The organism is Stenotrophomonas sp. YJH_SMC_91, assembly GCF_059368495.1.
In genome coordinates this window covers 1-56,303 of record NZ_JCAFRT010000022.1, presented here as the reverse complement: position 1 = coordinate 56,303, position 56,303 = coordinate 1, and the positions used below count along the sequence as shown (strand labels likewise).

General features: G+C 66.7%; 51 protein-coding genes (1 of these 51 running past the window's edge). 38 read left to right on the top strand and 13 right to left on the bottom strand.

Annotation, left to right across the window (positions count from 1 at the left end; genetic code table 11):
* On the bottom strand, positions 1-78 hold the 5' end (the start) of the coding sequence (locus AC5P5X_RS19240; RefSeq protein WP_005411103.1) for a lipocalin family protein. It extends 525 nt beyond the left edge of the window; only the first 78 of its 603 coding nucleotides appear in the window; its start codon is at positions 76-78; its stop codon lies beyond the left edge, outside the window.
* 128 nt (positions 79-206) lie between these two features.
* Here AC5P5X_RS19240 and AC5P5X_RS19235 point away from each other — a divergent pair, with 128 nt between their 5' ends.
* Positions 207-533, top strand: coding sequence for a hypothetical protein (locus AC5P5X_RS19235; protein ID WP_024957062.1), 327 nt, complete (start codon positions 207-209; stop codon positions 531-533).
* Between the two features lie 69 nt (positions 534-602).
* Positions 603-2,699: a prolyl oligopeptidase family serine peptidase gene (locus AC5P5X_RS19230; protein ID WP_088611115.1), complete on the top strand. Its 2,097-nt coding sequence runs from the start codon at positions 603-605 to the stop codon at positions 2,697-2,699.
* A gap of 128 nt (positions 2,700-2,827) precedes the next feature.
* Here AC5P5X_RS19230 and AC5P5X_RS19225 read toward each other — a convergent pair whose 3' ends face one another.
* Positions 2,828-4,021 carry a pyridoxal phosphate-dependent aminotransferase gene (locus AC5P5X_RS19225; protein WP_181453880.1) on the bottom strand — a complete coding sequence of 398 codons (1,194 nt, stop codon included), beginning with the start codon at positions 4,019-4,021 and terminating at the stop codon, positions 2,828-2,830.
* A 221-nt stretch (positions 4,022-4,242) separates the two neighbouring features.
* On the opposite strand from AC5P5X_RS19225, the gene AC5P5X_RS19220 reads away from it, so the two are divergent.
* From AC5P5X_RS19220 to hslU, 8 genes are all read left to right on the top strand, one after another.
* Positions 4,243-6,354 carry a S9 family peptidase gene (locus AC5P5X_RS19220; protein WP_111189692.1) on the top strand — a complete coding sequence of 704 codons (2,112 nt, stop codon included), beginning with the start codon at positions 4,243-4,245 and terminating at the stop codon, positions 6,352-6,354.
* A 54-nt stretch (positions 6,355-6,408) separates the two neighbouring features.
* The gene (locus AC5P5X_RS19215; RefSeq protein WP_024957059.1) at positions 6,409-6,834 is read left to right on the top strand and encodes a YbaN family protein; all 426 of its coding nucleotides are present in this window, start codon (positions 6,409-6,411) and stop codon (positions 6,832-6,834) included.
* Positions 6,835-7,006: 172 nt separating this feature from the next.
* The gene (gene lptM / locus AC5P5X_RS19210) at positions 7,007-7,279 is read left to right on the top strand and encodes an LPS translocon maturation chaperone LptM (protein ID WP_005411097.1); all 273 of its coding nucleotides are present in this window, start codon (positions 7,007-7,009) and stop codon (positions 7,277-7,279) included.
* Positions 7,272-8,123 carry a diaminopimelate epimerase gene (dapF, locus tag AC5P5X_RS19205; protein ID WP_033834522.1) on the top strand — a complete coding sequence of 284 codons (852 nt, stop codon included), beginning with the start codon at positions 7,272-7,274 and terminating at the stop codon, positions 8,121-8,123. Before lptM ends, dapF begins: the two co-directional genes overlap by 8 nt.
* Entirely contained in the window at positions 8,120-8,794 is a 675-nt protein-coding gene (locus AC5P5X_RS19200) for a DUF484 family protein (protein WP_005411095.1), read from the top strand. Before dapF ends, AC5P5X_RS19200 begins: the two co-directional genes overlap by 4 nt.
* A 13-nt stretch (positions 8,795-8,807) precedes the next feature.
* Positions 8,808-9,704, top strand: a complete 897-nt coding sequence (xerC, locus tag AC5P5X_RS19195; RefSeq protein WP_005411094.1) for a tyrosine recombinase XerC — start codon at positions 8,808-8,810, stop codon at positions 9,702-9,704.
* Positions 9,705-9,789: 85 nt separating this feature from the next.
* Positions 9,790-10,341: an ATP-dependent protease subunit HslV gene (gene hslV / locus AC5P5X_RS19190; RefSeq protein WP_005411093.1), complete on the top strand. Its 552-nt coding sequence runs from the start codon at positions 9,790-9,792 to the stop codon at positions 10,339-10,341.
* A gap of 103 nt (positions 10,342-10,444) precedes the next feature.
* Positions 10,445-11,818 (top strand): ATP-dependent protease ATPase subunit HslU, encoded by a 1,374-nt coding sequence (gene hslU / locus AC5P5X_RS19185; RefSeq protein ID WP_005414521.1) that lies wholly within the window; start codon positions 10,445-10,447, stop codon positions 11,816-11,818.
* Between the two features lie 96 nt (positions 11,819-11,914).
* On the opposite strand, the gene AC5P5X_RS19180 is transcribed toward hslU, so the two are convergent.
* Positions 11,915-12,907: a Gfo/Idh/MocA family protein gene (locus AC5P5X_RS19180; protein ID WP_065183237.1), complete on the bottom strand. Its 993-nt coding sequence runs from the start codon at positions 12,905-12,907 to the stop codon at positions 11,915-11,917.
* A 45-nt stretch (positions 12,908-12,952) separates the two neighbouring features.
* Entirely contained in the window at positions 12,953-13,612 is a 660-nt protein-coding gene (gene smeT, locus AC5P5X_RS19175; protein ID WP_005411090.1) for an efflux transporter SmeDEF transcriptional repressor SmeT, read from the bottom strand.
* Positions 13,613-13,836: 224 nt separating this feature from the next.
* Here smeT and smeD point away from each other — a divergent pair, with 224 nt between their 5' ends.
* From smeD to smeF, 3 genes are all read left to right on the top strand, one after another.
* Positions 13,837-15,021, top strand: a complete 1,185-nt coding sequence (gene smeD / locus AC5P5X_RS19170; RefSeq protein WP_111189691.1) for a multidrug efflux RND transporter periplasmic adaptor subunit SmeD — start codon at positions 13,837-13,839, stop codon at positions 15,019-15,021.
* Positions 15,022-15,033: 12 nt separating this feature from the next.
* Complete coding sequence (gene smeE, locus AC5P5X_RS19165; RefSeq protein ID WP_005411088.1) at positions 15,034-18,156, top strand: multidrug efflux RND transporter permease subunit SmeE; 3,123 nt, start codon at positions 15,034-15,036, stop codon at positions 18,154-18,156.
* A 92-nt stretch (positions 18,157-18,248) separates the two neighbouring features.
* A complete protein-coding gene (gene smeF / locus AC5P5X_RS19160) occupies positions 18,249-19,649 on the top strand; it encodes a multidrug efflux RND transporter outer membrane subunit SmeF (protein ID WP_146256695.1) in 1,401 nt (466 codons plus the stop codon).
* 83 nt (positions 19,650-19,732) lie between these two features.
* Here the strand turns inward: smeF and AC5P5X_RS19155 are convergent, their stop codons facing one another.
* From AC5P5X_RS19155 to AC5P5X_RS19140, 4 genes are all read right to left on the bottom strand, one after another.
* On the bottom strand, positions 19,733-20,155 hold the full coding sequence (locus AC5P5X_RS19155; protein WP_111174213.1) for a low affinity iron permease family protein: 423 nt from the start codon (positions 20,153-20,155) through the stop codon (positions 19,733-19,735).
* A 67-nt stretch (positions 20,156-20,222) separates the two neighbouring features.
* On the bottom strand, positions 20,223-20,558 hold the full coding sequence (locus tag AC5P5X_RS19150) for a hypothetical protein (protein ID WP_005411085.1): 336 nt from the start codon (positions 20,556-20,558) through the stop codon (positions 20,223-20,225).
* A 75-nt stretch (positions 20,559-20,633) separates the two neighbouring features.
* On the bottom strand, positions 20,634-20,894 hold the full coding sequence (locus AC5P5X_RS19145) for a hypothetical protein (RefSeq protein WP_005414515.1): 261 nt from the start codon (positions 20,892-20,894) through the stop codon (positions 20,634-20,636).
* Between the two features lie 198 nt (positions 20,895-21,092).
* Entirely contained in the window at positions 21,093-21,545 is a 453-nt protein-coding gene (locus AC5P5X_RS19140) for a nucleoside deaminase (protein WP_005411083.1), read from the bottom strand.
* An 80-nt stretch (positions 21,546-21,625) separates the two neighbouring features.
* Here AC5P5X_RS19140 and ubiE point away from each other — a divergent pair, with 80 nt between their 5' ends.
* From ubiE to AC5P5X_RS19120, 4 genes are all read left to right on the top strand, one after another.
* Positions 21,626-22,387 (top strand): bifunctional demethylmenaquinone methyltransferase/2-methoxy-6-polyprenyl-1,4-benzoquinol methylase UbiE, encoded by a 762-nt coding sequence (gene ubiE / locus AC5P5X_RS19135; protein WP_005411082.1) that lies wholly within the window; start codon positions 21,626-21,628, stop codon positions 22,385-22,387.
* Positions 22,388-22,580: 193 nt separating this feature from the next.
* Positions 22,581-24,509, top strand: coding sequence for a M1 family metallopeptidase (locus AC5P5X_RS19130; protein WP_005414514.1), 1,929 nt, complete (start codon positions 22,581-22,583; stop codon positions 24,507-24,509).
* Between the two features lie 127 nt (positions 24,510-24,636).
* The gene (locus tag AC5P5X_RS19125) at positions 24,637-25,368 is read left to right on the top strand and encodes a hypothetical protein (protein WP_005411080.1); all 732 of its coding nucleotides are present in this window, start codon (positions 24,637-24,639) and stop codon (positions 25,366-25,368) included.
* A complete protein-coding gene (locus AC5P5X_RS19120; RefSeq protein ID WP_111189690.1) occupies positions 25,356-25,991 on the top strand; it encodes an HAD family hydrolase in 636 nt (211 codons plus the stop codon). The genes AC5P5X_RS19125 and AC5P5X_RS19120 overlap by 13 nt, the downstream gene beginning before the upstream one ends.
* A gap of 230 nt (positions 25,992-26,221) precedes the next feature.
* Here the strand turns inward: AC5P5X_RS19120 and AC5P5X_RS19115 are convergent, their stop codons facing one another.
* A complete protein-coding gene (locus AC5P5X_RS19115) occupies positions 26,222-27,160 on the bottom strand; it encodes a carbohydrate kinase family protein (protein ID WP_005411078.1) in 939 nt (312 codons plus the stop codon).
* Between the two features lie 283 nt (positions 27,161-27,443).
* On the opposite strand from AC5P5X_RS19115, the gene AC5P5X_RS19110 reads away from it, so the two are divergent.
* The 9 genes from AC5P5X_RS19110 to AC5P5X_RS19070 all read left to right on the top strand — a co-directional run bounded on the left by AC5P5X_RS19110 (position 27,444) and on the right by AC5P5X_RS19070 (position 39,317).
* Positions 27,444-28,490: a rod shape-determining protein gene (locus AC5P5X_RS19110; protein ID WP_005411077.1), complete on the top strand. Its 1,047-nt coding sequence runs from the start codon at positions 27,444-27,446 to the stop codon at positions 28,488-28,490.
* 121 nt (positions 28,491-28,611) lie between these two features.
* Positions 28,612-29,709 (top strand): rod shape-determining protein MreC, encoded by a 1,098-nt coding sequence (gene mreC / locus AC5P5X_RS19105; RefSeq protein ID WP_049450451.1) that lies wholly within the window; start codon positions 28,612-28,614, stop codon positions 29,707-29,709.
* Positions 29,706-30,191, top strand: a complete 486-nt coding sequence (gene mreD, locus AC5P5X_RS19100; RefSeq protein ID WP_005411075.1) for a rod shape-determining protein MreD — start codon at positions 29,706-29,708, stop codon at positions 30,189-30,191. The genes mreC and mreD overlap by 4 nt, the downstream gene beginning before the upstream one ends.
* Before the next feature lie 3 nt (positions 30,192-30,194).
* Positions 30,195-32,270, top strand: a complete 2,076-nt coding sequence (gene mrdA, locus AC5P5X_RS19095; protein ID WP_005414510.1) for a penicillin-binding protein 2 — start codon at positions 30,195-30,197, stop codon at positions 32,268-32,270.
* Positions 32,267-33,379 carry a rod shape-determining protein RodA gene (gene rodA, locus AC5P5X_RS19090; RefSeq protein ID WP_005411073.1) on the top strand — a complete coding sequence of 371 codons (1,113 nt, stop codon included), beginning with the start codon at positions 32,267-32,269 and terminating at the stop codon, positions 33,377-33,379. Before mrdA ends, rodA (AC5P5X_RS19090) begins: the two co-directional genes overlap by 4 nt.
* Positions 33,380-33,501: 122 nt before the next feature.
* A complete protein-coding gene (rodA, locus tag AC5P5X_RS19085; protein WP_111189018.1) occupies positions 33,502-34,596 on the top strand; it encodes a rod shape-determining protein RodA in 1,095 nt (364 codons plus the stop codon).
* A 992-nt stretch (positions 34,597-35,588) separates the two neighbouring features.
* Complete coding sequence (gene mltB / locus AC5P5X_RS19080; protein WP_012481291.1) at positions 35,589-36,734, top strand: lytic murein transglycosylase B; 1,146 nt, start codon at positions 35,589-35,591, stop codon at positions 36,732-36,734.
* Entirely contained in the window at positions 36,731-37,999 is a 1,269-nt protein-coding gene (locus AC5P5X_RS19075) for a septal ring lytic transglycosylase RlpA family protein (protein ID WP_111189019.1), read from the top strand. Before mltB ends, AC5P5X_RS19075 begins: the two co-directional genes overlap by 4 nt.
* Positions 38,000-38,099: 100 nt before the next feature.
* The gene (locus AC5P5X_RS19070) at positions 38,100-39,317 is read left to right on the top strand and encodes a D-alanyl-D-alanine carboxypeptidase family protein (protein WP_111189020.1); all 1,218 of its coding nucleotides are present in this window, start codon (positions 38,100-38,102) and stop codon (positions 39,315-39,317) included.
* 99 nt (positions 39,318-39,416) lie between these two features.
* On the opposite strand, the gene AC5P5X_RS19065 is transcribed toward AC5P5X_RS19070, so the two are convergent.
* A complete protein-coding gene (locus AC5P5X_RS19065) occupies positions 39,417-40,403 on the bottom strand; it encodes a trypsin-like serine peptidase (protein ID WP_279730863.1) in 987 nt (328 codons plus the stop codon).
* Between the two features lie 274 nt (positions 40,404-40,677).
* Positions 40,678-41,736, bottom strand: a complete 1,059-nt coding sequence (locus tag AC5P5X_RS19060) for a lipid A deacylase LpxR family protein (protein ID WP_171968432.1) — start codon at positions 41,734-41,736, stop codon at positions 40,678-40,680.
* Positions 41,737-42,053: 317 nt separating this feature from the next.
* Here AC5P5X_RS19060 and AC5P5X_RS19055 point away from each other — a divergent pair, with 317 nt between their 5' ends.
* From AC5P5X_RS19055 to gnd, 7 genes are all read left to right on the top strand, one after another.
* On the top strand, positions 42,054-42,332 hold the full coding sequence (locus AC5P5X_RS19055) for a YbeD family protein (RefSeq protein WP_005411067.1): 279 nt from the start codon (positions 42,054-42,056) through the stop codon (positions 42,330-42,332).
* Positions 42,320-43,030 carry a lipoyl(octanoyl) transferase LipB gene (lipB, locus tag AC5P5X_RS19050; RefSeq protein WP_005411066.1) on the top strand — a complete coding sequence of 237 codons (711 nt, stop codon included), beginning with the start codon at positions 42,320-42,322 and terminating at the stop codon, positions 43,028-43,030. Before AC5P5X_RS19055 ends, lipB begins: the two co-directional genes overlap by 13 nt.
* Positions 43,031-43,047: 17 nt before the next feature.
* Positions 43,048-44,058 (top strand): lipoyl synthase, encoded by a 1,011-nt coding sequence (gene lipA / locus AC5P5X_RS19045; RefSeq protein WP_005411065.1) that lies wholly within the window; start codon positions 43,048-43,050, stop codon positions 44,056-44,058.
* A 256-nt stretch (positions 44,059-44,314) separates the two neighbouring features.
* Positions 44,315-46,492, top strand: coding sequence for a carboxy terminal-processing peptidase (locus AC5P5X_RS19040; RefSeq protein ID WP_005411064.1), 2,178 nt, complete (start codon positions 44,315-44,317; stop codon positions 46,490-46,492).
* Between the two features lie 245 nt (positions 46,493-46,737).
* A complete protein-coding gene (locus AC5P5X_RS19035; protein WP_005411063.1) occupies positions 46,738-47,328 on the top strand; it encodes a DUF2242 domain-containing protein in 591 nt (196 codons plus the stop codon).
* 17 nt (positions 47,329-47,345) lie between these two features.
* A complete protein-coding gene (locus AC5P5X_RS19030) occupies positions 47,346-48,581 on the top strand; it encodes a hypothetical protein (protein WP_062605621.1) in 1,236 nt (411 codons plus the stop codon).
* Between the two features lie 10 nt (positions 48,582-48,591).
* Complete coding sequence (gene gnd / locus AC5P5X_RS19025; RefSeq protein WP_005411061.1) at positions 48,592-49,497, top strand: phosphogluconate dehydrogenase (NAD(+)-dependent, decarboxylating); 906 nt, start codon at positions 48,592-48,594, stop codon at positions 49,495-49,497.
* Positions 49,498-49,786: 289 nt separating this feature from the next.
* Here gnd and AC5P5X_RS19020 read toward each other — a convergent pair whose 3' ends face one another.
* Positions 49,787-50,830 carry an oxidoreductase gene (locus AC5P5X_RS19020; protein WP_012481283.1) on the bottom strand — a complete coding sequence of 348 codons (1,044 nt, stop codon included), beginning with the start codon at positions 50,828-50,830 and terminating at the stop codon, positions 49,787-49,789.
* Positions 50,831-51,000: 170 nt separating this feature from the next.
* On the opposite strand from AC5P5X_RS19020, the gene AC5P5X_RS19015 reads away from it, so the two are divergent.
* The 5 genes from AC5P5X_RS19015 to AC5P5X_RS18995 all read left to right on the top strand — a co-directional run bounded on the left by AC5P5X_RS19015 (position 51,001) and on the right by AC5P5X_RS18995 (position 55,571).
* Complete coding sequence (locus tag AC5P5X_RS19015; RefSeq protein WP_005411059.1) at positions 51,001-51,384, top strand: BON domain-containing protein; 384 nt, start codon at positions 51,001-51,003, stop codon at positions 51,382-51,384.
* 234 nt (positions 51,385-51,618) lie between these two features.
* Positions 51,619-53,436, top strand: coding sequence for a sensor histidine kinase (locus AC5P5X_RS19010; RefSeq protein ID WP_043034000.1), 1,818 nt, complete (start codon positions 51,619-51,621; stop codon positions 53,434-53,436).
* Positions 53,433-53,873: a response regulator gene (locus AC5P5X_RS19005; protein ID WP_005411057.1), complete on the top strand. Its 441-nt coding sequence runs from the start codon at positions 53,433-53,435 to the stop codon at positions 53,871-53,873. The genes AC5P5X_RS19010 and AC5P5X_RS19005 overlap by 4 nt, the downstream gene beginning before the upstream one ends.
* 4 nt (positions 53,874-53,877) lie before the next feature.
* Entirely contained in the window at positions 53,878-55,389 is a 1,512-nt protein-coding gene (locus AC5P5X_RS19000) for an ATP-binding protein (RefSeq protein ID WP_059035445.1), read from the top strand.
* A complete protein-coding gene (locus AC5P5X_RS18995; protein WP_111189022.1) occupies positions 55,389-55,571 on the top strand; it encodes a hypothetical protein in 183 nt (60 codons plus the stop codon). The genes AC5P5X_RS19000 and AC5P5X_RS18995 overlap by 1 nt, the downstream gene beginning before the upstream one ends.
* Positions 55,572-55,828: 257 nt before the next feature.
* Here AC5P5X_RS18995 and AC5P5X_RS18990 read toward each other — a convergent pair whose 3' ends face one another.
* Positions 55,829-55,966: a hypothetical protein gene (locus AC5P5X_RS18990; protein ID WP_158230237.1), complete on the bottom strand. Its 138-nt coding sequence runs from the start codon at positions 55,964-55,966 to the stop codon at positions 55,829-55,831.
* Positions 55,967-56,303: the final 337 nt, after the last annotated feature.

The window sequence follows — 56,303 nt, the reverse complement described above, 5'->3', positions numbered from 1 at the left end:
CGGCTCACTGGCGGCCACGGCGGGGCCCGCCAGGGACAGGGCCAACAGCATGGCGCAGAGCGGGCGGATCGAAGTCATGCGGGAGCGGGCTCAGAAGGGCTTTGCCTGAGCATGGTCGACTGAGCGTGCGCGATCCGTCAATGGTGTCGCAACCTGTGAGAAGGGCCTTGCCCAAGCTGCGTTGCATTGTCCACCGGAGAAGCCCCATGAACGCACGTTCCGTCCGCCGCCCTGCAACTGAACGCGTCATCATTGAACGCGCCGATCCGCGCCTGCTGCGCAGCGTGCAGCAGGTGGCCCTGGCCGGCCTGGCGCTGGTACTGGTCTGGCCAGCCGCGCGCGGCAGCAACGCCTGGCTGGGCTGGCTGCCGATGTGGCTGGTGGGCATGCCGCTGGTGGCCTGGTGGGCGCTGCTGCGCTTCCCTGTGCCGCGCCTGTCGTGGCTGCGGCTGGCCCGTCGCACCGGTGGACAGGCACATCGTCGCACCGCCGGGACGCCCCGCCGTCGCCGCCGCGCTACGGCCACGGCCTGACCTTCGACACGGGGGCGGCTGCAGCGATCCATGCTAGCGTTCCACGGCTTATGACTGCCTGGAGCTGCAATGTCTCGACTCGCTTCCGCCTGCCTGCTGGCTGGCATGATGACCGCTGCCTCGGTGGGGACCGCCGTGGCTGCTGAAGACACCGATCGCTACGCCTGGCTGGAGGACGTCACCGGCGACAAGCCGCTGTCCTGGGTCAAGGAACAGAACGCCAAGTCCGAGGCGCGCCTGGCGCAGACCCCGGCCTTCAAGCAGATGGAGACCAGCATCCGCGAGGTGCTCGACTCCGATGCCAAGATTCCCGCCGTGCAGAAGATCGGTGACTACTATTACAACTTCTGGAAGGACCAGCAGCACGAGCGTGGCCTGTGGCGCCGCACCACGCTGGCCGAGTACCGCAAGGCCTCGCCGCAGTGGGAAACCGTGCTTGACCTCGATGCCCTGAACAAGGCCGAGGGCGAGAACTGGGTCTGGCACGGCGCCGACTGCCTGCGCCCGGATTACAGCCGCTGCCTGATCGCGCTGTCGCGCGGTGGTGCCGACGCCGACGTGACCCGCGAGTTCGACCTGGCCAACAAGACCTGGATCAAGGACGGCTTCTTCCGTCCGGAGTCGAAGGGCGGCCTGAACTGGATCGATCGCGACACCGTATTCGTCTACACCGACTTCGGTGCCGGCTCGATGACCACCTCCGGCTACCCGCGCGTGGCCAAGCTGTGGAAGCGTGGTACGCCGATGGCCTCCGCCAGCGTGGTGTATGAAGGCAAGCCGGAAGACATGTACATCGCGGCGATGCACGATGACACCCCGGGCTTCGAGCGCAACCTGGTCAGCCGCACGCTGGCGTTCTACAACAACGAGATCTACCTGCGTGGCGACGATGGCACGCTGACCAAGATCGATGCGCCGAACTCGGCCGAGAAGGGCCTGCACAAGCAGTGGCTGACCCTGGAGCTGCGTGATCCGTGGACCGTGGGTGGCAAGACCTATGCGTCCGGTTCGCTGCTGGCGACCAGGCTGGATGACTTCCTGGCCGGCAAGCGTGAGTTCGACGTGCTGTTCACCCCGACCGCGACCACCTCGCTGGCCAGCGCCACCTGGACCAAGAGTCACCTGGTGCTGAACGTGCTGGATGACGTCAAGAACCGCCTGTCGGTGCTGACGCCGGGCGCCAATGGCTGGCAGACCAGCCGTTTCGTCGGCGCGCCGGCCTTCGGCACGCTGGGCGTGGCTGCTGTCGACAGCAACGACAGCGACGCGGTATGGCTGACCGCCACCGACTACCTGACCCCGACCACCCTGGCGCTGGCCGAGATCGGGCAGGCTCCGGAAACGCTGAAGACCATGCCGGCCTTCTTCGATGCCAAGGGCAAGGTGATCGAGCAGCACTTCGCCACCAGCAAGGACGGCACCCGCGTGCCGTACTTCGTGGTGCACGACAAGGCGATGAAGCTGGACGGTTCCAACCCGACCCTGCTGTACGGTTACGGTGGTTTCGAGATCTCGCTGACCCCGGGCTACTCCGGTGGCATGGGCCGCGCTTGGCTGGAGAAGGGCGGCGTGTACGTGGTTGCCAACATCCGTGGCGGCGGCGAATACGGCCCGCGCTGGCACCAGGCGGCGCTGAAGCAGAACCGCCACAAGGCCTATGAAGACATGGCCGCGGTGGCACGCGATCTGGTCAAGCGCAAGATCACCAGCGCCAGTCACCTGGGCGTGCAGGGCGGCAGCAACGGTGGCCTGCTGACCGGCAACATGCTGACCCAGTACCCGGAACTGTTCGGTGCGGTGGTGGTGCAGGTGCCGCTGCTGGACATGAAGCGCTACAGCCACCTGTTGGCCGGTGCCTCGTGGATGGCCGAGTACGGCAACCCGGATACCAGCGACTGGGCGTTCATCAAGACCTTCTCGCCGTACCACCTGTTCGACGCGAAGAAGAAGTACCCGCCGGTGCTGTTCACCACCTCCACCCGCGATGACCGCGTGCACCCGGGCCACGCCCGCAAGATGGCGGCGAAGATGATCGACGCCGGCAAGGACGTGACCTACTACGAGAACATCGAAGGTGGCCACGGCGGTGCAGCCAACAATGCGCAGGCCGCACACATGTCGGCGCTGGCCTACAGCTTCCTGTGGGAGCGGTTGGGCGGTAAGTAAGCAGACAGGCAGAACGGAAAACGCCGCCCCCGGGGCGGCGTTTTTCTTTATCCGGTAGTGCCGGCCGCTGGCCGGCAACCGCATCATTCACGCATTCCCGGGTTGCCGGCCAGCGGCCGGCACTACCGTCAACGTGATCCCTGCCAACGCTGCAACCCACGCGCGATCCGTGCCACCGCCTCCTGCAACCGCGGCACTTCCTGGGTATAGGCCAGGCGCACGTGCTGGTTGGCGCGATGGAAGCCGAAATCCAGCCCGGGCGTGAATGCCACGTGCTCGGTTTCCAGGAAATGGGCGCAGAACGCCTGTGCGTCATCGGTGAATGCGCTGACATCGGCGTACAGGTAGAACGCACCCTGCGGCTCGACTTCGATGCGGAAGCCCAGCTCGCGCAGCGCGGGCAGCAGGAAGTCGCGGCGCTGGCGGAACGCTTCGCGACGCTGCTCGAAGATCGCCATCGACTCCGCGCTGAAGCAGGCGAGCGCGGCATGCTGGGCGATGCTCGACGCGCTGATGTACAGGTTCTGCGCGAGTTTCTCCAGGTCCGGCACGGCTGCTGGCGGTGCCACCAGCCAGCCCAGCCGCCAACCGGTCATGCCGAAGTATTTGGAAAAGCTGTTCAGCACGAATGCGCTGTCATCCACCTGCAGCACGCTGGGTGCATCCAGGCCATAGGTGAGGCCGTGGTAGATCTCGTCCACCACCACGTGACCACCGCGCGCGTGCAGGGTCTTCGACAGGGCGGCCAGTTCGTCGGCGGAGAGCACGGTGCCGGTCGGGTTGGCCGGTGAGGCAACCAGCGCGCCGACGCTGTCGGCACTCCAATGCTGTTCCACCAGCGACGGTGTGAGCTGGTAGGCAGTGTCCGGGCCGACCGGCACCAGCTGTGCGCCGCCTTCAACGAGGCGCAGGAAGTGGCGGTTGCACGGATAACCAGGGTCGGCCAGCAGCCAGTGGCGGCCGGGATCGACCAGCAGGCTGCTGGCCAGCAGCAGCGCACCGGAGCCGCCGGGGGTGACCAGGATGCGTTCGGGGTCGATGTCCAGCCCGTAGTGGCTGCGATAGAAGCCGCTGATCGCCTGGCGCAGGGCGGGCAGGCCACGTGCGGCGGTGTAGCGGGTATGGCCGGCGGCCAATGCGGCCTGGCCGGCACGCACGATCGGTTCGGCGGTGGTGAAGTCCGGTTCGCCGATTTCCAGGTGGATCACGTCGTGGCCGGCCTGTTCCAGCGCTTGCGCGCGGGCCAGCAGGGACATCACGTGGAACGTAGCGATTTCATGGCTGCGCCGGCTGTAGCCCGGCGTATGGGGCAGGGTACTCATGCAGCCCATGGTACGCCGCGCACCGGGGGCACGCGCTCTGGTAGTGCCGGCCGCTGGCCGGCAACCGACCCACCCGCAGGCCGGTGAGGTTGCCGGCCAGCGGCCGGCACTACCGGCAGGCATGGCCACCATGACGTTCCGCAGGGTTGCCCACCGTCCTTCCGCAACCCAGACTCGGGCGCAAGGACGCCATTGCATTGCCCCTCAAGGAGCCCTATCTCATGAAATCCACCCTCTGCCTGTTGCTTGCCAGCCTGATGACCACCACTGCCACCGCCGCCACTCCGCCCGTTCCGCCGGATGCCGCCAAGCATCCGCATGTGGTCAAGGCGCCGTTCGGCGCGACCCGCAACGATGACTATTACTGGCTGCGCGACGACAAGCGCGGGAACAAGGACATGCTGGCCTACCTGCAGGCCGAGAATGCCTATGCCGACCAGCTGCTGGCGCCGCTGAAGCCGCTGGAGGACACCCTGTACAAGGAGATCGTCGGCCGCATCAAGCAGGACGATTCCAGCGTGCCGGCGCGCGAGCGTGGCTACTGGTACTACAGCCGCTTCGAAACCGGCCAGGACTACCCGATCCACGCACGCCGCAAGGGCAGCATGGAGGCCGCCGAGGAAATCCTGCTGGACGTCAACGCGATGGCTGCCGGCAAGGGCTATTTCAGCGTCGGCTCGATGGAAGTCAGCCAGGACAACCAGCTGCTGGCCTGGGCCGATGATGATGTCGGCCGCCGCCAGTACACCATCCGCTTCAAGGACCTCGCCACCGGCAAGGTGCTGCCCGATGTGATCACCGGCAGCTCGGGCGACCTGGTCTGGGCCGACGACAACCGCACCGTGCTGTACGTCGAGAACGATCCGGAAACGCTGCTGACCGTGCGCGTGAAGAAGCACGTGCTGGGCACCCCGGCCAGCGCCGACACCGTCGTCTACGAAGAGAAGGACGACAGCTTCTACATGGGCATCGGCCGCACCCGCGACGATCGCTTCATCACCATCGGCGTGCACAGCACCGTGTCCTCGGAAGAGCGTTACGCGCCGGCCAGCGACCCGACCCACTTCACCGTGCTGGCGCCGCGCCAGCGCGATGTCGAGTACGACGCCGACCACTACGATGGCCGCTGGGTGATCCGTACCAATGACGGTGCGAAGAACTTCAAGCTGGTCACCGCACCGACCGATGCGACCTCGCGTGCGCAGTGGAAGGACTGGATCGCGCACGACGATGCGGTGTTCATCGAAGGCTTCGAACTGTTCGATGGCTACACCGCCATCGCCGAACGCTCCGAGGGCCTGGAACGCATCCGCCTGCTGTTCAAGGATGGCCGCAGCGACTACGTGAAGGCCGACGAGCCGGCGTACTCGATGGGCCTGGGCGACAACACCGAGGCCGATACGCCCTGGTTGCGCTACGTCTACACCTCGATGACCACCCCCACCACCGTGTTCGAACTGAACACCGCCACCGGGGAGCGTCGCCAGCTGAAGGTGCAGCCGGTGATCGGCTATGACGCGTCGAAGTACGAAACCGATCGCGTCTGGATCACCGCGCGCGATGGCGTGAAGGTGCCGGTGTCGCTGGTCTACCGCAAGGGCTACCAGAAGGATGGCAAGGGCGCGTTGTTCCAGTACGCCTATGGCAGCTACGGCATGTCGATGGACCCGTACTTCAACCAGACCGCGGTGAGCCTGCTCGACCGTGGCGTGGTGTATGCCATCGCCCACATCCGCGGTGGCCAGGAAATGGGCCGCGACTGGTACGAGAACGGCAAGCTGCTGCACAAGCAGAACACCTTCAACGACTTCATCGACGTCACCCGTGGCCTGGTGGCACAGGGCTGGGCGGCGAAGGATCGCGTGGCGGCATCCGGGGGCAGTGCCGGTGGCCTGCTGATGGGCGCGGTGGCCAACCAGGCGCCGCAGGACTACCGCGTGATGGTGGCCCAGGTGCCGTTCGTCGACGTGGTGACTACCATGCTCGACCCGACCATTCCGTTGACCACCAACGAGTACGACGAGTGGGGCAACCCGGAGCAGAAGCAGTTCTACGACTACATGCTGTCCTACTCGCCCTACGACAACGTCAGCAAGCAGGCCTATCCGGCGCTGTTCGTGGGCACCGGCCTGTGGGATTCGCAGGTGCAGTACTGGGAACCGGCCAAGTGGGTGGCCAAGCTGCGTGACGACAACACCGGCCACTACCCGATCCTGTTCCGCACCAACATGGAAGCCGGCCACGGCGGTAAGTCGGGGCGCTTCCAGCGTTACCGCGAGCTGTCCGAGTCGTACGCATTCATGCTGCAGCAGCTGGGCATCGCCCAGCCGTGATCGCGACAGGGTGCCGGGCACTGCCTGGCACCCTGAACCGGTATCCTTGCGGCCATGAGCGCGCCAGATCCTTCCGTCCCTCGCGATGCCACCACGCCTCCGCGCGTGGTGCGTTTCCGCTGGGCGTGGTGGCTGCTGGCCTATGTCAGCCTCGGCACCGGCATCGTCGGCATCTTCGTGCCGGGCCTGCCGACCACCGTATTCATCCTGATTTCGGCCTGGGCCGCCTCGCGTGGCTCCGAACGCCTGCACAACTGGCTGCTGCAGCATCCACGCTTCGGCCCGGCCATCGCCAACTGGCAGGCACACGGGGCGGTCAGCCGCTACGGCAAGTGGATGGCCACGATCACCATGGCGGTATGCGCCGGCATCATGCTCTGGTGCGTGCCGATTGCCTGGGTGAAGTGGTTCTCGATCGGCAGCATGACCGTGGTGGCGATCTGGCTGTGGACCCGGCCGTTGCCACCGCCGGAAGGCTGAACATGGCCCGCCCCGGGGCGGCCCGTGGGGCGGCCAGGGGGGTAGAGTCGACTGTCAGTCGACTGTCAGTCGACTATCGCGCGCAGCGCGGGTTTTTCACGGCCGTTGCAGGAGCAGTCGACTCACAGTCGACTCTACCAACCGCTCAGCCGCCAATGGCTATACTCGGGGCATGAAGATCCCCCATCGAAACGCCATCCTGATTCCGCTGGCAGCTGCTTCGCTGCTGTTCCTCGCCGCCTGCGGCAACAAGGGCCCGCTGGTACTGCCGCAGAAGCCGGTGCCGGTGGAAGAAACCGTCGAACCTGTTGCCGAGCCCGCTACCGAAGCGACCCCGGCGCAGACCGAAGGCAGCGGCACCCCGGCCACGACCGTGGAGCCGGCTGCACCGACCACGCAACCGGCGCCTGCGCCTGCGAAGAAGGTGGGCGGCGGGAATGAGTAAGGCCGGTTCCAAGGCCCTGCGCTTCAGCAAGATGCATGGCGCGGGCAATGATTTCGTAGTGATCGACCTGCGTGACGGCACCGCGCCGCCCACGCCTGAACTGGCCGCGCAGCTGGCCGACCGCCACACCGGCGTCGGCTGCGATCAGATCCTGACCATCGAAGCGCCGCGTGCGGAAGGCTCGGTGGCGTCGTACCGCATCTGGAATGCCGACGGCTCCAATTCCGAACAGTGCGGCAATGGCGCGCGCTGCATCGCCGCCTGGCTGGTGCGCGAAGGCAGTGCGCAGGGCGACCGCTTCGTCATCGACAGCCCGCTGGCCAGCCATGAGGTGGAAGTGCTGGGCGATGGCCAGTTCGCGGTGACCATGGGCGTGCCGGCGTTCGAGCCGGCCAACGTGCCGCTGGTGGGTTTCGCCCACGCGCGCGAGGAATACCTGCTGCCGCTGCAGGGCGAAAGCGTGCGTTTCGCTGCGGTGTCGATGGGCAACCCGCATGCAGTGATCGAAGTGGGCCTGATCGATGCTGCACCGGTCGAGCGCGTCGGTGCGCTGCTGCAGCAGCATGCCTCGTTCCCGCGCTCGGTGAACGTGGGCTTCGCCCAGGTGATGGGCCCGGCGCATGCACGCCTGCGTGTGAATGAACGCGGCGTCGGCGAAACCCTGGCCTGCGGCAGTGGCGCCTGCGCCGCTGCGGTGACCCTGATGCAGCGCGGCCGCCTGCAGCGTGATGCACGCATCAGCCTGCCCGGCGGTGACCTGCGCATCCAGTGGCCGGGCGATGGCCAGCCTGTGGTGATGGCCGGCCCGACCGCATTCGTCTTCGAAGGGGAGTGGATGGCATGACCGAAACCGTCGACAAGCTCGGGGCCCACGAAGTCGCTGCCTGGTTGCGGCGACATCCCGGCTTCCTCAAGCAGTTCCCGGACCTGGCCCTGACCCTGGTGGTGCCGCGTGACGACGGCCCGACCGCGTCGCTGGCCAGCTACCAGCTGGAAGTGCTGCGCGAGAAGAACCGCGAGCTGGCACGACGGTTGGCCGACCTGGGCGCGACTGCCCAGGTCAACGAACGCCTGGCGGTGCGCACACACCAGCTGACCCTGGCGTTGATGAAGCAGGACAACGCCGCCGACACCCTGCGTGCGATGGCGGCCTCGCTGCAGGAAGATTTCGCCGGCGACCTGGTGCGATTGGTGGTGCACACGCCGGTGGCCGGGCTGGAACAGGCCGACTGGTTGCAGGTGATCGCCGCCGATGATCCGCAGCTCGGCCCGTTCCGCGACTGCCTGAAGGACGGCGAGCCGATCTGCGGCCGCCTGCAGCCGGAAAAGAATGCCGTGCTGTATGGCGTGCGCAGCGAGGAAGTGCAGACCACCGCGCTGCTGCCGTTGCCGGGCGTGGGCCTGATTGCGGTGGGCAGCCACGATCCGAACCGTTTCTATCCGGGCATGGGCACGCTGTTCCTGCGCATGATGGGCGACGCCCTGGTCGCCGGCCTGAAGCGCTTCCCGGGCTGAGCAGGACACGACGATGAGCGCGGTACAGGCCTTCCTGCAGCATCTGCAGGTAGAGCGGCGGATGTCGGCGCATACGCTCGATGCCTACCGCCGTGACCTGGACGCGCTGTCGGTCTGGGCCGAGCCGCGCGGTGTTGCGGTGGAGGCACTCGATGCCGACGCGCTGCGCCAGTTCGTCGCCGATGAGCACCGCCGTGGCCTGTCGGCCAAGAGCCTGCAGCGCCGCTTGTCCGCCTGCCGCAGCTTCTATGCCTGGCTGCTCAAGCACGGCCGCATCGAGGTCAGTCCTGCAGCAACGCTGAAGGCGCCGCGCGCGCCGCGCCGGTTGCCTCAGGTCCTCGACGCCGATGAGGCCGTGCAGCTGGTCGAGCTGGAGCCGGAAGGTGAACTTGGCCGCCGTGACCGCGCGCTGCTGGAACTTTTTTATTCTTCCGGCCTGCGCCTGAGCGAAGTCTGCGCGCTGACCTGGCGCGATCTGGATTTCGACAGCGGGCTGGTCAACGTGCTGGGCAAGGGCAATCGGCAGCGCCGCGTGCCGTTCGGCCGGCCGGCGCGCGAAGCGCTGCAGGCGTGGCGCGCCGAAAGTGGCGGTGGTCCGGCCTCGCCGGTATTTCCCGGCCGCAACGGACCGATCAGCCAACGCGCGGTGCAGATCCGCATCCGCCAGCTGGCGCAGCGCCAGGGCCTGTTCAAGCACGTGCACCCGCACATGCTGCGGCACAGTTTCGCCAGCCATATCCTGGAATCATCCGGTGATCTGCGCGGCGTGCAGGAGCTGCTGGGCCATGCCGACATCGCCACCACCCAGATCTACACCCATCTGGATTTCCAGCACCTGGCCAAGGTCTACGACGCGGCGCATCCGCGCGCGAAGCGTCGAAGCAGCAGCGAGGGCAGCGGAGAAAGCTGAACGTTGCCCGTGCGGCAGCCGGTCGCGGGTGGCTTGAAGGGCGCAGGGCAGTCCCCACCTCTGGTTCTGTCACCCCGGAGGCATCATGGACCCCAGTCAGAACCCCAACGTTTTCCACGCCACCACCATCGTCTGCGTCCGTCGCGGCGAGCACGTGGCCATTGCCGGCGACGGCCAGGTCACGCTGGGCCACACCGTGATGAAGGGCAATGCGCGCAAGGTGCGCCGCCTCGGTCGTGATGGCCAGGTGCTGGCCGGCTTTGCCGGTGCCGCCGCCGATGCCTTCACCCTGTTCGAGCTGTTCGAGGCCAAGCTGGAAAAGCACGGCCAGTTGCAGCGTGCTGCGGTCGAACTGGCCAAGGACTGGCGCACCGAGCGCCGCCTCGGAAAGCTTGAAGCCCTGTTGGCCGTGGCCGACAAGGAAACCTCGCTGATCATCAGCGGCACCGGCGATGTGATCGAACCGGAGGATGGCATCATCGCCATCGGCTCGGGTGGTTCCTATGCGCTGTCGGCTGCACGCGCGTTGATGGCACACACCGAACTGGATGCGCGCACCATCGCCAGCGAAGCGATCGGCATTGCCGGCGATATCTGCATCTACACCAACCGCAACGTGGTGGTCGAGGAACTCTGAGGGTCGCGCCGGCTGCTGGCCGGCAACCTCATGATCCCCCACACGCGTGCCTGGTTGCCGGCCAGCGGCCGGCGCGACCGACAACGAATTCGTGAGCACATCCATGTCGAAGATCGAAGTTTCCTCCGCCACCATGACCCCGCGCGAGATCGTGCAGGAACTGGACCGGCATATCGTGGGCCAGCACGACGCCAAGCGCGCCGTGGCCATCGCCCTGCGCAACCGCTGGCGCCGCATGCAGCTGGTGCCTGAGCTGCGCAATGAAGTGATGCCGAAGAACATCCTGATGATCGGCCCGACCGGCGTCGGCAAGACCGAGATCGCGCGTCGCCTGGCCACGCTGGCCAACGCGCCGTTCGTGAAGGTCGAAGCCACCCGCTTCACCGAAGTCGGCTACGTCGGCAAGGACGTCGAGCAGATCATCCGCGACCTGGCCGATACGGCAGTGAAGCTGTACCGCGAACAGGCCAAGGTGCGCGTGCGTACCCAGGCCGAGGAACGCGCCGAAGACCGCATCCTCGATGCGTTGCTGCCGCGCCGCAGCGGCGGCATCGGCTTCGATCCGGAAGTCGCCCGCAACGAACCGTCGGCGCAGGACAACGAGACCCGCATCAAGTTCCGCAAGATGCTGCGCAACGGTGAGCTGGACGAGCGCGAGATCGAACTCGACCTGGCCGCCAATGTCAGCATGGACATCATGACCCCGCCGGGCATGGAGGAAATGGGCCAGCAGCTGAAGTCGATGTTCGCCAACCTTGGCGGCGGCGCGAAGGCGCACAAGCGCACGCTGACCATCAAGGCCGCGCGACCGCTGCTGATCGAGGAAGAGGCCGGCAAGCTGGTCAACGAGGACGATATCCGCACTGCGGCGATCGAGGCCTGCGAGCAGCACGGCATCGTCTTCATCGACGAGATCGACAAGGTCGCCAAGCGTGGCGATAACGTGGGCGGCGGCGATGTCTCCCGCGAAGGCGTGCAGCGCGACCTGCTGCCGCTGGTGGAAGGCTCCAACGTGTCCACCAAGTACGGCACGATCAAGACCGACCACATCCTGTTCATTGCATCCGGTGCGTTCCACCTGGCCAAGCCCAGCGATCTGATTCCGGAGCTGCAGGGTCGCTTCCCGATCCGCGTTGAACTGGGTGCGCTGAGCAAGGGTGATTTCGTGCGCATCCTGACCGAGCCGAAGGCCGCGCTGACCAAGCAGTACGAGGCGCTGCTGGCTACCGAGGGCGTCAAGGTCAGCTTCACCGCCGACGCCATCGAGCGCCTGGCCGAAATCGCCTTCCAGGTGAACGAGCGCCAGGAGAACATCGGTGCCCGTCGCCTGCATACGGTGCTGGAGCGCCTGCTGGATTCGCTCAGCTACGAGGCACCGGACCGCGATGGCGAAAGCCTGGCGATCGACAGCGCCTACGTCGACAAGCACCTGGGTGAGCTGGTGCAGGACCCGGACCTGAGCCGCTACATCCTGTAATGCCCGTTGGAGTCGGATCCCTCGCCCCAGCGAGGGCTCTGACTCCGCCCGCTGCAACAGAAAGGGCCGCCGCAGGGCGGCCATTTTCTTGTGCGGTCAGCGCGACTGCCGGGTGCGGTAGTCCCGCAGCACCTGGTCGATCACCGCACTGGTGCGGGCGGCGCTGATGCCGCTCGAGGGCGAACGGCCGTTGCCGCGCAGTTCGTCCACGAGGTGCGCGATCAACGGCTGCTGGACCGATGGCGGGTTCGGGATGTCGAATGCCTGCATGCCCGCTTCGGTCTCCAGAACCACTGGAACGTCCTCGAAGGTGGCAAAGCGCAGCTGCCCGCGGTCGCCGGTGATCTCGACCTCATCCTGGCGCCGGAACGCGCAGAAGCTCCATTGCGCGATGCCGTGCGCCCCACTGCCGGTACGGAAGCACATCGAGACACTGTCCTCGGCGGCGTAGGCGCCGGTCAGCGAACTGGCCAGGCCACGCACGTCGCCCAGCGGCCCCAATAGATGGTCGAGCAGGTCCAGGGTATGCGAGCCCAGATCGACGAACAGCCCGCCGCCGGCGATCGACGGATTGGTCCGCCAGAAGTCGGGCGATGCGGCATTCGCCGAATGCGGCCGATGCAGGGTGGCGCGCACGCTGCGCGGCGTTCCGATCGCGCCGTTGTCCAGCAGCTGCTTCACCTGTGCGAAGCGGGGCAGGGCACGGCGGTAGTAGGCCACGAACACGGGCACGCCGCTGCGGGCGCTGGCCGCGATGATGCGCTGGCACTCGTCGTGGTCCATGGCCATCGGCTTTTCGATGTAGACCGGCTTGCCCGCGGCGATCGCCTGCAGCGCGTAATGCATGTGCGTCGAGGGCGGCGTTGACACGTAGACCGCGTTCACTTCGGGATCGGCGATGAGTGCGTCGGCGTCGGCGTACCAGCGCGGAATCGCGTGGCGCCGCGCATAATCCTCGGCCAATCCCGCATTGCGGCGCATGACCGCTGCCACCCGTGAGCCGGGTGTGCTGGCCAGGGCGGGGCCGCTCTTCTTCTCGGTGACGCTGCCACAGCCGATGAAGCCCCACACCACGTTGTCCAGGATCACGGGGCTGTCCTCAGATGGGCGCGGCGGTGGCGGCAGCAGCGCCACTCACGCTTCGGGCAGCGGCTCGGGCACAGTGCCCGGCACGAACACGCCGTCCTTCACGTAGGCGGCCAGGGTCATGTCCAGTGCGAGCATGCCGTCGCGCTTGAGATCCATCAGGTCCGGTTCGACCATCGCCCCGTGCAGCACGCCCAGCACGGTGGCATGCAGCATGCGCGCGGCGATCTTGGGGTCGGCGCCTTCGCGCAGCTGGCCCAGATCGCGGGCGCGGCGCAGGGCACGCTCCATCCGGTCCAGCGCATCGCGGAATCCGGCCTGCTGCATTTCGGTCAGCACCCTGGTGTCGGCCGAGGCATCGCTGCGCAGCATGATCTCCATGGTCTTGCGCAGGCGCTCGTCTTCGGACAGCTCGATGAAGGAGTGGATCATCACCGCGCGCAGGTCGTGCACGGGGGTGTCGCGCTGGTCGGTGGAGGTGCGCTCCAGTTCCTGCATGAAGGGCAGGTGCACCCGTTCGACGATCGCGGCCAGCACCTCGCTCTTGTTCTTGAAGTGCCAGTAGACCGCGCCACGGGTATAGCCGGCGCGGGCGCCGATCATCTCCAGCGTGGTACGGGCCACGCCGTGTTCATGGAAGCAGGCTTCGGCGGCGTCAAGGATGCCTTCCCGGGTTGCCTGGGTGTCCTCTTTGGTCTTGCGGGCCATGTAGGTACGAGTGCGGGTGAAACGTGGCTGAATTGTACCGGTTTACAAACAAACAAGCATGTATGTATATTTCGCTCCCATCATTCCCGTCGTGTGCGTGGCAGGCCGGTCCGGCTCCCGCTCCACCCGGGTGGGCGCTGTTCTCACGGTCTTCACCTTTACCGGTCGAAGGGTCCGCCGTATCAGCGCCGGCTGAGATCCTTTCCTTCAAGAGCCTTTCCGTCATGTTGCTGAGCCGAATCCGACCCTTTGCACTGTCGCTGGCCATCGCCGCAGCCGTGGCTGCCTGCGGCGGCCAACCCCAGGCCCCCGAGCAGGGCCCGGGTGACGTCACCGTGGTCACGCTGAAGTCCGAGACCGTGGGCCTGACCCGCGAACTGCCGGGCCGTACCAACGCCTTCCTGGTCGCCGAAGTGCGCCCGCAGGTCAACGGCATCGTTGCCAAGCGCCTGTTCACCGAAGGCGGCATGGTCAAGGCCGGCGAGCCGCTCTACCAGATCGAGGACGCCAGCTACCGCGCCCAGGCCAACAGCGCCCGCGCCCAGCTGGCCCGCGCCGAAGCCACGGCCAACGCCGCGCGCCTTAGCGCCAAGCGCATCACCGAGCTGGCCAAGGTCGACGCGGTCAGCCAGCAGGATCTGGAAAACGCCGTGGCCGCGCAGAAGCAGGCCGAGGCCGATGTCGGTGCCGCCAAGGCCTCGCTGGACGCGGCCAACGTCACCCTCGGCTATGCCCGCATCACCGCGCCGATCAGCGGCCGCATCGGCAAGTCCAGCGTTACCCAGGGTGCGCTGGTCAGCGTCGGCCAGGCCAATGCACTGGCCACCGTGCAGCAGCTGGACCCGATCTACGTCGACCTGACCCAGTCCTCGGCCGAGCTGCTGCAGCTGCGCCGCGAACTTGCTGCCGGCCGCCTGCAGGACAACCAGACGCTGCCGGTCAGCATCCTGATGGAAGACGGCAGCACCTTCGAGCACAAGGGCACGCTGGAGTTCTCTGAAGTGAGCGTCGATCCAGCCACCGGCAGCTTCGGCCTGCGCGTGAAGGTGGACAACCCGGACGGCCTGCTGATGCCGGGCACCTACGTGCGCGCGGTGATCGGCGGCGGCGTGCGCAGCGATGCGGTGCTGGTACCGATGCAGGGCATCGCCCGCGATCCGAAGGGCGACACGACCGCGATGGTGGTCGGCAAGGACAACAAGGTCGAAGTGCGCCCGGTCAAGGTCAGCCGCACGGTCGGCGACAAGTGGCTGGTCGAGGACGGTCTGAAGGCCGGCGACAAGGTCATTGTCGAAGGCCTGCAGAAGATCGGCCCCGGCATGCCGGTCAAGGCCACCGAGAAGGGCGCTGCTCCGGCCAAGCCGGCAGCGGCCGCCCAGCCTGCCGCCCCGGCCGGCGACGCGAAGTAAGCGGAGAACCCCATGGCACGCTTTTTCATCGATCGACCCATCTTCGCGTGGGTGATCGCCATCATCATCATGCTCGCCGGCGGCCTGGCCCTGTTCAAGCTGCCGGTCTCGATGTACCCCAACGTCGCACCACCGGCGGTGGAAATCAGCGCCACCTACCCGGGTGCATCGGCCAAGGTGGTCGAGGACTCGGTGACGCAGATCATCGAGCAGAACATGAAGGGCCTTGATGGTCTGATCTACTTCTCCTCCAACAGCTCGTCCAACGGCCAGGCCACCATCACCCTGACCTTCGAGAGCGGCACCAACCCGGACATCGCCCAGGTGCAGGTGCAGAACAAGCTGCAGCTGGCCATGCCGCTGCTGCCGCAGGAAGTGCAGCGGCAGGGCATCAACGTGGCCAAGTCCAGCTCGGGCTTCCTGAACGTCATCGCGTTCGTGTCCGAGAACGGCAGCATGGATGCCAACGACATCGCCGACTACGTCGGTTCCAATGTCGTCGATCGCCTGAGCCGCGTGCCGGGCGTGGGCAACATCCAGGTGTTCGGTGGCAAGTACGCCATGCGCATCTGGCTGGATCCGAACAAGCTGCATACCTATGGCCTGTCGGTTGCGGAAGTGACCGCAGCGATCAAGGCACAGAACGCGCAGGTGGCCATCGGCCAGCTTGGCGGTGCACCGTCGATCAAGGGCCAGCAGCTCAACGCCACCATCAACGCGCAGTCGCGCCTGCAGACCCCGGAACAGTTCCGCAACATCATCGTGCGCGGTGCGCAGGACGGTGCCGAGCTGCGCCTGGGGGATGTCGCCCGCGTCGAGCTGGGTGCCGAGTCCTACGACTTCGTCACCCGCTACAACGGCCAGCCGGCCAGCGGCCTGGCGGTGACCCTGGCCACCGGCGCCAACGCGCTGGATACCGCTGCTGGTGTGAATGCCGCGCTGGAAGACATGAAGAGCTTCTTCCCGGCCGGGCTGAAGGCGGAGGTCCCGTACGACACCACCCCGTTCGTGCGCGTGTCGATCAAGGGCGTGGTGCAGACCCTGATCGAAGCGATCGTGCTGGTGTTCGTGGTGATGTACCTGTTCCTGCAGAACTTCCGCGCCACCCTGATCCCGACCATCGCCGTGCCGGTGGTGCTGCTGGGTACCTTCGGCGTGCTGGCCATGCTCGGCTTCTCGGTGAACATGCTGACCATGTTCGCGATGGTGCTTGCGATCGGCCTGCTGGTGGACGATGCCATCGTGGTGGTGGAGAACGTCGAGCGCATCATGTCCGAGGAAGGACTGTCGCCGCTCGAGGCGACCCGCAAGTCGATGGGCCAGATCACCGGCGCGCTGGTGGGCATCGGCCTGGTGCTGTCGGCGGTGTTCGTGCCGATGGCCTTCATGAGTGGCTCCACCGGCGTGATCTACCGCCAGTTCTCGGCCACGATCGTCTCGGCGATGGCATTGTCGGTGCTGGTCGCGATCGTGCTGACCCCGGCGCTGTGCGCGACCATGCTCAAGCCGCTGAAGAAGGGTGAGCACCACGTCGCCCACCGCGGCCTGGCCGGTCGCTTCTTCAATGGCTTCAACCGTGGATTCGACCGCACCAGCGAAAGCTACCAGCGTGGCGTGCGCGGCATCATCCATCGCCCGTGGCGCTTCATGGGCATCGTGGCGGCGCTGTTCGTGCTGATGGGCGTGTTGTTCGTGCGCCTGCCCAGCTCATTCCTGCCCAACGAAGACCAGGGCGTGTTGATGGCGCTGGTGCAGGCCCCGGTGGGTGCCACCCAGGAACGTACGCTGGAATCGATCGCGGCACTGGAAAACCACTTCCTGCAGAACGAGAAGGATGCGGTGGACTCGGTGTTCTCGGTGCAGGGCTTCAGCTTCGCCGGCATGGGCCAGAACGCCGGCATGGCGTTCGTCAAGCTGAAGGACTGGAGCGAGCGTGACGCCAACAATGGCGTGATGCCGATCACCGGACGCGCGATGGCGGCCCTGGGCCAGATCAAGGATGCCTTCATCTTCGCCTTCCCGCCGCCGGCCATCCCGGAACTGGGCACCGCCTCGGGCTATACCTTCTTCCTGAAGGACAACAGCGGCCAGGGCCACGAGGCACTGGTGGCCGCGCGCAACCAGCTGCTCGGCCTCGCCGCCGGCAGCAAGAAGCTGGCCAACGTGCGCCCGAACGGCCAGGAGGACACGCCGCAGTTCCGCATCGACATCGACGCGGCCAAGGCGACCTCGCTGGGGCTGTCAATCGACCAGATCAACGGCACGCTGGCCGCCGCGTGGGGCAGCTCGTACATCGACGACTTCGTCGATCGTGGCCGCGTCAAGCGTGTGTTCGTGCAGGCCGACCAGCCGTTCCGCATGGTGCCGGAGGACTTCGATCTCTGGTCCGTGAAGAACGACAAGGGTGAAATGGTGCCGTTCAGTGCCTTCGCCACCAAGCACTGGGATTACGGTTCGCCGCGCCTGGAACGCTACAACGGTGTGTCGGCCATGGAAATCCAGGGCGAACCGGCCCCGGGTGTCGCCTCCGGTGATGCCATGGCCGAGATCGAACAGCTGGCCAAGCAGCTGCCGGCGGGCTTCGGCATCGAATGGACGGCGATGTCATACCAGGAGCGCCAGGCTGGCTCGCAGACGCCACTGCTGTACACGCTCTCGCTGATGATCGTATTCCTGTGCCTGGCCGCGATGTACGAAAGCTGGAGCGTGCCGACCGCAGTGCTGCTGGCGGCCCCGCTGGGCATCCTCGGCGCGGTGCTGGCCAATACCTTCAAGGGCCTGGAACGCGATATCTACTTCCAGGTGGCGATGCTGACCACGGTGGGCCTGACCAGCAAGAACGCGATCCTGATCGTGGAGTTCGCCAAAGAGAACCTGGAGAAGGGCGCAGGCCTGATCGAATCGATCATGCATGCCGTGCGCGACCGCCTGCGTCCGATCGTGATGACCTCGCTGGCCTTCGGCATGGGCGTGGTACCGCTGGCGATCTCCACCGGTGCCGGTTCCGGCGCCAAGCAGGCGATCGGCACCGGCGTGCTCGGCGGCATGATCGTCGGCACCGTGCTCGGTGTGTTCTTCGTGCCGCTGTTCTTCGTGGTGGTGCAGCGCGTGTTCAAGCGCAAATCCACGACGTGACCTGAAACGGTCATGCCGGCCTCAGGCTGGCGTTGTCGAAACGGTAGTGCCGGCCGCTGGCCGGCATGACCTCCTGCCATCCGGCAGTACCGATGGAAGTCATTCCCATGAAAAGTGCATCCCTGTTCCTTTCCATTGCCGCTGTGCTCGCGCTCGCCGGCTGCTCCACCCTGGTGCCGAAGAACACCGCTGTCGCCCCGGCGATCCCGGCGCAGTGGCCGGCCGAGGCCGCGCAGGGCGAGGTGGCCGATGTCGCCGCCGTCGGCTGGCGCGACTTCTTCACCGATGCGCGCCTGCAGCAGGTGATCGACCAGTCGCTGCAGAACAACCGCGATCTGCGCGTGGCCGTGCTCAACGTTGAGCGCGCGCGCGGCCAGTACCGTGTGCAGCGCGCTGATCGCGTGCCCGGCGTGGCCGTTACCGGCCAGATGCAGCGCCAGGGCACCGACGCCGGTGTCAACGAACAGTTCACCGCCGGTGTCGGCGTGGCCGAGTTCGAGCTGGATCTGTTCGGCCGCGTGCGCAATCTCAGTGAAGCCGCGCTGCAGCGGTACTTCGCCGTCGCCGCCAACCGCCGCAACGCGCAGTTGAGCCTGGTGGCCGAGACGGCCACCGCATGGCTGACCTACGGTGCCGATGCGCAGCGGCTGAAGATCGCCGATGCCACGCTGAAGACCTACGAGGATTCGCTGCGCCTGGCCGAGGCCCGCCACGAACGTGGTGGCAGTTCGGCGCTGGAGCTGACCCAGACCCGTACCCTGGTCGAGACCGCGCGTACGGACGCCGCACGCCTGCGTGGCCAGTTGGCCCAGGACCGCAACGCGCTGGCGCTGCTGGCCGGTGGCCAGCTGGATCCGGCGCTGCTGCCGGACAGCATCGAGCCGCAGCTGCTTGCACTGGCACCGCCGCCGGCCGGCCTGCCCAGCGACGTGCTGCTGCAGCGCCCGGACATCATGGCCGCCGAACACCAGCTGCTGGCGGCCAACGCCAATATCGGTGCGGCACGCGCGGCGTTCTTCCCGAGCATCTCGCTGACCGGCAGCATCGGCAGTGGTTCGAGCGAACTGTCCAACCTGTTCGACAGCGGTACGCGCGTGTGGAGCTTCCTGCCGAAGATCACGCTGCCGATCTTCCAGGGCGGCAAGCTGCGCGCCAACCTGGCCATCGCCAACGCCGATCGTGATATCGCTCTGGCGCAGTACGAGAAGTCGATCCAGGTGGGCTTCCGCGAAACCGCCGATGCGCTGGCGTTGAATGTCAGCCTGGACGAGCAGGTGAGTTCACAGCAGCGCCTGGTGGAAGCGGCCGAACAGGCCAACCGCCTGTCGCAGGCGCGCTACGACGCGGGCCTGGACAGCTTCGTGACCCTGCTTGATGCGCGGCGTACCGCCTACAACGCACAACAGACCCAGCTGCAGGCGCAGCTGGCGCAGCAGGCCAACCGCATCACCCTGTACAAGGTGCTGGGCGGTGGCTGGCACGAGCGCAGCTGAAGGACAGCCGGCCAGCGGCCGGCTCTACCTTGATGATCGATGGTAGTGCCGGCCGCTGGCCGGCATTGTCATTTCAGGACCTGCTACACCGCTTCATCGTCGCGCCGCGCTACATGGCAGGCGCGAACGCGCGCGAGCGCATCGCCGGCTTCGCGCGCCATCTGCTCGTACTCGGCGCGGATCTCTTCCAGGCGCGCTTCGTCCAGTTCTTCCAGATCCAACAGTTCGTTGTTGGCTTCGGCCGTCGCCCGGATCAGCTCGTCCAGCTTGATCTGCATCGCGGCGGTGTCCGCGTTCTGCGTGTGCTGGATCAGGAACACCATCAGGAAGGTGATGATGGTGGTGCCGGTGTTGATCACCAGCTGCCAGGTGTCGTTGAAACCGAACACCGGGCCACTGATGCCCCAGATCACCACGATCGCTACTGCAGCCAGGAAGGTCCACGGCGAGCCGGTGGCGGCCGCGGCCTTCTTGGCGATCGTATTGAACAGGTTTCGTACTTTCATCGTCGTCGTCCCACTCAGGTGACGAGGATGATCGGCAGTGGCCCGTGCAGGCGCCGTGCAGCGGCGGTCAGGCGCGCATGCGCTGCAGCCGCGGTGCCTGCAGGCTGCGCACCGGACTGCTCTGGTAGACGTGCTGCCAGCAACGGTCGACGAATTCGCGGGCCTGGGCTTCACTCAGTCGCGGCATGATCTGCAGGGCGTACTGGGTCTGGAACATCTCGTCACGTTCGGCCTCGCTGGCGCGCGGCTGAGTGATCAGCGAATCGCAGGCAAACTTGATCCACGGCACGTACGAGCCGAACGAGTTGTGCGGCAGTGCGCCTTCGGCATGTTGGCGGCGCCAGTGATCCAGCTCGGCGTCAACGTTGATGACCGGAGGAATGGTGGGGACTTCAGCGTGCATGACAATCCAGTTCGGTTGAGTGGAAAGGGAGTGGGGGTTCATCGGAGTGTGGCGTATGTGGCGGTGCATGCCGCGTCAGCGCGATGTGGAGCTGGCGTTGGCATGTCCAATCAACTGCGCGTGCTCGACGGCACCGAGATCTTCGGCCAGGGTGGCCATCGCGTTGCACAGGCGCTCGTGGTCGAGCGGATGGCGACGGACCAGCTCCAGTTGCATGCGCTGGTAGGCGGTCCAGAACAACGCGCCGCGCCGGTGCAGTGCATATTGCCGCTGCAGGCGTTCGCGGATCGGGTCGAGGATCGAGTCTGGTGCAGGTCGTACGGCGTGCGCGCACATGGCTGGCTCCGCCGGGGAAAGAAGTCCCGGTAACCCCACCCTAGGCGCGGCAGCCGGGCGGGGTGTTATCGCAGCGTGTGCACGTTGCGCAGCTGACTGTGCACTGGTTCACGGCAATGGCCGCAAACGCTGCCGGCACTAGGGCGTGCCGGCACTGAAGCGTTCATTAAACGGGTTCAACAGGACACTGCGTGGTGATCATTCGCCGATGTCTTCATTCCAGATCTCCGGGTGCTGCGCAATGAAGCCGCCCAGCAGGTCCACGCATTCCTGGCTGTCCAGGTCGATCACGTTGACGCCATTTTCCCGCAACCAGTCGATGCCGCCCTGGAAGGTGCGCGATTCGCCCACCACCACGGTGCCGATGTTGAACTGGCGCACCAGGCCAGAGCAGTACCAGCACGGTGCCAGGGTGGTGACCATGATCGTGTCCTGATAACGGCGCTGGCGGCCGGCCTTGCGGAACGCATCGGTCTCGCCGTGCACCGACGGGTCGCCTTCCTGCACGCGGCGGTTGTGGCCGCAGCCAAGCAGGCGGCCGTCGTTGTGGTACAGGGCTGCGCCGATCGGCACGCCGCCCTCGGCCAGGCCCTGGCGGGCTTCGGCGATGGCGGTCTGCAGCAGGGCCTGGTAGTCGGGCGTGGTGATCATGCGGGGCTCCGGTAAGTCGTGGCCCGCCATGATACGGGCAGGGGGTGCCGCTGGCCCCCGGCGGTGCGATAATCGGGGCCATGAGCGAATCCCCCTACAAAGCCGGTACCACCCATTTCGGGTTCCGCGACGTCGCCGCCAAGGACAAGCAGAAGCTGGTCGGCCAGGTGTTCACCTCGGTCGCGCGCAACTACGACCTGATGAACGACCTGATGAGCCTGGGCGTGCACCGGGCGTGGAAGCGCTACTACGTGGCCACCGCGCAGGTGAAGCCGGGCGACCGCGTGCTCGATCTGGCGGGCGGCACCGGCGACATCGCCGCCCTGCTGAAGGAGCGCGTCGGCGCCGAGGGCTCGGTGGTGCTGGGCGACATCAACGCCGGCATGCTGTCGGTCGGCCGTGACCGCCTGACCAACCGCGGCCTGGTGCTCGGCCTGGACTACGTGCAGTGCAACGCCGAGGCCCTGCCGTTCCCGGACAACAGCTTCGACCTGGTCACCATCGCCTTCGGCCTGCGCAACGTGACCGACAAGGACGCTGGCCTGCGCGAGATGTACCGCGTGCTGAAGGTGGGCGGCCAGGCCCGCGTGCTGGAGTTCTCCGAAGTCACCGCGGACTGGTTCAAGCCGATCTACGACTTCCACTCGTTCAAGATCCTGCCGAAGCTGGGCAAGCTGTTCGCCAATGACTCGGACAGCTACCAGTACCTGGCCGAGAGCATCCGCAAGCACCCGCCGCAGGATGAACTGAAGGCGATGATGGGGCAGGCCGGGTTCGAGCGCTGCCACTACAAGAACCTGACCGGCGGCATCGTTTCGATCCACTCCGGCTACAAGCTGTAAGCCCCGCTCTGGTGGGTGCCAACCGTGGTTGGTGCTCGCCCGCTGCGGTGATCCGATCTGGTAGCTGCCGACCTTGGTTGGCATGCGCCCGAGGCGCAGGATCGGCTTGCCTGCCATTACCCCGCACCGCGCAACGCCTGCCGGGCCGGAGGGGGGTACCATTGGGGTTTGATCCCCGTAACGGTCCCGATTCATGCGTAATCCGCTGATGCTCCTTCCGCTGGCCGTGGCCCTGGCCGCCGGCTGCTCCCAGGAGGCGGCCGCGCCCGCCGCCGCCCCGACTGCCGCAAAGGCCCCTGCCGCCCCCGTGAACGCCGAGAACCGCAGCCACGACGAAAGCTCGTACGCCGAGCCGGACAAGGTCGTCATCAAGGACATCGCGCTGGATCTGAAGCTGGACTTCGACCAGAAGCAGATCGGTGGCACCGCCACCTACACCCTGGAATGGAAGCAGAAGGACGCCAGGCAGCTGGTGCTCGACACCCGCGAGCTGACCGTGTCCAAGGTCGAGGCCGTCGCCGCCGATGGCGCGCGCAGCCCGCTGAAGTTCGAGCTGGCCGCCGCTGACAAGGTGTTCGGCAGCAAGCTGACCATCGAGGCCCCGGAACAGCCGGCCAAGGTGGAAGTGACCTACCACACCGCGCCGACCGCATCGGGCCTGCAGTGGCTGGCACCGTCGATGACCGAGGGCAAGAAGCTGCCCTTCATGTTCAGCCAGTCGCAGGCCATCCACGCCCGTTCGTGGGTGCCGCTGCAGGACACCCCGAGCGTGCGTTTCACCTACAGCGCGCACGTGGTCTCGCGCCCGGACGTGATGGTGCTGATGAGCGCCGACAACGATCCGAAGGCGGCGCGTGACGGTGACTACACCTTCAAGATGCCGCAGCCGATTCCGTCCTACCTGCTGGCCATCGCCGCCGGCGACCTGGTGTTCGAGCCGATCTCCGGCCGCTCCGGCGTCTGGGCCGAGCCGACCATGGTCAACAAGGCCGCCAAGGAATTCGAAGACACCGAGAAGATGATCGGTGCCGCCGAGAAGCTGTACGGCGAATACCGCTGGGGCCGCTACGACATGCTGGTGCTGCCGCCGTCGTTCCCGTTCGGCGGCATGGAAAACCCGCGCCTGACCTTCGCCACCCCGACCGTGATCGTCGGCGACAAGTCGCTGGTCTCGCTGGTGGCCCACGAGCTGGCGCACAGCTGGTCGGGCAACCTGGTGACCAACGCCAGCTGGAAGGACATCTGGCTCAATGAAGGCTTCACCACCTACGTCCAGGGCCGCATCACCGAAGCCCTGTACGGCAAGGAGATGGCCGAGATGGAGAAGCAGATCGACCAGACCGACCTGCTGGCCGAAGTGAAGGACATGAGCCCGGCCGACCAGGCACTGGCGCTGCCGCCGCTGAACGAGCGTGATCCCGACGAAGCGCTCAGCCAGGTCGCCTACGTCAAGGGTTCGTGGTTCTTGGAGTTCCTGGAGCAGCGCTTCGGCCGCGAGACCTTCGATCCGTTCCTGCGGGGCTGGTTCGATGACCACGCCTTCCAGAGCGCGAACACCGACCAGTTCGTCGCGTACATGAAGAAGAACCTGCTGCCGAAGAATCCGTCGGCCGTGACCGAGGCCGAACTGAAGGCGTGGCTGGACGAGCCTGGCATCCCGGCGTTCGCGGCCAAGGCGCAGTCGCGCAACTTCAGCAGCGTCGATACCGCGCGCATCGCATTCGCCAGCGCCGGTACCGTGCCCAGCAGCCAGGTCATCGCCGACTGGAGCACCCAGGAATGGGTGCGCTTCATCGACGGCCTCGGTGCGACCCAGCCGCTGGACAAGCTGGCCACGCTGGACAAGGCCTTCCACTTCACCGGCACCCCCAATGGCGAGATCGCCATGCGCTGGTACCCGCTGGCGATCCGCAGCGGCTACGAGCAGGCCAATGAAGGGGCGGCTGCATTCATCGAGCGCGTCGGCCGTCGCAAGCTGATCCTGCCGATCTACGCCGAACTGGTGAAGACCCCGAAGGGTCTGGAACTGGCCAAGCAGGCCTTCGAAAAGGCCAAGCCGGGCTACCACCCGATCACCACCGCCTCGGTCCAGGACATGCTGGCCAAGGCTGAAGCCAAGTAAGCGGTAGTGCCGGCCGCTGGCCGGCAACCGGTCACTGCTTCACCACCAACGGCGGGGAAACCCGCCGTTGGTGTATCCGCTTTTCGCTGCCGATAGAATCGGGATGCACTCGCATAGGACCTCCGCCATGAAACGACTGATCCTGCTCACCGCCTGCACCCTGGCCCTGGCCGCCTGCAGCAACCCGGAAGAGGAACGCAAGGCGCAGGAAGCCGCTGCGGCCGCCGCGCAGGCGCAGAAGGAGGCCAAGGCCGAAGACGTGGCCAAGCAGTACGACATGGCCGTGGCCGCGCAGGACTGGGAACGCGCGCGCCTGCATGGTGCCTCGCTGCTGGACCAGTACAAGGACACCGCCGCCGCCGAGCGCATCGCCGCAGGCTTCGACGAGGTCAAGGCCAAGGGCGACGCCGCGCGCGACCTGCGCCGCATGCAGGGGCTATGGCAGTACAACCAGATTCCGGTGGGCAGCAAGGGCAACCAGGTCTCGGCGCAGATCTACAGCAAGGAACGGGTGGACGTGGATGGCAGCGGCGCCAAACCGGTGCAGCTGGTGTTCCGCGATCATCCGGAATGGAAGCGGCATGCCTACCTGGTGCTGCAGGCCGGTGATTTCCGTTGCCCGCAATGCACGGTGAAAGTGACCGTGGATGACGGCAAGCCGGTACCAATGGCGGCCTGGCGCCCGAAGACTGATGAAGCCATCGCCCTGTTCATCACCGATCAGAAGGCACTGTGGAAGCTGGCGCGCAAGGGCAAGTCGATCAGCATCGAGTTCCCGGTCAAGGCCGGTGGCACGCGAACGGCCGTGTTCGAAACCGGCGGTGTCGACGCCAGCCGCATGCCGCAGTGGTGGCAGTGAGGGTTGCGACGGGCAGCGCAGTGCACGCGTTGTCCGCGATCCGGCACTGGGTGTTCGACATGGACGGCACACTGACGGTAGCCGTGCATGACTTCGCCGCGATCCGCCGCGCGCTGGAGATCGCCGCGGAGGAAGACATCCTCGACCATATCGCGGCATTGCCCGACGCACCGGCGCAGGCCAAGCGCGCGTGGCTGCTGGATCACGAGCGCGCCCTGGCCGAGGACGCGTTGCCAGCGCCGGGGGCGGTGAAGCTGCTGCGCGCGCTGGCGGCGGCGGGTTGCCGACTGGGCATCCTGACCCGCAACGACCATGCGCTGGCGAAGCTGACGCTGGAGGCGATCGGGGTCGGGGCGTTGTTCGACGACGCCGGCATCATCGGCCGCGATGAAGCGGTGCCCAAGCCCTCGCCGGATGGCCTGCAGCAGCATCTTCGTCGCTGGGGCATCGGGGCTGCGCACGCGGTGATGGTCGGTGACCACGCCTACGACCTGGAGTGCGGGCGCGCCGCGGGCGCTCACACCGTGCTGGTCAATCTGCCGGAGAACCCATGGCCGGGCCGGGCCGACTGGCATTTCGCCGATTGCCGCGCCTTGCTGGCGGCCTGGCAGCAAAAGGGGTAGTGCCGGCCGCTGGCCGGCAGTGTCGACCAAGGTCGACACCTACCAGAACACCCGTGGCCAGGCTGGCGGCCTGGCAGAAGGGGTAGTGCCGGCCGCTGGCCGGCAGTGTCGACCAAGGTCGACACCTACCAACAGCATTCCCAGCAGCGCATCGGGTGGAAAGCCCCCTTGTTGTTCAAGAGGGCGCGCCGAAGGCGCGGGGACAAGGTGGAATGCGCGGGCAGTTCGGCTTACGCGCCCAGCGCGTAACCGAACTGCTGCTTGAACTGCTCGTTGAACTCATCGAAGGTGAAGCGCTGGTTCTGCGTGCCCGGGTGCTCGACCTTCAGCGCGCCCATCAGGTTGCCCATGCGGCCGATGGTCAGCCAGTCGTAGCCCTTCTGGATGCCGTAGATCAGGCCGGCGCGGAAGGCGTCGCCACAGCCGGTCGGATCGACCACGCGGCGCTCGTGCGCCGGCGGGATGTCGTAGCTCTTTTCCGGGGTGTGGATGACCGCACCCTTCGGGCCACGGGTGGTGATGTAGGCCTTGACCCGGCTGACGATCTCCTTCTCGTCCCAGCCGGTGCGCTCCTGCAGCAGGTTCGACTCGTAGTCGTTGACCACCACGTAGTCGGCCTGATCGATGAAGGCGCGCAGCTCGGGGCCGTTGAACAGCGGCATGGCCTGGCCCGGGTCGAAGATGAACGGAATGCCGTCCTCGTGGAATTCCTGCGCGTTCTGGATCATGCCTTCGCGGCCGTCCGGGCCGACCAGGCCCAGGGTCACGCCCGGCACGCCGCGCACATGGTTCTCGTAGGAGCGCATCATCGCGCCCGGGTGGAAGGCGGTGATCTGGTTGTTGTCGTGGTCGGTGGTGATGAACGCCTGCGGGGTGAACAGCTCGTCGATCACGCGCACACGCGACAGATCGATGCCCAGGCCTTCGAAGTATTCGCGGTACGGGCCGAAATCCGAACCCACGGTGCCCATCGGGATCGGCTGGCCGCCCAGCAGGTGCAGGTTGTAGGCGATGTTGCCGGCGCAGCCGCCGAACTCGCGGCGCATGCGCGGCACGAGGAAGGACACGTTCAGGATGTGCACCTTGTCCGGCAGGATGTGATTCTTGAACTGGTCCGGGAACACCATGATGGTGTCGAAGGCAAGAGAACCACAGATCAGAGCGGACATCGATGTAAGCCTATGCGGTGAATTTTGGGGTGGGCCGGCCCGGTTCAGCGGGCAAGCAAACGGCGCCCTTGGGCGCCCGACGGCGCAAAGGTTACCCGCTGGTGCCGCTCAGGGCCAGAACCGGGTGATGCCCGATCAGGCCGAAAGCCTGTGAAGACGCGGGTTCAGCTAGTTTTTTCCTTGCTCGGCGGCAGGCGGGTTGCTAGGCTTGTCGGCCTCGATTTCTGCCCATTTTTTCGCCATCCCGCGGCGGGCACGACACCCCTCAGGACTCCTTCCTCAGATGTTCAAGAAACTCCGTGGCATGTTCTCCAACGACCTGTCCATCGACCTGGGCACGGCCAACACCCTCATCTACGTGCGCGGGCAGGGGATCGTGCTGAACGAGCCGTCGGTCGTGGCCGTGCGCCAGGACCGTGCCATCGGTGGCACTCGCTCGGTGGCAGCCGTTGGCGCCGAGGCCAAGCAGATGCTCGGCCGTACCCCGGGCCACATCACCACCATCCGCCCGATGAAGGACGGCGTCATCGCCGACTTCACCTACACCGAGGCGATGCTCAAGCACTTCATCAAGAAGGTGCACAAGTCGCGCGTGCTGCGCCCGAGCCCGCGCGTGCTGGTCTGCGTGCCGGCCGGTTCGACCCAGGTCGAGCGCCGCGCGATCAAGGAATCGGCCGAGGAAGCCGGTGCCCGTGACGTGTACCTGATCGAAGAACCGATGGCTGCCGCGATCGGCGCCGGCATGCCGGTCACCGAAGCCCGTGGCTCGATGGTCATCGACATCGGCGGCGGCACCACCGAAGTGGCGGTGATCTCGCTCAACGGCATCGTCTATTCGGCCTCGGTCCGCATCGGCGGCGACCGCTTCGACGAATCCATCACCAACTACGTGCGCCGCAACCACGGCATGCTGATCGGTGAAGCCACCGCCGAGCGCATCAAGGTCGAGCTGGGTTGTGCCTACCCGCAGGCCGAGGTGCAGGAGCTGGAGATCTCCGGCCGCAACCTCGCCGAGGGCGTGCCGAAGATGATCAAGATCAGCTCCAACGAGGTGCTTGAAGCCCTGCACGAACCGCTGTCGGGCATCGTCAGCGCGGTCAAGCTGGCGCTGGAGCAGACCCCGCCGGAACTGTGTGCCGACGTTGCCGAGCGCGGCATCGTGCTGACCGGCGGCGGCGCCCTGCTGCGTGACCTGGACCGCCTGATCTCCGAGGAAACCGGCCTGCACGTGCAGGTGGCCGACGATCCGCTGACCTGCGTGGCCCGCGGTGGCGGTCGTGCGCTGGAACTGGTGGACATGCACGGCAACGAGTTCTTTGCGCCGGAATAAGCCGTCCCGGCCGTTCCTGCCCGCCGCGCCCTTCCGGGGTGCGGCCCGCCGCGATGGCGGGCCGGCACCGGCGGGGCGTCCGCGTGTTTCCCTTCCGCCTTCTGCCAGTTGAATCGTTGCCGTGCCGCCCTACGCCGGTCCTCCCGTTGCCTCCCGATCCGGTGATGCCGCCAGCCCCCTGCGGTTGCTGGCCTATCTTGCGTTGGCCATCACACTGATCGTCCTTGACGATCAGGCGGGTTGGCTGGCGCGCCTGCGCGAGCAGGCCAACAGCCTGGTGCAGCCTGTATGGGCACTGGCGGGTCTGCCCGGCAAGCTCGGCAACCAGGTCAAGGATTCCGCGGCCAGCCACACCCAGCTGGTCACCGAGAACCGTGAACTGCGCAACCAGCTGCTGCTGGCCAACGCGCGCCTGACCCGTCTGCAGACCGCGGCGCTGGACAACGCCCAGCTGCGCGAACTGCTGAACGTGGCCGAGCGCAGTGGCCTGGACGTGCAGCTGGCGCCGATCCTGGATATCGACCTGGACCCGGTGAAGCAGCGCCTGGTGCTCGACGCCGGCAGCCGCGAAGGCGTGCATGTCGGGCAGGCGGTGATCGATGCCGGTGGCCTGATGGGGCAGGTGATCAGCGTCACCGGCGGTACCTCCACCGTGCTGCTGCTGACCGACCCCGACCACGCGGTGCCGGTCACCGTGGCCCGCAACGGCGTACGCCTGATCGTCTACGGTCGCGGCGACACGCTGGAGCTGCGCGACATCCCGCTCAGCGCGGGTGTGGAAGTGGGCGATGAGATCGTCACCTCCGGCCTCGGTGGCCGCTTCCCGGCCGGCTTCCCGGTCGGCACCATCACCGGCCTGCGCCCGGACGACACCCATGCCTTCCTGGTCGGCGAACTGAAGCCAGCCGCCCAGCTGGATCGTGGCCGTGATGTGCTGCTGCTGCGCCCCGGTGCGGCGATCCGCATTCCGCCGGAACTGCGCCTGCAGCTGGAAGAAACCACTCCGGGTGGCCCGGCCACCGGCGCCACCGTGCCTGCGGGAGCCGCGCCAGCGACAACGACGCCAGCTCCGGTCAGCTCCCCGGTAGTGCCGGCCGCTGGCCGGCAACAGCCCTCGTCGCAAGCGAGGACTGTTGCTCCCGCATCCTCGCTTGATCCTGCTGCTCCGGTAGTGCCGGCCGCTGGCCGGCAACCGACCACGCCGGAGGCCCAGCGATGAGCCGCCTGCGCGACAACCCGTGGGTATTGCCGGCCAGCCTGGTCGTAGCCCTGCTGCTGGGCCTGCTGCCGTTGCCGGCGCTGCTGCAGCCGCTGCGCCCGTACTGGCTGGCGCTGGTACTGGCGTACTGGGTGATCGAGACGCCCGAGCGCGTCGGCCTGGGCATCGCTTTCGCCAGCGGCGTGGTCGCCGACCTGCTGTACGGCGGCGTGCTCGGCGAACAGGCGCTGCGGCTGGTGATGCTGGCCTTCATCCTGCAGCGTTTCCGCGCCCGCATCCGCTTCTTCCCGATGTCGCAGCAGATGCTGGCCATCGGCGGCCTGCTGTTCAACGACCGCATCGTCAGCGCACTGGTGCACATCCTGGTGGGTGAACCGACCCTGCCGTGGTCGTACTGGTGGGCACCGCTGCTGGGCATGGGCCTGTGGCCGCTGGTGTTCGTGCTGCTGGATGCGGTGCGCTTCGGCAAGCGCGGGCGCTGAGCCATGATCCCGCGTCGCCAGGTCAAGAATCCGCACGCTGAAGCCGAACAGTTCCGCCGCCGCGCGGCGCTGGGTTTCCTGGGCGTGCTGGTCTGCCTGCTGGGCCTGGGCGGCTGGTACTTCAAGCTGCAGGTGCTGGATCACGACGTCTACGCCACGCGCTCGGAAGCCAACCGCATCAAGCCGCGGCCGGTGGTGCCCGGGCGCGGCATGATCTACGACCGCAACGGTCGCCTGCTGGCCGAGAACGTGCCAGCGTTCCGCCTGGACGTGACCCCGGACAAGGTCAAGGACATGGACGCCACCCTGGAAGGGCTGGCGAAGATCATCAGCATCAGCCCGGAAGAGCTGGAAGCGTTCAACAAGTCGCGCAAGGCGCGCCGCAAGTTCCTGCCGGTCACGCTGAAGCTGCGCATGAGCGACGAGGAGATGGCGCGCTTCGCCGTCGACCGTTGGCGCTTCCCCGGCGTCGAGCTTGAGCCCTACCTGACCCGGCGTTATCCGTACGGTGACCTGTTTGCGCACATCATCGGCTATGTCGGCCGCGTCGACGACAAGGACCTGGAGATCCTCGGCGAAGGCAATGCCGCGCTTACCCACATCGGCAAGTCCGGCCTGGAGCGCTATTACGAGCAGCAGTTGCGCGGCAAGGTCGGCTACGAGCAGGTCGAAACCAACGTGCAGGGCCGTGCCATCCGCACCATCGGCCGGGTGGCCGCGCAGTCCGGCGCCGACCTGCGGCTGTCGATCGACGCGGACCTGCAGCGTGCCATGGTGGCCGCCTTCGGCGACCAGGAAGGCTCGGCAGTGGCGATGGACCCCCGTACCGGCGAGGTGCTGGCGATGGTCAGCCTGCCGTCCTACGACCCCAACCTGTTCGTCAACGGCATTTCCCATGCCGACTTCAAGGCGCTGAACGAGAACCCGTCGCGGCCGCAGTTCAACCGCCTGGTGCTCGGCGGCGTCGCTCCCGGTTCCACGCTGAAGCCGCTGATCGGCCTGGCCGGCCTGGACTCGGGCGTGCGCCGCCCGGAAGACAAGGTGCTGTCCACCGGCATGTTCTACCTGCCCGGCACCAGCCGTGGCTGGGGTGATGCGCATCGTGGCGGCCATGGCTGGACCGATCTGCGCAAGTCCATCGCCGAGTCGGTCAACACCTACTACTACAAGCTGGCGCTGGACCTGGGCATCGAGCGCTTCGACCATTACATGGAGTACTACGGCTTCGGCCAGCCGACCGGTATCGACCTCACCGGCGAAATCGGCGGCATCCTGCCGTCGCCGGCCTACAAGCGGAAGACCCGCAAGGAAGCCTGGTACCCCGGCGATACGGTCAACATCAGCATCGGCCAGGGCGACTGGAAGGTCACCCCGCTGCAGTTGGCGCGCGGCGTCAGCGCGCTGGCCGACGGGCAGCTGCGCACCCCGCACCTGGTGATCCAGCAGCGCGACGGCTTCGACAGCGACTGGACCGCGACGCCGCCCGGCGAGAGCAAGCCGGTCAGCCCCAACCCCAACAACGTGCAGGCGGTGCGCGAGGGCATGATGGCGACCATGCGGCCGGGCGGCAGCGGCTGGCGCGTGGCGGTCGGTGCGCCGTACGTGATGGCCGGCAAGACCGGTACCGCGCAGGTCATCAGCCGCAAGGGCACCGCAGCGGTGAACCCGAAGAGCCTGCCCATGCACCTGCGCCACCGCGCGCTGTTCGTCGGCTTCGCGCCGGTCGAAAACCCGGTGATCGCGATCGCGGTGGCGGTGGAAGGCGGTGGCTATGGTGGTTCGGCTGCTGCGCCGATCGCCCGCAAGGTGTTCGATGCCTACCTGCTGGGCAAGATGCCCGAGGGCATGCAGCCGCTGGACAGCGAGCGTGGTACCACCGCCATCGGTGCCACCGCGTTCGACAACGAAGACGCCGGCGCACGCCAGGCCGGTGATCTCGCGGCCGCGCAGCTGGGCGAACACCCGGTGCAGGTGGGTGCCCCCACCCCCGAACCGGCCCCTGCGCCGCAGCCGGGCACGCCGGCCGCTGCCGCAGTGCCGGCCACGCCACGCCCGACGGTTGCGGAGCCCGCACGATGAAAGTGTTCCTGCGCTGGGCCGGCGACATGCTGCGCCGCTTCTTCAGCACGCTGGACTGGGTGTTGTGCCTCGCCCTGGGCGCGCTGATGGTGATCGGCCTGGCCACCTTGAAGAGTGCCGGTGGCGACGGCCTGGTGATGGCCCAGGGCGCGCGTTTCGCGGTGGGCATGGCTGCACTGTGGGGCATCTCGCGGGTGCCGATCCTGCGCATCCGCTCGGCCACGCCGATGATCTATGCGATCTCCATGATTCCGCTGCTGGCGGTGTTCGTGCTCGGCACCGGCAAGTACGGCCGGCAGTGGCTGGACCTGAAGTTCTTCTACCTGCAGCCGGCCGAGCTGCTGAAGGTCAGCCTGCCGATGATGGTGGCCTGGTACCTGCACAAGATGCCGCTGCCGCCGCGCTTCAACACCGTGCTCGTGGCCTTGATCATCATCGGCGTGCCGACCGGCCTGGTGATGTTGCAGCCCGACTTCGGTACCGGCGTGCTGATCGCCGCCAGCGGCGTGTTTGTACTGCTGCTGGCAGGCCTGCCGTGGTGGTGGGTCGGGCTGGGCGTGGGCGGCGTGGCTGCGGTCGCGCCGGTGGCCTGGTTCTGGCTGCTGCGGCCGTACCAGAAGGACCGCATCATGATGTTCCTGGACCCGGAGATGGATGCGCTGGGGGCCGGTTGGAACATCATCCAGTCGAAGATCGCGATCGGTTCCGGCGGCTTCGATGGCAAGGGCTGGGGCGAGGGCTCGCAATCCCACCTGAACTTCATTCCCGAGCAGACCACCGACTTCGCGTTCTCGGTGCTGAGCGAAGAGTTCGGCTGGATGGGTGTGGCCCTGGTGCTGACCCTGTACCTGGTGGTGATCGGGCGTTGCCTGTGGATCGCTAGCCAGTCGCGCGATTCCTATTCGCGCCTGTTGGCCGGCGCCACTGGCCTGGCGTTCTTCGTCTATGTACTGGTGAACGGCGGGATGATTTCCGGCCTGCTGCCGGTGGTGGGCGTGCCGATGCCGCTGATCAGCTACGGCGGTACTTCGGCGGTGTCGCTGCTGGCCGGTTTCGGCCTGGTAATGGCGGTGCGCAGCCACAATCCAGTGCACGGCGGCTACGGTTGAGTCCGGCGTCGGGGTCAGATCCCTTTTTCCACAGGAAAAAGGGATCTGACCCCGCAGCTCGGCTACGGAGAGCAGGAGCACCCTGACAGCTTCACGCAAGCACCCGTTGCTACCGTGCCCGCGTGGAATGGAAACGACTGCTTGGTGGCTGCCGTGAGGTGGCGCGCACGATCGATCTGCCATTGCTGATCGCGTTGCTGATCCTGATGGGCGCGGGCCTGGCGGTGCTGCACAGCGTGTCCGGGCCGGTGGCTGGGCAGGCGGCGCGTTTTGCCGGTGGCCTGGCGTCGATGTGGCTGCTGTCCCGCGTTTCGCTGCTGCGGCTGCGCGCGTGGACGCCGGCAATCTATGCGCTGTCGATGCTGCCGCTGATGGCGGTGTATGTGATCGGTACAGGCAAGTACGGGCAGCGCTGGCTCAATCTCGGCGTGTTCTACCTGCAGCCGTCCGAACTGCTCAAGCTCAGCCTGCCGCTGATGATGGCCTGGTACCTGCATCGGCAACCGCTGCCACCGTCGCCGCGCACCGTACTGACCACCACCGTGCTGATCGGTGTACCCGTCGTGCTGATCCTGATGCAGCCCAACCTCGGCACCGCCACGCTGGTCACCGCCAGCGGCGTGTTCGCGCTGCTGTTGGCCGGATTGCACTGGGGCTGGGTGGCAACTGGCGCGACGGGCCTTGCCGTTGCCGCGCCGCTGGCCTGGTTCGGCCTGCTGCGGCAGTACCAGAAGGATCGCGTGCTGACCTTCCTTGATCCGTCGGCGGATCCGCTTGGCACCGGTTGGAACATCCTGCAGTCGCGCATCGCGATCGGCTCCGGTGGCTGGGACGGGCGCGGCTGGGGGCAGGGCACCCAGGCCACGCTGGACTTCCTGCCTGAGTACACCACCGACTTCGCGTTCTCGGTGCTGGCCGAAGAGTTCGGCTGGATCGGCGTGGCCACCGTGTTTGCGCTGTACCTGTTCGTGGTCGGCCGCTGCCTGTGGATCGCGGTGCACGCCCGCGACACGCACGCACGGTTGCTGGCCGGCAGCCTGGGCTTGGCGTTCTTCGTGTACGTACTGGTGAACGGCGGGATGATTTCCGGCCTGCTGCCGGTGGTGGGCATTCCGATGCCGTTGATCAGCTATGGCGGCACCTCGGCGGTGTCGCTGCTGGCGGGTATCGGGCTGGTGATGGCGGTGCGCGGGCACCGGCCCGTGCACGGGGGATAGGGTTTCCAGCCAACGGCGCAGCCCCTCGTGGGTGACCGCGCAAAGCAGTTCATGGGTGGGGCCGGGTAGATGGGCCGCGCAGGGGACGCTGCAAGTACATCCATGTAAGCTCGGTCGCCGCATCCATGCGGCTCACGCCCCTGCGCGGCCCATCTACCCGGCCACGGACAGGTTCCGTGCGCGTCTACCCACGGAGAAGAAAGAGAAGATCAAAAGCAAAGGCGGCCTGGCGGGTCGCTTCATTGCCTTGTGTAGAGCCGATCCATGCTCGGCTCACGAGCAAGCGCAGCGTCGCGACCCGCTTTTGATCTTCTCTTTCTTCTCCGTGGGTGGCAGACCTCCGAAATCTGTCAGAGGCCGGTCGGGTTGGGTACGCGGGGGTGTCAGCCGCATGGATGCGGCTGCCAAGCCTCCAGGGACGGATTCACGGCGTCCCCCGCGTACCCAACCCGACCGGCCCACCCGCGGCTTCTGCTTTCCGCGACCACCCCAGACACCACCCACGAGGGGCTGCGCCGTTGGCTGGAAACTTCCTGACTCTGCGCAACGCTCGCTGTGGAAGCGTTCTCATAACGATGCAGGACAGCACACTCGCTGACCAAAGTCCGTAAAAAACGTTAGATAGTTCACACTTTTACGCCGCGTTGATCTTGATCAATGGACTTGTCGTAATCGGCCTGCACAATGGCGGCCCGTTCGGCACGGCGCGCCGTCTATCGTTGCAGCGCGAGGGGGCGTCGGGCGGGAAGCAGTACTGATCCAACGGATACAAGGAGCGCGGGGCACTGCCACTGGGGAGCGGCAGCCGCGCAGGTATCGACCGGATCCGGTCGCCGGTTGCGTCTGCGGGGATGGGGACGCAACCGGCCACCTCTCTCTGAATGGGGAAGCACGATCACGACGCCTTCACATTTCCCGCTGAACACAGGCAAATCGTTGTGATTCATGGTGTTAGGGGTTTTAATTCATCCATGACCTGCTAACCTGCGACGATGATTCGACGCACTCTGGCCTGCATGCTCACCCTCGGCCTGGTCGCCTGCGCGACCCAGCCGAAGTCCCCACCGTCTTCACCCCAGGCCAGCAGTACGCCGCGCCAGCCCGCCACCAAGGCCCATGGGCCGGCCGAGGCTGCACCCGAAGCAACTGCGGCTACCGCGCCGCCGGTGGATCTCACACCGGTGCCGTTCGAGGTCGCGCGGGCCCGCTTCATTGCCGATACCGCCAAGCGCTATGGCCTGAAGCCGGAGCAGATCAGCAGCGTGCTCGACCAGGCGCAGGTGCGCCAGCCGATCATCGCCGCGATGTCGCGCCCGGCCGAGCGGGTCAAGCCGTGGAACGAATACCGGCCGATGTTCATCAGCAAGGCACGCATTGATGGCGGCCGCGCGTTCCTGGCCGAACACCGTGCCGAACTGGATCGCGTGCAGCAGCGCACCGGCGTGCCGGCCGAAGTGATCGTGGCGATCATCGGCGTGGAAACCAGTTACGGAAAGAATGCCGGCAGCCATCGCGTGCTCGATGCGCTGTACACGCTGGCGTTCTACTACCCACGCAGCGGCGACCCGGCCAAGCTCGAACGCGAAGTGCGCCGCGAGCTGTTCTTCCGCGATGAGCTGGCCAAGCTGTTCGAGCTGGGCCGCGAAGAAAAACTGGACATCACCACGCTCAAGGGCAGTTATGCCGGTGCGATGGGCATGGGCCAGTTCATGCCGTCCAGTTACCTCGATTACGCGGTGGACGGCAACGGTGATGGTCGACGCGACCTGTTCAACAGCTACGACGACGTGTTCTCCTCCATCGCCAACTACTTCGTGAAGAAGGGGGGCTGGGTGCGTGGTGGCCAGGTTGCGGTACCGGCCACGCTGGCCCCGGGCCGCGAGGAGTTCAACCCGACCGAATGGATGCCCACCTGGTCGCTGGCCGACCTCGCACAGCGCGGCTACCAGCCGAGCACGCCGGTGCAGCCGGGCGCCACCGCCACCCCGATCACCCTGGAAGGCAGCACCGGCAAGCAGTACTGGCTGGGCTTCCAGAACTACTACGCGATCACCCGCTACAACCTCTCGAAGATGTACGCGATGGCCGTGTTCCAGCTGTCCCAGGCCATCGCCGGACAGGAGCTGCCCCCGGCATGAACATCAGATGGTTGGTCCCGAGCTTGATCGTCTTCGCGCTGGCGGCCTGCAGCAGCGCGCCGAAGAAGCCGGCCACGGCCGGCCATGGTGGCAAGTCCAGCGGCACGCTGGTGCAGGGCCGTGGTTCGCGACCGGCGCACTGCCCGGAAGGTTCGCCGTATGCAGCGGCCAAGGAAGACCTCAGCACCCGCGGCAATTACACCGCTGGTGGCCTGTACAAACCAGGCGTGCGTGACAGCACGCCCGACTACATTCCCAACGTGGCCTGCATCCCCGAGCCGGAAGTGACCGCCGAGGAACGTTCGGCCATCGGCAACAAGTCGCCGTACGTGGTGCTGGGCAAGTCGTACAAGGTGCTCGACGACACCCATGACTACGTCGAGCGCGGCACCGCGTCGTACTACGGGGCCAAGTTCCATGGCCGCCTGACCTCCAACCGCGAGGTCTACGACATGTACCAGTTCACTGCCGCGCACAAGACGCTGCCGCTGCCCAGCTTCGCCCGCGTGACCAACCTGGACAACGGCGAGTCGGTGATCGTGCGTGTCAACGATCGTGGCCCGTTCCATGACGGCCGCGTGGTCGATCTCAGCTATGCCGCCGCCGTGCGCCTGGGCATCACCCAACGCGGTACCGGCAATGTCGAGGTGCGCGCGCTGCAACCGGGCGAGAGCAACCTGATGGCGCAGAAGCCGTCGCGTCGCGAGCGTCGTGCGGCTGAAGCGGCCGCCGCCACTGCAGTGGCCAGCGCGCGCCCGGTGCCGGCGCCACGTGCTTCCACCGACAGTGATATTGATCGCCTGGTCAACCGCTTGCCGACCGATGGCGCCCCGGCGCGCGGCCAGCCGGCCACCACCCGGGGCGTGGCCATCACCGCGCCGGATGTGGCGGTCAGCAGCCTGTCGCCAAGCGCGCCGGTGGTGCGCACCTCCGCGCCGGCTCCGGCGGTTGTCGCCAGCACGGCCCCGCGCGCGGTGGCACCGGCACCGGTGCGTGCCGCCGCGGCGGCGCCGAGCCTGTCGCAGCAGATGGTCGGCGCGGTGATGGTGCAGGTCGCCAGCTTCTCCAACCGCGACAACGCCAACCGCGCGATGGGCCAGCTCAGTGCCGCCGGCATCGTCGGCGCGACCATCAGTGACATCGCCGCCGGTGGCCGTACCCTGTTCCGCCTGCGCGTTCCTGCCAGCGACCATGCCAGTGCTGCGGAACTTGTCGGTCGCATCGCCGGTCTTGGCCTGGGTTCGCCGCAGATCGTCAAGGATTGATCCGCCCGGGCCGGTGCTGCTGGCCCATGCTCTCCCGGCCTTACAATGGCCGTTACGTTCCACCCTCCATTCCCGGCCGTCCCCTGGAGCCTGCTGTCCAATGAATTTCCGTTCCGCCGCCACCGCCCTGGCCGCCACCCTGGTGGTGGGCCTGGCTTCCGCCCAGACGCCGCTGCCGACTCCGGCCACGCCGGCGCCCGCCGCCGCTGCCGCCCCGGCCACCGTCGCCACCCCGCCGGCCCCGGCACCGAGCGTGTCCAAGGCCTGGGTGCTGATGGATTACGCCACCGGCCAGGTGCTGGCCGGTGAAAACGTCCACGAGCAGCTGGCCCCGGCCAGCATCACCAAGGTGATGACGTCCTACGTGATCGCCGCCGAGGTCAAGAACGGCAAGGTCCGTGCAGATGACCAGGTGATGATGAGCGAGCGCGCCTGGCGCGAAGGTGGCGCCGGTACCGACGGCAGCTACAGCGGCTTCCCGGTCAACCAGACTGCGCGCCTGGAAGACATGGAAAAGGGCATGGCGATCCAGTCGGGCAATGACGCCGCGATCGCCCTGGCCGAGCACGTGGCCGGCAGCGAAGAAGCCTTCGCGTCGCTGATGAACAGCTACGCCGCCAAGATCGGCATGAAGGACTCGCACTTCGTCAACGCCCACGGCCTGACCGCACAGGGCCACCACAGCACCGCCTACGATCTGGCGCTGCTGGGCCGCGCGATGGTGCGCGATTACCCGGAAACCTACGCGTACAACAAGATCAAGGAATTCCAGGTCGGCAACATCAAGCAGCCGAACCGCAACCTGCTGCTGTGGCGCGATGGCAGCGTGGACGGCATCAAGACCGGCCACACCTCCGAGGCCGGCTACTGCCTGATGAGCTCGGCCCAGCGTGGCGACCAGCGCCTGATCGCGGTGGTGCTGGGCGGTGCGTCTGAGAAGCAGCGTGCCGATGACAGCCTGGCCCTGCTGAACTGGGGCTTCCGTTTCTTCGAGACCCATCGCCTGTACGAGCCGGGCAAGGCCGTGGCCGAGCACAAGGTCTGGAAGGGCACCACCGACAAAGTGCAGCTGGGCGTGGCGCAGCCGATGCTGGTCAGCGTGCCGCGCGGCCGCTACAACGACCTGAAGCCGAGCATCGACGTGCCCAAGACCCTGGAAGCACCCTTCACCGCCGGGCAGCAGATCGGCACCGTGAAGGTCACCCTGGATGGCAAGGTCATTGCCGAGGCACCGCTGGTGGCCGTGGCTGCCGTCGAGCAGGCCGGCTTCTTCAAGCGCCTGTGGGACAGCTTCTGGATGTGGTGGGAATCGGAGTGATCCACGCTCAGGTGTGGTGAACGAAAAGGCCGGCGAATGCCGGCCTTTTCGTTTCTCTGTTGGAACGCGATGCGGGCTTGAATGGAGAACCTTGAAGTTTCACGGGGTGCGCTGCTGGATGTACCAGTAGGCACGTTCGGCCAGCGCCTCGGTCTCGGCCGAACACAGATGGGCGCGGCCGTCGTTGACCACGCCCATGCTGTTTACTCCCACAACGATTCCATGGCCGTTGTCGAAATCAAACGCTTCCAGCACCGGTCCGCCGCTGGAACCCGGGCCCTGCACGCAGACAAGGCCCCACTGAAGAATCTTCTCCGAACCGAAGGGTCGACACGGTGACAGTTCAACGCGTGAAGTGGCGCAATAAGCCAGTTGCTGGCCGGTGTATTCGGGATTTCCGAATTCGTACCAGGGTGTTGGCGGGATGAGGCCGATGCCATTGGCTGAAACGGGGTAGCCGAACGTAACGCGGGGACCGGTTGCGGGGCGCTCATCGAAGCGAATGGCCTGGCTGCCAGCGTGGCGCGCGGGCCCCTGGCCGGATGCATCGGTGTGGGTCTGCAGGAAACTGGTGTCGAGTGCGCCGGAAATTGAGGCCTGCGGTGCGACGATCCGCCGTACTGGATACTTTCCCAGCGGCGCAGTGCCATTCTCGAAAAACGGTGCGAAGAGAAGGTGGCGACTCCAGTGGACGGCACCGTGCTCGTCCAGCTGCGCAAGGCAATGCCATGCTGTCACCAGGATGTCGCCACCAAGGCTGTCGACTACGGTGGCGGTGCACGAAGCGTCCTCGCCATCCGGGCGGGTCAGGAAAAGCCGCCCGACACCAGCAGGGTGTGGGCCTGTGCCCTGCCATGGGTCACCGTCGGTCTGCAGTGGATCCGGCCCCGGTGGCTTGATGGCAGCTTCTCCCTTGTCGGGTACGGCAGCGAGTCTTTCATTCGTCCAGTAGGCGAGGACCTCTTCCTGTGAGGTCTCCATCCAGTGCTCAACCAGATCGCCAGCCGACGCAGTGGTCGAGAAGGTGGCACATGCGGTAATTGCTATGCCCAATGCCATGCGAAACGCATGTGGATGATGGTGCATGACAGGACCTCTGCTCGGAGTGCGAACAGAGATAGCGTGGCGCCAGCGGTCGTGCCATGAGAGAAGTTGTACTTTCAGCACGCTTCGTCGCTGGCCTGTGATAGGGTGGACCCAGTCGAGCGCCAACGCGGCCTGGAGGTCACCCGTTTCGGCCTTTGCCCGGGCAATGGCGCCGAGTCATGCCCGGCGGAAGAAATGCCTTATGCAGCGAACGATGCAAACCGGTGTGCCGACCAACGGTCGGCACCTACCCGCTTCACCATCAGCCCCTCGCTTACAGCGAGCGGCTGATGGTGAAGCTTCCGAACACCGGCGACTGGCGCTGGCCATTGAACTCGCGGGTACTGTGGTAGCGCGCCACTGCGAACTTCCAGCGCCCGCGCATCACTGCGACGCCGTAGCCCCCCTGGGCCACCACGTGGCGCTTGTCCACGCTGTGGCTGTTGCGGAAGGTGTTGCCGTCCAGGGTGATGTCGCGGATCACCCATGCCGCGTCGGTGGTCGCAAACAGGTGCCAGGACCAGCCGCTGGGGCGGCCGCCACGGGTCGGCGCGGTGTTCTCGCCGGCCGGGCGCAGCGGCGTGCTGCCAAAGTCGTCGGGCAGCTTCCAGCCGAAGCGCACTTCGCCACCGGCGTTGGCCTTGGTTTCCAGGTTGCCGATCGCACCACCATAGTGGCTGATCGCATCCCAGCCCCAGCCGCCGGCATTGACGCTGGCATCGGCCGGCCAGCGGCGCATGCGCTCGTGGGTCAGCATGAACACCGGCTCGTTGTGCAGCTGGTTGTCCCAGCCCTCGAACTTCTTGTCGCCCAGGATGTTGTGCACGGCATCCTGCACCTGCTTGCCCTGTGCCCACGGCCCGACCACGCCCACGGCCAGCTGGGTGGTCTGCAGGCGGTCGCCGCTGCGTGCGTTGAAACCGAAGCTGGCCAGCAGCACGCCGGCATACGGGCGGTCATCCTCGATCAGGTCGCGGCGGGTCGGGTCGGTCGGGGTGAAGATGCCCTGGCCGATGCTGAAGATCATGTTCTGCTGCTCGAACCTGCCCGGGTGCAGGCCTTCCAGGTACTGGTTCACCCAGCGCGCCATGCGCGGCAGGCAGGGGTCGTCGGTGTAGTCGACCAGGTTGGGCGAGACCAGGGTCAGCTGCGCGCCGTTGGTATAGCCCTGGTCCTGGTGGCGGCCACCAAACAGGTCGTTGTCGACGCGGAAGTTGACCTGCGGCGGGTGGTCGCGCATCGCGTCCGGGCCACATTGTTCGGCCGCCTGGGCGGCAAGGGGGAGGGTGGCGGCCAGCAGGCCGGAAAGCCCGATGACTGCGACGCTACGCATGGATGGAATGCTCATGGGGAAGGGGGCGGTTGTCTGTCGATTTATGCAACGACACGGTACGCGTGAGTACGTGACGGAACGAGCGCTTTCCGATCACTTGTCTGTTCCGAAAACAACATTGTCCGGGGGGCACAATTCGTTACATGCGTGCGATCGGTGCCATGGCCGGATCTGGCCCGGAGCGCGCCGGTTCCAGTCAGCTGGCGTTTGGCCACCAGGGGCGCCGCCGCTCGCTGCAACGCAGCGGCTCGCCCGTGCCGCCTTTGACTTTGATGAATACTCTTGGGTTTGTTGCCCTGCGGCCCGATAATGGGTCCATGGAAATCAAGTCCGACAACCCCGACCACGGCTTCCAGTTCCCCGGCCAGTTCGAGCTCAGCGCCATGGGCCCGGCCAACCGCGGCCTGGAACATGAGCTCCCCCGCCTGCTGCTGGCTGCCGGCATCGATGTCGTCAATGAACGCATCAGCTGGAAGCATTCCTCCAACGGCAAGTACGTGTCCGTCCGCATCGTGTTCAAGGCCGAGAGCCGCGAACAGTACGACCTGGCGCACCAGGCGCTGCGCGACCACCCGGAAGTGAAGTGGACGCTGTAGCCGACAGCTGCCCGGCTGAAGCCGCCCCCGAGGACCGCGCGCCGCGTCCGGCGCTGGTGCGTGACCTTGGCCGCCAGGCGTACGAGCCGGTGTGGCGCGCCATGCAGCGCTTCACCGACCAGCGCAGCGACACCGATGCCGACGAATTGTGGGTGGTCGAACACGACCCGGTGTTCACCCTGGGCCAGGCCGGCAAGGATGAGCATGTGCTGGCGCCGGGCGATATCCCGGTGCTGCATGTGGACCGTGGCGGCCAGGTGACCTATCACGGCCCCGGCCAGATCGTGGTCTACCCGCTGCTGCGCCTGCCGCGCCTGGGCATCGGTGTGCGCGATTACGTGTGCCGCATCGAGCAGGCCATCATCGATACGCTGGGCGAGTGGAACATCGGTGCCGAACGCCGGGAGGGCGCCCCGGGCGTCTATGTCGGCGGCGCCAAGATCGCTGCCCTCGGCATCCGCGTGCGTCGCGGCTGCACCTTCCACGGGCTGGCCTTCAATGTGGCCATGGACCTGGAACCCTTCCACCGCATCAATCCCTGTGGCTATCAGGGGTTGCAGGTGACCTCGGTGGTAGACTTGGGCGGTCCCTCCGGGATGGAGGCCGTCAAGCCGGTGCTGCTGGACCACCTGGCCCGCCAGTTCGGCCTGCTGCTGCAGCACACCCCCGAACTGCCCGATCTTTCTGCGGCCGCCTGACCGCCCCCGGAACTGCCATGACTGAAACCACCGCCCGTTCCATTCCCCTGCAGATCGTGCAGGGCGACTCCCCGTCCGCCGCGCCGTTGCAGGCCGGGGTCAAGCAGCTGGGCGGTGACAAGATCAACCGCTCGCCGGTGCAGTTCGCCGACGCGCCGGTGCTGCGCAAACCGTCCTGGATCCGCGTGCGCATTCCTTCGGGCAATGCCGTGCAGAACCTGAAGGCCAAGCTGCGCGAAAACCGCCTGGTGACCGTGTGCGAGGAAGCCAGCTGCCCGAACATCCACGAGTGCTTCGGCCACGGCACCGCCACCTTCATGATCCTGGGCGAGGTCTGCACCCGCCGCTGCTCGTTCTGCGACGTGGCCCACGGCCGCCCGAAGCCGCCGGATGCCAACGAACCGGCCAGCCTCGGCCAGACCGTGGCCGACATGGGCCTGAAGTACGTGGTGGTGACCAGCGTCGACCGCGATGACCTGCGCGACGGTGGTGCCCAGCACTTCGTCGACTGCATCACCGCCATTCGCGAGAAGTCGCCGGGCACCCGCATCGAAGTGCTGACCCCGGACTTCCGTGGCAAGGGCCGCATGGAGCGCGCGCTGGAGATCCTGGCGCAGAACCCGCCGGATGTGTTCAACCACAACATCGAGACCGTGCCGGACCTGTACCGCAACGTGCGCCCGGGTGCGGACTACCAGTGGTCGCTGAACCTGCTGAAGAACTTCAAGGCGCAGCATCCGGACGTGCCGACCAAGAGCGGCATCATGCTGGGCCTGGGCGAGGACTTCGAACAGATCAAGGCCACCCTGCGCGACCTGCGCGCGCACGACGTGGACATGATCACCATCGGCCAGTACCTGCAGCCGACCGCACACCACCACCCGGTGCTGAAGTACTGGACCCCGGAAGACTACAAGGCGCTGGAAGACTACGGCTACGAGCTGGGCTTCAGCCATGTTGCCTCCGGCCCGATGGTGCGCTCGTCGTATCACGCCGACGTGCAGGCCAAGGGCGCCGGCGTCTCCTGAGGTGGGAGCGGACCGTTGGTCCGCACGCCTTCGCCAGCCATGGCCTGGCGCTGCCAATAGGTGTCACCACCCTCCTGGTGGGTGCGGACCGTTGGTCCGCACGCCTTCGCCTGCATTCACAATTTGCTACACCGGCCCGGCTAGGCTGGTTTTCCACCGAGCGCGGCCGGGTGACAAACCCGGCAACTTTCGGCACTGTCGTGGTGTCTTAACACCCCGCAGTCTTCCCCTTGGCAAGGCGCCTTCGAGCACGTCAATGAAATTCAAAGCCCCCGCATTCCTGATGGCCCTGGCGCTGGTCGCGCCACTGGCGTTGGCGGCCAAGGCCGACTCGCCCGCATTGCCCGCGGCGGCCACCGCCGACCAGGTGACCACCTCCAAGCTGGTGTACGGCCTGCTGTCCGACAGCCGCTACGCCTATCGCCCGCGCGCGCTGGACGAGGCCACCTCCAAGGACGTGTTCAAGCGCTATCTGGAAACGCTTGACGGCGGCAAGCAGTACTTCACCCAGGCCGACGTGGCGCGCTTCGCACCGTTCGAGGCCAACATCGCCTCGGCCATCCGGGGCGGCGAGCTGGAGCCGGCGTTCCAGGTGTTCGCCGTCTACAAGCAGCGCGTCGGCGAGCGCGTGGCGTACGCGCGCAAGCTGCTCAAGCAGGAGCCGGACTTCACCACCGACGAGCGCTTCGAGTACGACCGCAAGAAGGTGCCGTGGGCGGCCAGCAGTGCCGAGCTCGATGAGCTGTGGCGCAAGTCGGTGAAGAACGATTGGCTGCGCCTGAAGCTGGCCGGCAAGAAGCCGGATGACATCCGCAAGACGCTGGACAAGCGCTACGCGACGCTGGAGAAGTCGGTCAATGAACTGAAGGGCGAAGACGTCTTCCAGTTCTTCATGAATTCGTACACCAGTGCCGTTGACCCGCACACGGATTACTTCACCCCGCGCACCGCCGAGAACTTCAACCAGGCGATGTCGCTGTCGCTGGAAGGCATCGGTGCGCAGCTGCAGCGCCAGGACGATGTGGTGGTCATCCGCGAGATCATTGCCGGTGGCCCGGCCGCAGTGGATGGCACGCTGAAGCCGGGTGACCGCATCGTCGGCGTTGGCCAGGGCAAGTCCGGCCTGGTCGAGGACGTGATCGGCTGGCGCATCGACGATGTCGTGGCCAAGATCCGCGGCGCCAAGGACACCCAGGTCAAGCTGGAATTCATCCCGGCTGCCGAAGGCGCCGATGGCAAGCACCACACCCTGGTGCTGACCCGCCAGAAGGTGCGCCTGGCCGAACAGGCCGCCAAGGGCGAGACCATGACCATCCCGGCTGCCAACGGCGAGCCGGCACGCAGGATCGGTGTGATCAAGCTGCCGACCTTCTACCAGGACTTCGAAGGCCGTCGCCGCAATGCCGCCGACTACGCCTCGGCCACCCGCGACGTGGCCAAGCTGCTGGCCGGCTTCAAGAACGACAAGCTCGACGGCGTGGTGCTGGACCTGCGCAACAACGGCGGTGGTTCGCTGGATGAAGCGATCGAGCTGACCGGCCTGTTCATCGAACAGGGGCCGGTGGTGCAGGTGCGCGAATCCGGTGGCCGCGTCACCGTCAACAGCGACCGTAACCAGGGCGTGGCGTGGGATGGCCCGCTGGCGGTGCTGATCAACCGTGGTTCGGCCTCGGCCTCGGAGATCTTCGCTGGCGCCATCCAGGACTACGGTCGCGGCCTGGTGATCGGTGAAACCAGCTTCGGCAAGGGCACCGTACAGAACATCGTCGACCTTGACCGCTGGCCGAGCGGCGAGACCCAGCGCTTCGGCCAGGTCAAGCTGACCATTGCCCAGTTCTTCCGCATCAGCGGCAGCAGCACCCAGCACAAGGGCGTGGTGCCGGACCTGGCGTTCCCGGCCAGCGTCGATGCCACCGAGTTCGGCGAGAGCACCTACGACAACGCACTGCCGTGGACCCGCATCGCCGCCGTGCCGCACACCCAGTACGGCAACTTCGCGCCGTTGCTGCCGAAGCTGGAAACCCGTCACGACGCGCGCATCGCCACCGACAAGGAGTTCCAGTGGTGGAACGAGGACGTGCAGCAGTTCCGCACCGAAGCGGCGAAGAAGTACATCTCGCTCAACGAGGCGACCCGTCGCGCTGAGCGCGAGCGCCAGGATACCCAGCGCAAGGAGCGCCAGGTGCAGCGCAAGGAGCTGGGCCTGGCCCTGGACCCGCTGGCCGATGACAGCAGCGATGACGGCCTGACCGGCAACGAGCGCGACATCGTCAAGGATGCCGCGCGCGAGAAGGCTGCCGAAAAGCGCCCGGACCCGCTGCTGCGCGAGTCAGCCTCGATCCTGGCCGACGCGGTGAACCTGCTGGCCAACGACCGCCCGCTGTCGGCGCAGGTGCTGCCGCAGTCCACCGGTGCCGGCCGCTGGGCGGACTGAGCCGGCGACGGCATGTGATACCCGAGGGGCCGGCATTGCCGGCCCTTTTTTCGTTTGGGGGACCTCGTTCACGGTAGCGCCGTGCCATGCGTGGCGGGGCGAAGTGCCACAAACGACTTAATCCCCTCCGTCCCCTTTTCCGTGCATGAACCGGCAGCAACGGCGGGGGCTGGCGGGCGTACTTTCGACCTGCCGCACACGGCCGCAGGACTACCCTTGGCGGTACCGTCCTCGCAGGAGTACCCATGCGGGCCTCCCGTCTTTCCAGTGTTGCCGTGGCGCTCGCCAGCGCCCTGATCCTGTCGGCCTGTGGTGGCCGCGCTGCTGACAGCACGTTGCTTCGCGAATCCTTTGATTCCGGCGACACCTTCTCGCGCACCGTCGATGGCCGTCCCGGTGACGCCTGCGAGGCCGCACGGCGCACCCTGCTCAGCCAGGGCTATGCCATCGCCCGTTCCGACGCGGCGCAGGTGGAAGGCAACAAGAACTTCCAGCCGCGCGAGGACGATCACGAGCAGCTGGTGCTGCGTATTTCCTGCGCACCGCGCGGGAGCCAGACACTGGTATTCGTCAGTGCCGTGCAGGATCGCTATGCGTTGAAGAAGAGTCCGACCTCGGCAAGTGTTGGCGTCGGTGCGCTCGGATCTGTATCGCTGCCGTTCGGCAGCAATGACGACTCGCTGGTGAAAGTGGCCAGCAGCACGGTTACCGATGCTGAGTTCTATCGTCGCTTCTTCCAGCGCCTGCAGCAGTACCTTCCGGCGGAGGCAGGCAAGCCCGTTCCGCCCGTGGCCACAACCCCGGAGCCCGCACCGGCGAGCACGGACCAGGATTGAACGTGCGCGGCAGATGGATGGGTGTGGCCCTGCTGCTGCCCGCGCTGGGCGCAGCAGCCACGCCGCTGGACTGTACACAAGGCCTGCTGCAGCGCCTGGGGTGGCACTTCGAAACACGCGCGATCGGTGCACCGCAGGTGCATGGTGGCCCTGTGTGCACCCGCGCGTCGCTGCCGGAGGCTCAGGCGGCAGGCGATCTGCGCGTGCAATGGCCGGCGGACATGCCCGCTGCAGCGCGCAAGGCGTTGCTGCAGCAGGTGCTGGACGACCCGGCTACGGTTTGCGCCTACGCCTTCCAGCTGGGTGCAGCCACGCAACGTGCCGCTGCTGCACTGCAGGGCAATGCAGGATTCCGCTTCTCTGGCCTGCAGCTCGGTTGGATCGGCTTCGGCCTGCACGGCGAACAGGCGCAAGGCTGGCAGCGCACGCGAAGCTTCGGCCGTGGTTTCGTGCCCATTACGGGCAACAGCCAGGCGCTGCAGGCGTTCTACAGCGGCAATGTGCGCGCCGAATGTGGAGTCGGTCGCCAGGTCGCACAACTGGCCACACAGCGCGAGCTGTATGGCGATGCGGCCTTCGACGCTGGATTCTCCGCAGAAGAACTGTCGATCGGTACGTTCCTCGCGCTGCACGATACCGACAGCATCCTGCTTGGCGCACACGCCGGTGACTACTTCGCCGATGGCAAGGCGGTGCGCACCTCGGCGATGGGCCGCCAAGCCTTCGTCGGTGTGCCTGGTTTCATCGAACATGTGTACGACAAGGGCACGCTGGACGACCTGAGCAACCAGGCCGAAAACTTCGTGGTGGTGTCGGTGGGCGAGGAGGCCGCGCAGGCATTGGCCGCGCACGGCGGCCTTGCCTGGTACGACCAGCGCAATGCCGAGCTGTGGGCGCTGGCGCAGGACATCCCGCGTATCGGCCGGCGCTACTTCGAACGCCTGTTGTTCGAGCGCGACCCGGACCTTCGTGCACGGCTGGAACCGCGCTACCACGCCACGCTGGCACGCATGGACCGCCTGCTGGACGATCCGTTCTACCAGCAGTTCGTGATCTATGTGCATCCGCGCGGTATACGTCCCATCGGCTACCACATCGCCCGCCTGCTTGACCGCAACCCGCGAACCCCCTTTTCGATCGACCTGGCGGTGCACAATCTGCATACCACGCTCTACCGGCGTTGGCGCGAGGCGCAGCTGCGCCACTGCGCGGCTACCGGCAGGCCAGGCAGCCTGACCCTAGACCCCAACTGAAGGTGAAACAATGGATATTGCAATGATCGGCCTCGGCCGCATGGGCGCCAACATGGCCCAGCGCCTGCATCGCGGCGGCCACCGCGTCGTCGGCTACGACCCGGGCGAAGGTGCCCGCCAGCGCGCCGCCGAGGCCGGCCTGGAGGTGGTCGATTCGCTGGCCGCCGCGGTGGCCGCGCTGCCGGTGCCGCGCGTGGTGTGGCTGATGGTGCCGGCCGGCGAAACCGTCGACCAGACCCTGGGTCAGCTGACTCCGCACCTGGCCGAGGGTGACATCGTCATCGACGGCGGCAACTCCAACTACCAGGACTCGATCCGTCGCGCCAAGGCGCTGGCCGAAGACGACCTGGGCTACGTCGACTGCGGCACCAGCGGTGGCGTGTGGGGCCTGCAGGAAGGCTACAGCCTGATGGTCGGTGGTGAAGCGGCGGTGGTGGAGCAGATCGCACCGCTGCTGCGCACGCTGGCACCGGCCGAAGACCGTGGCTGGGGTCGTGTCGGCCCGTCCGGCGCTGGCCACTTCACCAAGATGGTCCACAACGGCATCGAGTACGGAATGATGCAGGCCTACGCGGAGGGCTTCGCGCTGATGGAGCGCAAGCAGGAAATGGAACTGGACCTGGCCCAGGTGGCCGAAGTCTGGCGCCACGGCAGCGTGGTGCGCTCGTGGCTGCTGGACCTGAGCACCGAAGCCCTCAAGCGCAATCCGTCGCTGGATGGCATCGCGCCGTACGTGGAGGACTCCGGTGAAGGCCGCTGGACCGTGGCCGAAGCGATCGCGCTCGATGTGCCGGCACCGGTGATCACCCTGTCGCTGCTGGAACGCCTGCGCTCGCGCGAATCCAATTCGTTCACCGACCGCCTGCTGTCGGCGATGCGCAACGAATTCGGCGGCCACGCGATCAAGAAATCGTAAGCACGAAGCCGGGGTCGGATCCCTTTCCGTAGGAAAGGGCTCTGACCCCATGCAGGCAGTCGAGCATGGCTCGACTCTGCCAAAGCCGTCTCCGATGGCTTCCACGTCGATGTGTCGACCAAGGTCGACACCTACCGTCGGGCGCGGGACTCTGTCGAAGGCGGGGTGGGTCCGGCTCCCGCAACCGGACCCATCCTGCCATCTCACGGATTGCCGGTTTTTGCCGTTGCTGTTGAGGTTGCCGGCCAGCGGCCGGCACTACCACGGGTGCAGGGCGCAACCCTGCCGATCACCCCAACGCGATCCGCCGCCCTTCGCGCGCACTGTCCATGCCTGCCTGCAGCAGCCGCATCAGCTGCAGCGCCTGCACCGGATCGACCGTGGCTTCGCAGTCGCCATGCATGGCCGCGGCGAACTGCGCATACAACCGACGGTAGTCACCGGGCAGATTGTCGACGGTGCCGCGCTGCACGTTGTCCTCGGCATCACAGCGCACCAGCTCGCCATGCCGCGGGTCGATGCCCCAGCCGGGTGCACCGGGCGCCACACCGCGGCGCAGCTGCGCTTCCTGTACATCCAGGCCGTGCTTGATCCAACTGGCCTTGCTGCCATGCACGCTGAAATGCGGCGTGGGAGCTGCCACCAGGGAACCGGAATGCACGATCGCGCGATGCCGCGGGTAGTGCAGCACGGCGTGGAAGTAATCGATGGCGCTGCCGCCATCGCGCTGCACGGCCAGATCAGCATCGATCGCTTCGGGCCAGCCGAACAGCACCAGCATCTGGTCCAGCAGGTGCGGGCCCAGGTCGTACCACAGGCCACTGCCGGGACCGTCCTGCTCGCGCCAGCGGTCACGCACCTGCGGGCGATAGCGATCGAAATGCACATGGCACTCGGCGATGTCGCCCAGTGTCCCGTCCGCAAGCAGCGCCTGCAGCGTGAGGAAGTCGGCATCGAAGCGCCGGTTCTGGAAGACGGTGGCGATGCGTCCGGCATCGCGTGCCGCAGCCAGAACGGCTTCGGCTTCAGCGACATCCAGCGCGAACGGCTTGTCGACCAGCACGTGCTTGCCGGCGGCCAGCGCTGCGATCGCCAGCGGCGCGTGCTGTTCATTGGGCGTGGCGATCACTACGGCATCCACGGCCGGGTCGTCGAACACCTCCTGCGGCGTGGCACGCACGTGCACGTCGCTGAACGCGCGCAGCAACGTGTCTCGCTGCGAACTGACGATGCTGTGCAGCACCAGGCCGGGTGTGTGCTGGATCAGCGGTGCGTGGAAGACACGGCCGGCGAGGCCGTAGCCGATCAGGGCCAGTTGCAGGTCGGGGCGCATGACAGAGCTCCGGCAGTGGGAAGGGCAGGGTAAACGACGCGGGCTCACGGGCCAAAGCTGAACGGTTGGCGTTGCAGGTAGCCCGATTCACAGCGGCATGACCGCAACGCCACGCCTGCTCTACGCCGGTTTGTCCAGACTGGCAGCACATTCCGAAGGAGTACGACACGATGAGCAATACGACCCGCACGCTGATTGCCTCCGCCCTGACGCTGGGCCTGGCGCTGTCCTCCTCGGCCGCATTCGCCAAGGATCCGGCCGCGAAGAGCCCGCCGACCAGCGCGCACCCGGCGACCCATGCTGATCGCCACGATTCCAACGAGCCGGTGACCGATACCTGGATCACCACCAAGGTGAAGGCCGACCTGCTCGCCAGCAGCAACGTTCCGGGTACCGAAATCAAGGTGGAAACCGTGAACGGCGTGGTCAGCCTGAGTGGTGCCGTAGCGAGCCAGGCCGAGAAGGACAAGGCCGTCACCACCGCCAAGGGCATCAAGGGCGTGACCCGCGTTGATGCAGCCGCATTGAAGGTCAGCGCTGCCGCCAAGCGCTGAACCCGTTGGGCGCCCCCTCGCGGGGCGCACGTTGAGCTGTAGGGCCGCGGCCATGTTCGGCTGGAACTCCAAGGCAGCCGAGCATGGCCCGGCTCTACAGGTCTGAGGACTGCGAACCTGTTCAGCCAACCAGGGGGGAAACCCCTGCGTTGTGACCGCCTGCGCTATATTGCCGGTTCCGCCGCAGCCGGACAGGGTCCGGCCGACGCCCTGCGGCCGTGCTGAAGAGGAACTATGGCGCTGGTTTTCAGTGACGACATCTGGGACCGCTGGCGGTTGCCGGCCCTGGCGCTGGCGGCCGCAGCGATCATCGTGGTGCCGTGGTTGACCCTGCGCAAACTGCAGCAGGACAACGAGCAGGCAATGGCCTGGGTCAACCATACCCAGGCGGTGGGCGTGGCCCTGCAGCAGCTCCAGGCTGATGTGCGCGACGTCGAATCGGCCGCATTGACGCTGTCCAAGGGCGTGGACGCACCCGGGCTGCGTGAGCGCATGGCCGCAGCCAACGACATTCCCGGTCGCTTGGCCGAACTGGGGCGGATGACCCGCGACAACCCCGACCAGCTGATCCGCATCGGCCGTATCGAATCGATGCTGGAAGGAAGGATGGCGCTTGCCCGCGAGCTGGCCAGATCTGAACCCAACAGCGATCAACGCGAGCTGGTGAAGGACCTGAGCACGCGCTATCCGATCCGTGGCCTGGTGGAAGAACTCCAGGCCAGCGAACAGCAACTGTTGACACTGCGGGCCGAGCAGGCGGCGCGCCAGCGCAAGCAGACCGAGCTGGTGTCTTGGAGTTCGCTGGTGATCCAGCTGGGACTGCTCGGCCTGGTGCTTTGGCTCCTGCAGCGGCAGATCGGGCGGCGCCTGCACGCCGAACGCCAATCGCTGCGCTCGGCGGCACGCGCGGCATCGGTGTTGCAGACCGTGCGCGAACCCATCGTGCTGCTCGACCGCGACCTGCGCGTGCAGTTGCATAACCCCGCCTTCGCCGAGCTGTACGGGCTGCAGGACGAACGCGCCGATGGCCTGCTGCTGGAAAACGTCGGCGACGGTGCCTGGAAGGACGCCGTCGTGCGCCAACGCCTGTCCGACGTGCTGCTGCGCGGCCGCGAGCTGTGGGATTTCGAGCACGAACAGCGCACCGCCGACGGCATGGCGCGCTACATGCTGCTGAACGCACGGCGCATGCCGCTGCCCGATACCGATGATGAAGTGGTGCTGCTGACGGTCAGCGATGTCACCATGCAACGCGCAGTCCAGCTGCGCGTTGAAGAGCTCAACCGCCAGCTGGAAGGCAAGGTCGCGCAGGTGTCCGAGGTCAACCGCGAGCTGGAGGCCTTCAGCTACTCGGTCTCGCATGACCTGCGCGCACCGCTGCGCCACGTCGCCGGATTCTCCGACAAGCTGTCGCGCCACCTCGGCGACGCTGCCGATGACAAGAGCCGTCATTACCTGGACGTGATCTCCAGTTCGGCCCGGCGCATGGCGGCGCTGATCGATGACCTGCTGGTCTACTCGCGCCTGGGCCGCGCGGCGATGCGCCAGCAGGCGGTGGACATGCAGTCGCTGGTGGCCGATACCCGCGCCATGCTCGATTCCAACCTGCAGGCCGAGGCGGAGAACAGTGGCCATGTGCACCAGGTGGAGTGGAGCATCGCGCCGCTGCCGATCGTGGTCGGCGATGAGAACATGATCCGCCAGGTCTGGCTGAACCTGCTCGGCAACGCGGTGAAGTACTCGGGCAACCGCGAACCGGCGAAGATTCGCGTGGACTACCAGCCGCAGCCTGACGGCGGTCATCAGTTCACGGTCAGCGACAATGGTGCAGGCTTTGACATGGCCTACGCCGGCAAGCTGTTTGGTGTCTTCCAGCGTCTGCACAAGGCCAGCGACTACCCGGGTACCGGCATCGGCCTGGCCAGCGTGCGCCGCGTGCTCACCCGTCATGGCGGCCGTATCTGGGCCGAGGCTGAACCGGACGTCGGCGCCACCTTCCACTTCTACCTGCCTCCCGCGATCGATGCGGACAAACAAGGGCCTTCTGCATGACCACTTTGCGCACCATTCTTCTCGCCGAAGACAGCCCGGCCGACGCCGAAATGGCGATCGACGCCCTGGAAGAGGCGCGTCTGGCCAACCCCATCGTGCACGTCGAGGATGGCGTGGAAGTGATGGACTACCTGTTGCGCCGTGGTGCTTTCGCCAACCGCGAGGAAGGCCTGCCGGCGGTGCTGCTGCTGGATATCAAGATGCCGCGCATGGATGGCCTGGAAGTATTGCGGCAGATCCGCGAACACGAAGAGCTCAAGCGCCTGCCGGTGGTGATCCTGTCGTCCTCGCGCGAGGAAAGCGATCTGGCCCGGAGCTGGGACATGGGCGTGAATGCTTATGTGGTCAAGCCAGTGGACGTGGACCAGTTCTTCGGCGCCGTACAGACGCTGGGCAAGTTCTGGGCGTTGATCAACCAGGCACCGGAACTCGAGTGAGCCCATGCCCTTGACCGGTCCCGCCCTGGGGGCGCTGCGCATCCTGCTGGTGGAGGACTCACCGGAAGATGCCGAGCTGATGTCCGAACAGATGCTCGATGCGGGCCTGGAGGCCCGCTTCGAGCGTGTCGAGAGCGAGGCCGAACTGCGCCAGGCACTGGCCGCGTTCCAGCCGGACATCGTGCTGTCCGACCTGAGCATGCCGGGGTTTTCGGGTGATGATGCGCTGCGCATCGTGCGCGAGACCTCGCCGGAAATACCCTTCATCTTCGTCTCCGGCACCATGGGTGAGGAGAATGCGGTGGCGGCGCTGCAGAAGGGCGCCAATGACTACATCATCAAGCACCAGCCGGCGCGCCTGCCGTCGGCGGTGGCACGTGCGATCCGCGATGCACGCAGCGCGATCGAGCGCGCACGGGTGGAAACCGAGCTGATGCGCGCACAGCGCCTGGAAAGCCTGTCGCTGCTCGCAGCCGGGCTCAGCCACGACCTGCGCAACATCCTGCAGCCGTTGCTGATCATGCCGGACCTGCTGAAGGCGCGTACCGACGATCCGCAGCTGCACCACCTGGCCGATGTCATCGCCGAGTGCGGCCGCCGTGGCCATGAGATGGCCGAATCGATGCTGTCGTTCGTGCGCGGTTCGCGCAAGCCGAGCGAGCGCATCGAGATCGATGGCCTGTTCGATGCGGTGGCACTGCTGTTGCGCAGCAACGTGCCTGATGCGGTGCGCCTGGAGTTGCAGGTGCAGGACGAAGGCCTGGTGGTCGACGCCAACTACACCGAACTGCAGCAGGTGATGCTGAACCTCGCACTCAACGCGATACAGGCGATGCCCAACGGTGGTCGCCTGAGCCTGACTGCCAGCCATGCCGGCCATCGCGATGGCGTGGACTGGATGCACATACGGGTCGCCGACGAAGGCATCGGCATGGATGCGGACACGCTGTCGCACCTGTTCAATCCGTTCTTCACCACCAAGGCCGACGGCACTGGCCTGGGGCTGATTTCCTGCAAGCGCATCGTCGAAGGTGCCGGCGGCAGCATTCACGTCAGCAGCCAGCCGGGGCAGGGCACCTGCTTCGAACTGCGCCTGCCGATGCACGACGCCATCGATGGCAGCGAGCCGATCGAACAGCTGGTGGCCTTGGGCAGCGGCCAATCGATCCTGGTGGTCGATGGCGAAGCCACGCGTCTATCGCTGCTGGGCAATGCGCTGTCCAGCCAGGGCTACCAGCTGCAGTTGGCTTCCGATGGCCCGGCAGCGCTGCGCTGGATGCAGCAGGAGGCGATGCCCGCGTTGGTGATTGCCGATGCCGGCTCCAAGCTGCTGCCGGCCAGCCAGCTGCTGGGCGAGATGGCGACGTTGGGCTATCGCGGCCCGGCACTGGTACTGGAAGACCCGGCAGTGCCGGTCGCGGCCGATGCCTTCCCGGACGGCGTAGAGGTGCATGTGCTGCACAAGCCGCTGCAGATGCAGCAGGTCTTCCGCGCCGTGGCCGAAGCGCTGGGCTGATGCCAGGTAGTGCCGGCCGCTGGCCGGCATCCCTGTGTGGCGGGATCAATGCGGTTGCCGGCCAGCGGCCGGCACTACCGTTCGGCAGTTTCCCAAGAGAAGCGTGGCAGGGCGTCCATCGCCTGTTCCAGCCGCAGCAGATGCAGCTGGTCTTCCGCGCGGTGGCCGAAGCGCTGGGCTGATGCCCGGTAGTGCCGGCCGCTGGCCGGCATCCCTGTGTGGCGGGATCAACGCGGTTGCCGGCCAGCGGCCGGCACTACCGTTCGGCAGTTTCCCAGGGGAACCGCGGTAGGGCGTCCACCGCCTGTTCCAGCCGCAGCAGATGCAGCTGGTCTTCCGCGCGGTGGCCGAAGCGCTGGGCTGATGCCCCGGTAGTGCCGGCCGCTGGCCGGCATCCCAGTGTGGTGGAATCAAAGCGGTTGCCGGCCAGCGGCCGGCACTACCGTTCGGCAGTTTCCCAGGGGAAGCGTGGCAGGGCGCCCACCGCCTGTTCCAGCCGCTGCAGATGCAGCAGGTCTTCCGCGCCGTAGCCGAAGCACAGGGCTGATGCCAGGTAGTGCCGGCCGCTGGCCGGCATCCCAGTGTGGTGGAATCAACGCGGTTGCCGGCCAGCGGCCGGCACTACCGTTCGGCAGTTTCCCAGGGGAAGCGTGGCAGGGCGTCCACCGCCTGTTCCAGCCGCAGCAGATGCAGCTGGTCTTCCGCGCAGCGGCCGAAGCGCTGGGCTGATGTCCCGGTAGTGCCGGCCGCTGGCCGGCATCCCTGTGTGGCGGGATCAATGCGGTTGCCGGCCAGCGGCCGGCACTACCGTTCGGCAGTTTCCCAGGGGAAGCGTGGCAGGGCGTCCACCGCCTGTTCCAGCCGCTGCAGATGCAGCAGGTCTTCCGCGCCGTGGCCGAAGCGCTGGGCTGATG

What these genes read in the sequence shown, in the direction of transcription:
- AC5P5X_RS19235 (WP_024957062.1), top strand. Translation starts at nt 207, where the DNA reads ATGAACGCACGTTCCGTCCGCCGCCCTGCAACTGAACGCGTCATCATT.
- AC5P5X_RS19230 (WP_088611115.1), top strand. Translation starts at nt 603, where the DNA reads ATGTCTCGACTCGCTTCCGCCTGCCTGCTGGCTGGCATGATGACCGCT.
- AC5P5X_RS19225 (WP_181453880.1), bottom strand. Translation starts at nt 4,021, where the DNA reads ATGAGTACCCTGCCCCATACGCCGGGCTACAGCCGGCGCAGCCATGAA.
- AC5P5X_RS19220 (WP_111189692.1), top strand. Translation starts at nt 4,243, where the DNA reads ATGAAATCCACCCTCTGCCTGTTGCTTGCCAGCCTGATGACCACCACT.
- AC5P5X_RS19215 (WP_024957059.1), top strand. Translation starts at nt 6,409, where the DNA reads ATGAGCGCGCCAGATCCTTCCGTCCCTCGCGATGCCACCACGCCTCCG.
- lptM (WP_005411097.1), top strand. Translation starts at nt 7,007, where the DNA reads ATGAAGATCCCCCATCGAAACGCCATCCTGATTCCGCTGGCAGCTGCT.
- dapF (WP_033834522.1), top strand. Translation starts at nt 7,272, where the DNA reads ATGAGTAAGGCCGGTTCCAAGGCCCTGCGCTTCAGCAAGATGCATGGC.
- AC5P5X_RS19200 (WP_005411095.1), top strand. Translation starts at nt 8,120, where the DNA reads ATGACCGAAACCGTCGACAAGCTCGGGGCCCACGAAGTCGCTGCCTGG.
- xerC (WP_005411094.1), top strand. Translation starts at nt 8,808, where the DNA reads ATGAGCGCGGTACAGGCCTTCCTGCAGCATCTGCAGGTAGAGCGGCGG.
- hslV (WP_005411093.1), top strand. Translation starts at nt 9,790, where the DNA reads ATGGACCCCAGTCAGAACCCCAACGTTTTCCACGCCACCACCATCGTC.
- hslU (WP_005414521.1), top strand. Translation starts at nt 10,445, where the DNA reads ATGTCGAAGATCGAAGTTTCCTCCGCCACCATGACCCCGCGCGAGATC.
- smeT (WP_005411090.1), bottom strand. Translation starts at nt 13,612, where the DNA reads ATGGCCCGCAAGACCAAAGAGGACACCCAGGCAACCCGGGAAGGCATC.
- smeD (WP_111189691.1), top strand. Translation starts at nt 13,837, where the DNA reads ATGTTGCTGAGCCGAATCCGACCCTTTGCACTGTCGCTGGCCATCGCC.
- smeE (WP_005411088.1), top strand. Translation starts at nt 15,034, where the DNA reads ATGGCACGCTTTTTCATCGATCGACCCATCTTCGCGTGGGTGATCGCC.
- smeF (WP_146256695.1), top strand. Translation starts at nt 18,249, where the DNA reads ATGGAAGTCATTCCCATGAAAAGTGCATCCCTGTTCCTTTCCATTGCC.
- AC5P5X_RS19155 (WP_111174213.1), bottom strand. Translation starts at nt 20,155, where the DNA reads ATGAAAGTACGAAACCTGTTCAATACGATCGCCAAGAAGGCCGCGGCC.
- AC5P5X_RS19150 (WP_005411085.1), bottom strand. Translation starts at nt 20,558, where the DNA reads ATGCACGCTGAAGTCCCCACCATTCCTCCGGTCATCAACGTTGACGCC.
- AC5P5X_RS19145 (WP_005414515.1), bottom strand. Translation starts at nt 20,894, where the DNA reads ATGTGCGCGCACGCCGTACGACCTGCACCAGACTCGATCCTCGACCCG.
- AC5P5X_RS19140 (WP_005411083.1), bottom strand. Translation starts at nt 21,545, where the DNA reads ATGATCACCACGCCCGACTACCAGGCCCTGCTGCAGACCGCCATCGCC.
- ubiE (WP_005411082.1), top strand. Translation starts at nt 21,626, where the DNA reads ATGAGCGAATCCCCCTACAAAGCCGGTACCACCCATTTCGGGTTCCGC.
- AC5P5X_RS19130 (WP_005414514.1), top strand. Translation starts at nt 22,581, where the DNA reads ATGCGTAATCCGCTGATGCTCCTTCCGCTGGCCGTGGCCCTGGCCGCC.
- AC5P5X_RS19125 (WP_005411080.1), top strand. Translation starts at nt 24,637, where the DNA reads ATGAAACGACTGATCCTGCTCACCGCCTGCACCCTGGCCCTGGCCGCC.
- AC5P5X_RS19115 (WP_005411078.1), bottom strand. Translation starts at nt 27,160, where the DNA reads ATGTCCGCTCTGATCTGTGGTTCTCTTGCCTTCGACACCATCATGGTG.
- AC5P5X_RS19110 (WP_005411077.1), top strand. Translation starts at nt 27,444, where the DNA reads ATGTTCAAGAAACTCCGTGGCATGTTCTCCAACGACCTGTCCATCGAC.
- mreD (WP_005411075.1), top strand. Translation starts at nt 29,706, where the DNA reads ATGAGCCGCCTGCGCGACAACCCGTGGGTATTGCCGGCCAGCCTGGTC.
- mrdA (WP_005414510.1), top strand. Translation starts at nt 30,195, where the DNA reads ATGATCCCGCGTCGCCAGGTCAAGAATCCGCACGCTGAAGCCGAACAG.
- rodA (WP_005411073.1), top strand. Translation starts at nt 32,267, where the DNA reads ATGAAAGTGTTCCTGCGCTGGGCCGGCGACATGCTGCGCCGCTTCTTC.
- mltB (WP_012481291.1), top strand. Translation starts at nt 35,589, where the DNA reads ATGATTCGACGCACTCTGGCCTGCATGCTCACCCTCGGCCTGGTCGCC.
- AC5P5X_RS19075 (WP_111189019.1), top strand. Translation starts at nt 36,731, where the DNA reads ATGAACATCAGATGGTTGGTCCCGAGCTTGATCGTCTTCGCGCTGGCG.
- AC5P5X_RS19070 (WP_111189020.1), top strand. Translation starts at nt 38,100, where the DNA reads ATGAATTTCCGTTCCGCCGCCACCGCCCTGGCCGCCACCCTGGTGGTG.
- AC5P5X_RS19065 (WP_279730863.1), bottom strand. Translation starts at nt 40,403, where the DNA reads ATGCACCATCATCCACATGCGTTTCGCATGGCATTGGGCATAGCAATT.
- AC5P5X_RS19060 (WP_171968432.1), bottom strand. Translation starts at nt 41,736, where the DNA reads ATGCGTAGCGTCGCAGTCATCGGGCTTTCCGGCCTGCTGGCCGCCACC.
- AC5P5X_RS19055 (WP_005411067.1), top strand. Translation starts at nt 42,054, where the DNA reads ATGGAAATCAAGTCCGACAACCCCGACCACGGCTTCCAGTTCCCCGGC.
- lipA (WP_005411065.1), top strand. Translation starts at nt 43,048, where the DNA reads ATGACTGAAACCACCGCCCGTTCCATTCCCCTGCAGATCGTGCAGGGC.
- AC5P5X_RS19040 (WP_005411064.1), top strand. Translation starts at nt 44,315, where the DNA reads ATGAAATTCAAAGCCCCCGCATTCCTGATGGCCCTGGCGCTGGTCGCG.
- AC5P5X_RS19035 (WP_005411063.1), top strand. Translation starts at nt 46,738, where the DNA reads ATGCGGGCCTCCCGTCTTTCCAGTGTTGCCGTGGCGCTCGCCAGCGCC.
- AC5P5X_RS19030 (WP_062605621.1), top strand. Translation starts at nt 47,346, where the DNA reads ATGGGTGTGGCCCTGCTGCTGCCCGCGCTGGGCGCAGCAGCCACGCCG.
- gnd (WP_005411061.1), top strand. Translation starts at nt 48,592, where the DNA reads ATGGATATTGCAATGATCGGCCTCGGCCGCATGGGCGCCAACATGGCC.
- AC5P5X_RS19020 (WP_012481283.1), bottom strand. Translation starts at nt 50,830, where the DNA reads ATGCGCCCCGACCTGCAACTGGCCCTGATCGGCTACGGCCTCGCCGGC.
- AC5P5X_RS19015 (WP_005411059.1), top strand. Translation starts at nt 51,001, where the DNA reads ATGAGCAATACGACCCGCACGCTGATTGCCTCCGCCCTGACGCTGGGC.
- AC5P5X_RS19010 (WP_043034000.1), top strand. Translation starts at nt 51,619, where the DNA reads ATGGCGCTGGTTTTCAGTGACGACATCTGGGACCGCTGGCGGTTGCCG.
- AC5P5X_RS19005 (WP_005411057.1), top strand. Translation starts at nt 53,433, where the DNA reads ATGACCACTTTGCGCACCATTCTTCTCGCCGAAGACAGCCCGGCCGAC.
- AC5P5X_RS19000 (WP_059035445.1), top strand. Translation starts at nt 53,878, where the DNA reads ATGCCCTTGACCGGTCCCGCCCTGGGGGCGCTGCGCATCCTGCTGGTG.
- AC5P5X_RS18995 (WP_111189022.1), top strand. Translation starts at nt 55,389, where the DNA reads ATGCCAGGTAGTGCCGGCCGCTGGCCGGCATCCCTGTGTGGCGGGATC.
- AC5P5X_RS18990 (WP_158230237.1), bottom strand. Translation starts at nt 55,966, where the DNA reads ATGCCGGCCAGCGGCCGGCACTACCTGGCATCAGCCCTGTGCTTCGGC.